A 56,401-nucleotide genomic window follows, 5' to 3' on the forward strand; every position below is an offset into this window, starting at 1 on the left:
ATCTGCTCGGCCTCGTCTGCGGCTCGGAAGGCCAGCTCGGCATCGTCACCGAGGCAACGGTGCGGTTGATCGCCAAGCCGGAAGGAACGCGGCCGGTTCTCTTCGGCTTCATGTCGTCGGAGGAGGCGGGCTCCTGCGTCGCCGAAGTCATCGGCTCCGGCATCATCCCGGTCGCCATCGAATTCATGGACAAGCCGGCCATCGGCATCTGCGAGGCGTTCGCCCAGGCCGGATACCCGATGGATGTCGAGGCGCTGCTGATCGTCGAGGTCGAGGGATCGGAAGCCGAGATGGAGGCGATGCTGGCCAGCATCATCGACATCGCCCGCCGTCACGGCGTTTCCACCATTCGGGAAAGCCAGTCGGCAACGGAAGCGGCGCTGATCTGGAAAGGCCGCAAATCCGCTTTCGGCGCCACCGGCCGCATCGCCGATTATATCTGCATGGACGGCACGGTGCCGCTCAGCCAGCTGTCCTATGTCCTGAAGAAGACCGGCGAGATCATCGACGGCTACGGTCTGCGGGTCGCCAATGTCTTCCACGCCGGCGACGGCAACATGCATCCGCTGATCCTCTACAATATCAACGATCCGGAGGATGCTGCCCGCGCCGAAGCAGCCGGCAACGACATCCTCCGTCTCTGCGTCGATGCCGGCGGCTGCCTCACCGGCGAACACGGCGTCGGCATCGAGAAGCGCGACCTGATGCTGCACCAGTTTACCCAGGTCGATCTGAACCAGCAGATGGCCGCCCGCGCCGCTTTCGATCCGCAATGGATCATGAACCCGTCAAAAGTCTTTCCGCTGGAAGGGCGCCCCGCCGCATGAAAATGGACTTCGAACCAGCCTCGGAGACGGACGCCGCCGACATCGTCAGGCACGCAGCGGAGACAGGAACGCCGCTTGCGATTGCCGGCGGCGGAACGCGGTCGGGCCTCGGCAATCGGGTTCAAGCCGAGCAGTTTCTATCGACGCGAAAACTGACCGGCATTGTCAGCTACAATCCGGCGGAAATGACGATGAGCGCCAAGGCGGGAACGCCGATGGCGGAGATCGAGGCGGTGCTGGCAGAAAACCGCCAGATGCTCGCCTTCGAACCGATGGACCATCGCGGCGTCATGGGCACCAGGGGCGAGCCGACCATCGGCGGCGTCTTTGCCGCCAATGTCTCCGGCCCGCGCCGGATCACTGCCGGTGCCGCGCGCGACCACCTGCTCGGCATCCGCTTCGTCAATGGGGTGGGAGAGACGATCAAGTCCGGCGGCCGGGTGATGAAGAACGTCACCGGCCTCGATCTTGTCAAGCTGCTCTGCGGGTCGCATGGAACGCTGGGCCTGCTCACGGAGGTGACCTTCAAAGTCCTGCCCTTGCCGCCATCTGCCATGACGATCGTCGTTTTCGGTCTCGACGATGCGCAGGCAGCCGCCGCGATGGCGCATGCGCTGGCGCTACCGGTCGAGGTGTCCGGTGCCGCGCACCTGCCCGATAGCGTGCGCTACCGCTTCATCGGCAGCAGCCAGCCGGAGGGGGCAGCGACGGTGCTGCGTCTCGAAGGCTTGGCGGCGTCAGTTGCCGTGCGTGCCGAAAAGCTCAAGGCCACTTTCGCTTCGGTCGCGCCCATTGCCATTCTCGACCACAAGGCGACGGAAACGCTCTGGCGGGACATCCGCGACATCAAGCCCTATGCCGACGGCACGCAAAAGCCGCTCTGGCGCGTCTCCGTCGCCCCTTCCGCCGGTCAGCAACTGGTCGCGGCCTTGCGGCTCGAAGCCGGCGTCGATGCCTTCTACGACTGGCAGGGCGGCCTGATCTGGCTGCGCATGGAAGCCGACGCCGAAGCGGATCTTCTGCGCCGTTATATCAAGGGGCTGGGCGGTGGACACGCAACGCTGTTACGGGCTGCGGATGCAGTTCGCGCTGTGACGCCTGCGTTCGAGCCGGAGCAGCCTGCGGTGGCGGCGCTGTCGGCGCGGCTGAAGGAAAAATTCGATCCCAAGGGGGTTTTCAATCCGGGGAAGATGGGGTGATGGAGATGATGAGTATGTGGCGCGCTACCCCCCTCTGTCACTTCGTGACATCTCCCCCTCAAGGGGGGAAATCGTTCTTTTACCCAAGTGACCTCCCGGTAAGGCGGGCACAGAGTCTACGGCCGATCTCCCCCCTTGAGGGGGAGATGTCCCGGAGGGACAGAGGGGGGTATGTCTCCATACACTCGGAGCGCCGCGCCTGATGCAAACCACCTTCACCCCCGCCCAGCTTGCCGATCCGCATGTTGCCGAATCCGAGGCGATCCTGCGCAAATGCGTGCATTGCGGTTTCTGCACGGCGACCTGTCCAACCTATGTGACGCTCGGCAACGAGCTCGACAGCCCGCGCGGCCGGATCTACCTCATCAAGGACATGCTGGAAAACGGCCGTCCGGCGGACGAGGAAGTGGTGACCCATATCGACCGGTGTCTTTCCTGCCTTGCCTGCATGACCACCTGTCCCTCCGGCGTCAACTATATGCACCTGGTCGATCACGCCCGTGTCCATATCGAGCAGACCTACAGGCGGCCGCTGAAGGACCGGCTGGTGCGCGCTGTCCTCGCGGCGGTCCTGCCGTATCCTTCACGCTTCCGGCTGGCTCTCAAGGCTGCCCGTCTCGGCCGGCCGCTTGCAGGCTTCATGAAGCGGGTGCCCTTCCTGAAGACCTTCGGCGTCATGCTGGACCTGGCGCCATCGCAGATCGCCTCGGCGTCCGCAGCCGCAGTGCCCGGCATTCGTGCAGCTGAAATAGAAAAACGCGGCCGTGTGGCCATCCTTACCGGCTGTGCCCAGCCGGTGCTGAAGCCCGGGATCAACGAGGCGACGATCCGGCTTCTGACGCGGCTCGGCGTCGAGGTGGTGGTGCCGCAGGGCGAGGGCTGTTGCGGCGCGCTTGTCCATCACATGGGCCGCGAGGAACAGGCGCTCGTTGCCGCCCGCCGCAATGTCGATGTCTGGATCAGGGCGGCCGACGAGGGCGGGCTGGACGCCATTATCATCACCGCGTCGGGCTGCGGCACGACGATCAAGGATTATGGCCACATGCTGCGGCTCGATCCGGCCTATGCGGACAAGGCCGCGCGCGTTTCGGCTCTGGCCAGGGACATCACCGAATACCTGGCAACCCTCGACCTGCCACGGCAGGAGGCGAGAAACATCACGGTCGCCTATCATTCCGCCTGCTCGATGCAGCATGGGCAGAAGATCACCCTTGCTCCCAAGGTCCTATTGAAGAACGCCGGCTTCACCGTCCGCGATCCTGCCGAGGGCCATCTCTGTTGCGGGTCGGCAGGCACCTACAACATCCTGCAGCCGGAAATTTCGGCGACGCTGAAGGCGCGCAAGGTCAGGAACATAGAGGCGACGAAGGCCGATATCATCGCCACCGGCAATATCGGCTGCATCACCCAGATCGCCACCGGTACGGCTATGCCGATCCTGCACACGGTCGAGCTTCTCGACTGGGCCTATGGCGGTGAAAAGCCGGCCTTGCCTCAGAAGTGAAACGAGACGCCGAGATTGACCGCATTGGTCAGGATGTTGGTCTTCAGACGGGCGCCGCTGTCGATCGGCACGTCGATGAAGGAATAGTTGCCCTTGTATTCGCCGAACACGGACCAGCGCTCTGAAATCTGGTAGGAAATGCCCGCCTGCGCCTGAAGGGTCATACCGCCGAATTCATAGTCGAACGTCTTGCCCGAGGGGCGGGTGACCTCGACATGCGGCACGTTGATGCCGATACCGGCGCCGATATAGGGCGTCCATTTCCGGTCCGGCTTCTGGAAGCGGTAGATGCCGTTCAGCGTCAGCAGGTTCAGCCCGTCGGTGAATTCGAAATGGGTCCATCCCGGCGTCTTGCCGAATGTCTCGTCGTCGGCATAGACCTTTGCGTGCGTGTAGTCGATCGACAGGCCGATATTCGGCTTGCCGAGGTCGGTCAGCCACCAGGTGCCGCGCACGCCGTAATATTGTGGCGACTTGAAGGAATTGCCTTCCCAGCCTGCGGTAAAATCCGGGCCATCCGACACGTTCACATTGCTGTGCGGCGCTGTCTGGTAGCCGCCGTAGACCGAGATCTGCAGGTCTTCCGCACGGACGGAGACGGCGGCAAGATTTGCAAGGGCAATGATCGAAGAGAAAAGGGCTGCCGCCCGTCCGGTGTTCAAGCGCATGTCGGTCCCCAAGCCGTTCCACTCCGGAAAAGCCGTATATTCAAGGGGCAACAGCGGTGTGACAGGTTGCGGAAAGGGGAACAAAAAAAGCGCCCGCCAGAGCGGACGCTTTCGGGTAGTGGTATCGACGAAAAATCAGCCGCCGAAGATGGTGCGCAGGATGTCGACACCACGATCGTCGTAAGAGACATTGCCCTGCTTGTTGCCGGGGCCGATGACGATGACCTTGGTGCCGATCGAGGCGCGCTCATAGAGGTGCTCGACATCCTGGTTCATCATGCGGATGCAGCCCGACGACATGTTGAGACCGATCGTCCAGGGCTGGTTGGTGCCGTGGATACGGAATCCGGAATCGTTCCTGCCCTTGTAGAGATACAGCGCGCGGGCACCGAGCGGATTGTCGATGCCACCTTCCTGAAAGTCGGGAAGGATATGGCCCTTCTTGCGTTCGCGGGCGATCATCTCCTTCGGCGGCGTCCAGCCCGGCCACTCGGCCTTGCGCTGCACCTTGACGACGCCCGACCAGCCGAAGCCTTCGCGGCCGACGCCGATGCCGTAGCGGGTCGCGCGGTTCGGACCCTCGATGTAATAGAGATACTTGTTGTTGGTATCGACGATGATGGTGCCGGGGGCTTCGTCGGTCTGCAAACGTACCTTGGTACGCCAGAATTGTTTGGCCGGCTTCTTCTGCACGGCAACCAGCGTGACATCAGTTCCCGCATGAACGGTGGCAGGCTCGCCCGGCATGAAAGCCGAGGCGCTCGACGCGCCAAACAGAACACTGGCCGCAAAACTCGCCGCGGCCAACGATTTCAACGCATATCTCATCAACGGATTCCCTCTCCAGCCCTAAGCTGCGAAACGCTATTCAATATCGCGTTTTACGCAAGTCTAACGGGCCTTGGATAGAGAAAATGTGATCGAGATGGCTGTATCGCCGGAACCCCTGTTGCTGAAAGGCCACGTTGCGGCCCTTCAGCGGGTAAGCGGCGGCTTAAATGACGATAACCTTGGTGCCGACGTTGACCCGTTCATAAAGGTCGGTCACATCCTCGTTGCGCATGCGGATGCATCCCGACGAAACGGCATAGCCGATCGTCCAGGGGGCGTTGGTGCCGTGGATACGGTAGAGTGTCGAGCCGAGATACATGGCCCGTGCGCCGAGCGGATTGCCTTCGCCGCCTTCCATCGACGCCGGCAGGTAATGACCCTTCGCGGCTTCGCGGGCGATCATTTCCGATGGCGGCGTCCAGGTCGGCCATTCCGCTTTCCGGGTGATCTTGTGGGCTCCCGCCCATTCGAAGCCCGGCTTGCCGACGCCGACGCCGTAGCGGCGGGCTTCGCCGTTGCCGGTCACCAGATAGAGGAAACGGCTGTTCGTATCGATGACGATCGTCCCCGGCTTTTCCTGGCTTTCATAGGCGACGGTCTGCGGCAGGAACTGTGGATCGATCTGGCGTTGCTGCGGCTTTTGCGCCCGCATCATCGACACCGGCTGTGCGACGGCAGCGCCGGAGCGCTGAACGCGGCGCTGGAACAGATATTGTTTTCGGGTGGCGGCCGGCTGCTGAACGGCTATAGCGCGCTGTTGGCGGTAGACGACAGGCTGGACGCTGCCGCCGAGTTGGGTGACCCAGGGGGCGGTGAGGTCGGGGCTGATGATGATTGGCGGGCGGTTCTGGTAGCGGTCGCCCGCTTCCGCCAGGCTGGACAGGGCAACGAACACGGATGTGGCAAGGATCAGGGTTTTCTTCATCATCGGACGGACTTACTACCTTTCGCCGGGATATCTCATAGCTTCGCCGTCCGCGGGGCGGGCGGATGACGGGTGCGATTTTGAACGCCAAAAGCTTGGCGGAATGGGGCGATGGTGGCACCAGGCAGCAACCGAATGGTAAACGCCGGTTCATTAAAGGTTGCGCGAACCGATAAAGCTTTGGGTAGGGTTATCGCCGGCTTTAGGACTATGGTTGGCAAATGGTAAAGCGAGAAAAATCGGGGAGAACCGTGTGACAGCAAAGGGTATCATCACGGGCGGGGACGGCCTTGACCGCTGTGCCTGGCACGCCAATCTCGACGATTACCAGCGCTACCATGACGAGGAATGGGGCAAGCCGATGGCCGATGACATCCGGCTGTTCGAAAAGATCTGCCTCGAAGGCTTCCAGTCCGGCCTGTCCTGGCTGACGATCCTGCGGAAACGCGAATCGTTCCGCGCCGCCTTTGCCGGGTTCGATTTCAACGTTGTCGCCACCTTCGGCGATGCCGATATCGAGCGTTGCCTTGCCGATACCGGCATCGTCCGCCATCGCGGCAAGATCGTCTCGACCATCAACAATGCCAAAAGGGCGCAGGAACTGAAAGCCGAGTTCGGTTCGCTTGCCCGCTATTTCTGGAGCTTTGAGCCGGGCGGCAACGAGCGCCCGAAAACCGTGACCTGGGAAGCGATCGCCGCCAATCCGACGACACCGACCTCGACGCTGATATCGAAGGACCTGAAGAAACGCGGCTGGACCTTCGTCGGCCCGACCACCGTCTATGCCTTCATGCAGGCGATGGGGCTGGTCAACGACCACATCGAGGGCTGTTACTGCCGGGAAAGAAACGAAGACCTGCGCCGCGCGTTCGTGCGGCCTTGATCTACTCTTCGCCCGGTATTCCATGCAGCCGCGTAACGGGCCGGTTGTTCATATAAAGAAGAACCACGCCGAAGATCACCAGCATCGCGCCGATCACCAGCCATTCCCTGTTGTCGGACATCGCCATGCCGGGAATGATATTGGAGCCTTGCAGCATCCAGAGCCCGCCGAGCAAAATGATGACGATGCCTGCGATGTTCTTGAATATCTTCATGACGTCCTCCCACGCACTGACCGAAATTATGTGCCCAAGGCGATCCCACGTCAACGTCGGGTGACAGGGCCTGTCGGGCAAGCGCCGGAGACCAGCTCCGGCGCCGCTTTCATGTGGTCAGGGGATCAGCCGCCGTTCCTGGCGAGCCAGTCCTTCATTGTCGCGATCTCCGCTTCCTGGGCGGAGATGATGCCCTCGGCGAGTGCGCGAAGTTCGGCATCCTTGCCGTATTCAAGCTCGATCTTCGCCATGTCGATCGCCCCTTGATGGTGGGCGATCATGCCGCGCACGAAATCGGCGTCGGCATTGCCGGTAAAGGCGATGTCCATGCCCTCGTGCATCTTTGCGTTGGCCTCGGCAAAGGCCTTGCTGGAAGGCCCCGTATCGCCCTTCGGCTGTGCCCCCATCGATCCGTGGTCCATCTTGCTGTGGTCCATTTCCTGGGCGGCAAGGGGGGACGTGAAGGCAAAGGCCAGCGTTGTCGCAGCCATGATCATTCTCAGAGACATCGTGTGCTCTCTTTCGTTTCTATAGTCGCAATCTGCAGGCTTTGGGCCAGCGTTCAGGAAAACGAGAGAGACGTCTTGGGGGGCGGGAAACGCGGTTTCAGCGCCGTCGCCCGCATCGCCTTCTGCGGCAAGGGATGGACGGTACCCGCGGGAAGCTCGATCCGGTCGAGGCCGTGAGCATCGAGAACGACCGCGAAACAGGCGGCACAGAGCAGCGGGTGTACCGCCTTTGGATGGTCGTTGCACGGTTTTGCCGCAGTGCAGGGATGATGATTATCCTGGCCGACGCCGGCCGCCATGGCGTGGCCGGCTGCCATGCCCGCATGATGCACCGCCGCCGTGCCGCCCAGATCCTGCATCTGGGCGAGCGCGGCCGTCCAGCCGCTGATCAGCGCGCAGAAGACGGCAAGGGTGAGGATGGCGATGCGCATGACCCGAAGATAGGGGCTGCGGGCATGGAAGAAAAGGTGGCGGCGCAGTGTTTTTATCGGCGGGTGAGGTTGCAACCATCCTGCCGCGGAAGGCGCCTTCAACGCTCCGGTGCGGAAAAGGCAAAGACACCCCGCATCCGGCCGGCCGCGGTTGCCGTGTCGATCGTCGATGTGCCGATGCAATAGAGCGGCCCGGCGGAACCGTCCTCGTGAACGATGGTCGTGCAGTAGTAGAAGGACGATGCCGCGGCCGTTGCTTCTTCCAGGATGTTCAGCACGACCTTGCGATGGTCATCCTCGTATCCCCGGATGATATCCAGCAGCCCGCAGGGGCTTTGTTCGAGCGCATGAATGCGCCGCGCCGTCTCGCCGATCGAGAAGATGCCGGTGGAAAGATCGCAGTGCCAGCCTTCGACGACGTAGTCATGCTCCGTCAATTCCGCGATCCATTCCTCGTGGGCACGCGCGTCTTCGGGCAGGATGGTACCGAAGCCGGGTTTCACGAATCTGAGCATGCTCTGTTGCTTTCAATGTCCGCTCGCGCCGCGGTCGTTTCAAGTCTGAGACACTTTCTCGTGCTCGTTCCGCGCCTTGGTGAAAAAGCGCTTTACCAGCAGCCTGAAAAGCGTTGATCTATGTTTCGTCGCGGCGTTGCAGTCAGCAGAAGTTGGTCCCCATGGTTTCAAGAAATAGTCGACAAACGCCGGTTCCGAAACGGCTGCAATTGATCATTGACTCTTCTCTTGGTGTATTAATTTTCATAAATACAACCAATGGCTTCATAAAAAGACTGTCCGAATGAACCTGATCCTGAGCGAGTTGATCCGGCAATTGCGGGGCTACCGGTTGAAGGCCGGGCTGACCCAGGGAGACATTGCCTGGAAACTCGGTTTCTCGCTTCCCACGGTCTCGCGCTGGGAACGCGGAATCGCCACGCCCGACCTGCGCGCCATCGGCGCCATCGTCGATTTCCTGCGCCGCGCCGACGCGCATGCGGAAAAGGTTCTGCTTCGGTCGATCCTCACCGCCAAGGACAGCCGCAATCTCTGGGAGGGTGAAGATATCCGCTATCTTGCGGGTTCGCGGCAGGAATTCGTCGAAACACCGCTGATGCGGACGATGGTGGGAAAGGGCATCCGCCGCTACATGACCGGGCTCTACCACGATTTCATCGAGGATGCGGCGATCGTGTCGAGCCTGAAGGCGGGCGATCTCGCCAGTATCGACTTCTACGGCGGCGCCTCGATGACGGTGACATCCATTCCGCAGGGTTTCGTCCAGTTGAAGCGGATGAGCTTCCAGTCGGAGTTGAAGGGCGTCATCCGCGGCGCCACCCATTCGATCCTCATCCCGCAGGCCGAGGCGCCGATGGCGGAAGGCGCGGTCATCCATAACTGGGACACGCTGGCGCGGCCGCTTTAGGCCGTGCCGATCGAGGCAAAGACTTGCCGCCTTGGCCTTGATCGGATAGGGAAAGCGCCAATTCCCATGACCGATCCACGTTGACCGATCGACGCTGAAAGTGCGGATGCCATGAACGACAAAAAGAAGAAGCCACAGAAGCTCAGAGCCCGCCTGCCGCGCGGCTTCGTCGACCGCGCTGCCGCCGATATCCGCGCCGTCGACGAGATGACGGCGAAGATCCGCGAAGTCTACGAGCGCTACGGCTTCGACCCCGTCGAAACGCCGCTGTTCGAATATACCGACGCGCTCGGCAAGTTCCTGCCCGACAGCGACCGCCCGAACGAAGGCGTCTTCTCGCTGCAGGACGACGACGAGCAGTGGATGAGCGCGCGCTACGATCTCACCGCGCCGCTTGCCCGCCATGTCGCCGAGAATTTCAACGACATCCAGCTGCCCTACCGCACCTACCGCGCCGGCTATGTCTTCCGCAACGAAAAGCCAGGCCCCGGCCGCTTCCGCCAGTTCATGCAGTTCGACGCCGACACGGTCGGCGCCGCCGGCGTCCAGGCGGATGCCGAAATGTGCATGATGATGGCCGACACGATGGAGGCGCTGGGGATTAAGCGCGGCGACTATGTCATCCGGGTGAACAACCGCAAAGTTCTGGATGGTGTGCTTGAGGCGATCGGGCTTGGCGGCGACGAGAATGCTGGTGCACGGCTGAATGTGCTCAGGGCGATCGACAAGCTCGACAAGTTTGGCGTGGAAGGGGTGAAACTGCTACTTGGCCCTGGCCGCAAGGACGAGAGCGGCGATTTCACCAAGGGCGCGGGGCTGAATGAAGAGCAGATCGCACCGTTGCTGGAGTTCGCAAACTTCAAAGAGACTGTAGCGGGTGTCCGGTATAGCAATGCGCTTGACGATAAGGTCAGCTACCCACTTCCATTTCGTGATGCGCCCGACACTTGGGCAGATCATGTGAATCTGCCTGCAGATTGGCGGGCCAAAGCCGCTTCTCTCACAGGACTGATCAAGCCCCCCGCAGCAAGCAATGATACTTGGAATTTGGACAACCTGAGTATCTTTGCGCTGATATTCAAAGCGAACGAAAAGATCATCGAAGGTCTCAACGAACTTGCACAGATCGCCATACTTGCCCATGCTGCTGGCTATGGTGAAGACAGGATTGTCATCGACCCCTCCGTCGTCCGTGGCCTCGAATACTACACGGGCCCTGTCTTCGAAGCCGAGCTCCAGTTCGCTGTCACCAATGAAAAAGGCGAAAAGGTTGTCTTCGGCTCGGTCGGCGGCGGTGGCCGCTACGATGGCCTCGTGTCGCGCTTCATGGGCCAGCCGGTGCCGGCGACGGGCTTCTCCATCGGCGTCTCGCGCCTGATGACGGCGCTGAAGAACCTCGGCAAGCTCGGCATGGAAGAGGTGATCGCCCCGGTGGTCGTCTGCGTCATGGACCGCGACACGGAAAGCCTCGGCAAGTACCAGCAGTTCACGCAAACGCTCCGCCATGCCGGCATCCGCGCCGAAATGTACCAGGGCAACAAGAAGAACTTTGGCGACCAGCTGAAATATGCCGACCGCCGCGGCTCGCCGCTCGCCATCATCCAGGGCGGCGACGAACGCGCTGAAGGTCTCGTGCAGATCAAGGATTTGATCGAGGGCAAGCGCCTGTCGGGCGAGATCGAGGATAACACGGCCTGGCGCGAAGCCCGCGTCGCGCAGGTCTCGGTCCCGGAAGCCGACCTCGTCGCCAAGGTCCGCGAGATGCTGGCGGCGCAGGCGGACGATCGGGCGCGCGGCGATTAAGGACTGAGGATGAGGATCGTTTACCCCCCTCTGTCACTTCGTGACATCTCCTCCTCAAGGGGGGCGATTACCATATCCAGTCGAGGCCACCTCACGAATAGGGCACGGAGCCAGCGGCCGATCTCCCCCCTTGAGGGGGAGATGTCACGGAGTGACAGAGGGGGGTGCGAAGCCTCCGCGCAAACAGATCGCCCATGGTAACGCTCCTGTCCATCCATCATGTCCAGCTCGCCATGCCGGCAGGCGGCGAAGATCAGGCCCGGGCCTTTTATTCCGGTCTGCTGGGGATCCCCGAGCGGATCAAACCCGACAATCTCGCCAGTCGCGGCGGCTGCTGGTTCGAGGCCGGCGCACTGAAGGTGCATCTGGGCGTCGAGCCGGATTTTCGTCCTGCGCTGAAGGCTCATCCGGCCTTTCTGGTCGATGATGTCGCGTCCCTTGCGAAAAACCTGAAGGCGGCAGGCTGCCGGGTTGTTGAAGATGAGCCGCTTCAGGGATATGAGCGGGTCTACGTTTTTGATCCGTTCGGCAACCGTATCGAACTGATCCAGATTTTGGCGCCTTGAAGGAAAACTGCCGGTTCATGCCCCTGATCAACCTCCCAGCCTTTGCCGCCGATCTGCTGGCCGATTTCGAGCGGCTGGGAACGCTGCGCGTCGATACGCCGGTGATCCAGCCGGCCGAGCCGTTTCTCGACATGGCCGGCGAAGACCTGCGCCGCCGCATCTTCATGACCGAGAGCGAGACGGGCAAGAGCCTCTGCCTGCGCCCGGAATTCACCATCCCCGTCTGCCTGCGCCATATCGAGACCGCCACCGGCACGCCGCAGCGCTATTCCTATCTCGGTGAAATCTTCCGCCAGCGTCGTGAAGGCGCCAACGAATTCTATCAGGCCGGCATCGAGGATCTTGGCGAAACCGATGTGGCGAGCGCCGACGCCCGCGCCATCGGCGATGCCATCGCCATCCTTTCCGCTCGCCTGCCGGGCAGGAAGCTCAATGTGACGCTCGGCGATCAATCGGTGTTCGAAGCCGTCGTTGCCGCCTGCGGCCTGCCCGCCGGCTGGCAGAAGCGCCTGATCCATGCCTTCGGCAATTCCGCCCAGATCGACGCCCTGCTGACGCGGCTGTCGAGCCCGCAGCCGGTAACCGGGCTCAGCGTCGAGATCGAGGCTCTGCTCTCCTCCGGCGACGACGCGACGCTGATCGCCCATCTCGACGAAACCATGGAGGCGACCGGCTATTCCACCAATGCCAGCCGCAGCCCGAAGGAAATCGCCGAACGGCTGAAAGAAAAGCGGGCGCTCGAAAAGACCGCGCTCGATGGCCGCACGCTCGGCGTTTTGCGTGAATTCCTGTCGTTGAACATTCCGCTTGCCGAAGCACCGGCGGCGCTGTTCGCCTTCGCGGAAAAATCCGGTTTGACGCTCGATGGCGCCCTGTCGCGGTTTGATGCGCGCGTCGCAGCACTCGGCAATGCCGGCGTCGATGCGAAAGCGCTCACCTACCGCGCCGCCTTCGGCCGTCCGCTTGATTATTACACCGGCCTCGTCTTCGAGATCGTCATCGAAGGCTCTTCGGCGGTTCTCGCCGGTGGCGGCCGCTTCGACCGGCTGATGACGCTGCTTGGCGCGAAAGAGCGCATCCCAGCCGTCGGCTTCGCGCTCTGGCTCGACCGGATGGAACAGGCGCTGGCCCAACCAAAAGGGGAGGCGGCCCAATGACCATCACCATCGCGCTGCCCTCCAAGGGCCGGATGAAAGACGACGCCTCCGCCATCTTCGAAAAGGCCGGCCTGAAGATCGTCGCCGTCGGCAACGAGCGCTCCTATCGCGGCCGTGTCGAAGGGCTGGATAACGTCGAGATCGCCTTCCTCTCGGCCTCCGAAATCTCCCGCGAGATCGGCAGCGGCTCGATCGATTTCGGCGTCACCGGCGAGGACCTGATCCGCGAAGGCCTGTCGGAGGCCGATGCCCGCGTCGAATTCTGCGCAAGGCTCGGCTTCGGCCATGCCGATGTCGTCGTCGCTGTGCCGGAAATCTGGCTCGATGTCGATACCATGGCCGACCTCGGCGACGTCGCCGCCGACTTTCGCGCCCGTCACGGCCGCAGGCTGGCGATCGCCACCAAATACTGGCGCCTGACCCAGCAGTTCTTTTCCGCCAAGCACGGCATCCAGCTCTACCGCATCGTCGAAAGCTTAGGGGCCACCGAAGGCGCACCGGCCTCGGGGTCGGCCGATATCATCGTCGACATCACCTCGACCGGCTCGACGCTCAAGGCCAACCACCTGAAGATCTTGTCGGATGGGGTCATGCTGCGGTCGCAGGCGTGTCTGGTGCGGGCCCGCAAGGCCGAGCATGCGGGCGATCCGCTGGTGGCGAAGATCATTGAGGCGGTTAGCGGCGTTTGCTGAAGGTCGCTGCTCTGGTCGCAGAAGGTCAGTGCAATAACCGATAGCGTCGCCCGGCTCCAAGCCGATAGGCACCACGCGACAGAAACGCAGCCAGTCCCGTCAGGACCCATCCGGCCGCAAAGCCGATGCCGGCCCATGTCAGGCCGGGAAGACTGATGGGCACGGCGGGAATGAAATCACGCCAGGCGTTTCCAAGAACCGCACCGTCGGCATCGCGTACAAGGACAAAGGGTTGCAGGATCGGCGCTGCCGACGCCAGATTTTCCTCCTGCGCCTTCAGCGTCTCGTAGCGGATGATCGTATCGCGCATCGTTTCGCCCTGCTCTTTGAGAAAGGGTTCGGCTGATGCTGCATAGATGCCGAGCGCTTTTTCGCGATCAAGCGCATTGCTGCCGGCCTGCTGATCGAAGGCCTCGACCAGCACGCGTAACTCATCGAGCGCCCCGCCGATGCGCTGGCGATACTGCTGCGTCAATTCGGGTGCCTGTGAGGCGACGATCCCTCCGAATAGGGCGGCGCCCAAGGCGATGAATCTCGCAATCGGTCTCATGGTCATTCCAGCCTTGGTGCTTGATCAACTGAAGGCATAACGGCTGTCTGCGTCAAATGTTCGATTGGGTCAAAAGCGGCCTCGATGCAGTGCGAAATCAGCAAGCCACAATGAGATCGCCTCACTGCATTTTCTATCTTCGTTGCCTAACATTCTGGACACAACTGTCCTATATTCAGGCTCCCATTCCCGAGGAGTTCCCATGGCCGATCTGTCCGCTTTCCCGATCACCACCCGCTGGCCCGCCAAAAATCCCGATATCATCCAGCTCTATTCGCTGCCGACGCCAAACGGCGTCAAGGTTTCCATCGCGCTCGAAGAGCTTGGCCTTGCCTATGAGCCGCATCGCATCGAGTTTGGAGGAGAGGGCGTGAAATCGCCCGAGTTCATCTCTCTTAATCCGAATGGCCGCATTCCGGCGATCATCGATCCCAACGGCCCGGACGGCAAGCCGATTGGCCTGTTCGAATCCGGTGCCATCCTCGTCTATCTCGCCGAAAAGACGGGCCAGCTGATCCCGGCCGATGCCGCCGGGCGTTATGAGACACTATGCTGGGTGATGTTCCAGATGGGCGGCGTCGGGCCGATGTTCGGCCAGTTCGGTCATTTCTTCAAATTCGCCGCCGACAAGGTCGCCAACAATCCCTACCCGATGGAACGCTACCGCGACGAATCCAAGCGCCTGCTCAGCGTGCTGGAAGCGCGGCTGGAAGGTCGCCAGTGGCTGATGGGGGATGAATATACCATTGCCGATATCACCACCTTTACGTGGGTCGAGGGCGCGCGCAAATTCTACGGCGGCGCCGACGTGCTGGAATATTCGAGCTTCCCAAATGTCATGGCCTGGGTCGATCGTGCCCTTGCCCGTCCAGCCGTACAGAAGGGCATGGATATCCCCAAGCGGGATTGATCGCTTCAACACCTCTCGTCCGTCCGTGTTGACGACACTCGGGCGGACAGGCTACCTCTTGGGAAAAGAAGCTTTCTTGACGGGTGGAACTAACGTGGCAGGTAGACTTGTTGTTGTGGGCGGGGGGCAGGCCGCCTTTGCTTTGGTGGCCAAGCTCCGGGCGCTGAAGGACGAACGTCCGATCACCGTCATCGCAGCCGAGGCAAGTCATCCCTATCAGCGGCCGCCTCTCTCGAAGAAATACCTGCTGCGCGAAATGGACCTCGACCGGCTGCTCTACCGGCCGGAAAGCTGGTATGCCGAGCACAATGTCGATATCCGCCTGTCGACCGCGGTGACGTCGATCGACCGCGCCGCGAAAACCGTGACGCTCAGTGACGGATCGACGCTTGATTATGACGTTTTGGCGCTTGCCACCGGCTCGACGCCGCGAAAGCTGCCGACCAGCATTGGCGGCGATCTCGACGGCGTCTTCGTCGTGCGCGATTTCACCGATGCCGATCGTCTGGCCGACGAGTTGAAACCCGGCAAGCATGCGCTGATCATCGGCGGTGGCTACATCGGCCTGGAAGCGGCGGCCGTGGCGCGCTCGAGCGGGCTTGATGTCACCGTCATAGAAATGGCCGACCGCATTCTCCAGCGCGTCGCCTCGGCTGCGACCTCATATCTGGTCAAGGACATCCACACGTCGCGCGGCGTCGATATCCGCGAGGGTACCGGCCTTGTCCGACTGGTTGGCACCGATGGCCGGGTGACCGCGGCGGAACTGACCGATGGCTCGACCATCCCGGTCGATCTGGTGATCGTCGGCATCGGCGTCACCGCCAACGATGCGCTTGCCCAGGACGCCGGCATCGAGGTTGCCAACGGCATCGTCGTCGATCATTTCGGTCGCACTTCCGATCCTGCCATCCACGCGATGGGCGACTGCGCCGTTCTGCCCTGGAAGGACATGCGCATCCGGCTGGAATCGGTGCAGAACGCCGTCGATCAGGCGGAAGCGGTGGCGGCTCTGCTGGCTGGCGGCGAGGCACCCTATGAGCCCAAGCCGTGGTTCTGGTCGGATCAATACGACGTCAAGCTGCAGATCGCCGGTTTCGGTCTCGGCCACGACGAGACGGTGGTGCGCAAGGGCCAGCGCGAGGGCAGCGTCTCTGTGTGGTATTTCCAGGCTGGTAAGCTGATCGCCGTCGATGCGCTCAACGACGCAAAGGCTTATGTAACGGGCAAGAAGCTGCTCGACCTCGGGCTGACGCCGGATCGATCGATCCTTGAAAACCCGCAGGCCGATCTGAAGACGCTGTTGCCGTAAAAGACGCCCGCCCGTTTTACTGATGCTGGTTGAAAATCCGTCCCTTGGTTTCCAGCTGGAAACGCGGGAAGAAGAAGACGCCGAGCAGGGCGCCGGAATAACGCTGCTCGAGCCCAGTCGATTCGCCGATGCAGAAGACCGGCTGCTTCTGCCCGGAGGCCAGGATGATGGTGGTCGAGAAGCAGAACGACGAGGAGGTTGTTGCCGCCTGCTCGAAAAGCGACAGAACATGATTGCGATCGGCGCTGTCGTAGCAGCGCACCAGGTTGAGCAGGCCGCATTCGGCCTGATGCAGGCCGTGCATCGCCGCCGCACTCTCCCCGAGACGGAACAGGCCGTTTGACAGATCTCCGGACCAGCCTTCGGAAAAGCAGAATTGGCTGAGCAGTTCCTGCCCGCTTTCGCCCAGTGCGAAGGAATTGGCAGCGTGGGGCTGGGAAAGACCTGCTCTTGCAATCTTAAACACGGCCTACCCCGGTCTCTGCGCAATGTCCGAACGTCATTCGTCTGTTCCCCTTAAGGGTTCGAAAGAAACAATTCCCACTTCTCAGAAAAGATACGGGACGCGGAAAATACTTTACGCGATCCATAAATCTGAAAAAGGTAGAAAGCTCAACTTTCAAGTCTTGGCCGTTTTTATGCTCAAGACGAAACAAATTGTATGCGAGGAAAATCTATATGCTTTATGAGTTGGGATCAAATTGATGTTTGGTACACAGTTAATACGAAAAAATTGAGCATTTTTAGTGTCAATTCTTCCAGGCTCTGGATCCCCGTGAATCTATGGTTCACTTGGAGCGTTGTTATAATTGCTTTTCCTGTCGCTTCAATGGTGTTTTGACAAATATTTTACAATTTACAGTCGATGCGCGGAAAGTAGCTCAGGATTGCGAATGCACGTTATCGCGCAATCAGAACATGATTCGTGCATGGTTCTGCAATGGGGCAAATAGCGTAGATGCGGACTATTCTTGGGCCTATGGGTGCGCAGTGTCTCGCGAATGCAAAAAGGGCGGACCCTGCGGCCCGCCCCCTGCTCAATTCCGGAAACCGGAGTTGATTACATCATGCCGCCCATGCCGCCCATGCCGCCCATGTCAGGCATGCCGCCGGCAGCTTCCTTCTTCGGCAGTTCGGCGATCATGGCTTCCGTGGTGATCAGCAGCGAAGCAACCGAAGCCGCGTTCTGCAGAGCCGTGCGGACAACCTTTACCGGATCGACGATACCCATGGCGATCATGTCGCCGAATTCGCCGGTCTGGGCGTTGTAGCCGAAGTTGTCGGTGTTGCTTTCGAGGATCTTGCCGACGATGATCGAGCCTTCGTCGCCTGCGTTTTCAGCGATCTGGCGAACCAGCGACTGAAGTGCCTTGCGAATGATGCTGATACCGGCCGTCTGGTCGTCGTTCGCGCCCTTGAGGTCGAGAACGATCGAGGCACGCAGCAGAGCCGTACCACCACCAGGAACGATACCTTCCTGAACGGCAGCGCGCGTTGCGTTGAGCGCGTCGTCGATACGGTCCTTCTTTTCCTTGACTTCGATTTCGGTCGCACCGCCAACGCGGATGACGGCAACGCCGCCAGCGAGCTTGGCAAGGCGTTCCTGCAGCTTTTCGCGGTCGTAGTCAGACGTGGTTTCTTCGATCTGGCCCTTGATCTGCGCAACGCGGCCTTCGATTTCAGCCTTCTTGCCGGAACCGTCGACGATCGTCGTGTTTTCCTTGGAGATCGAAACCTTCTTCGCACGGCCGAGCATTTCGAGCGTGACGTTTTCCAGCTTGATGCCGATGTCTTCGGAAATGACCTGGCCACCGGTCAGGATGGCGATGTCTTCGAGCATGGCCTTGCGGCGATCGCCGAAGCCCGGAGCCTTGACGGCAGCGATCTTCAGGCCGCCACGCAGCTTGTTGACGACGAGGGTCGCAAGAGCTTCGCCTTCAACGTCTTCCGAGATGATCAGGAGCGGCTTGCCGGTCTGAACGACGGCTTCCAGAACCGGAAGCATTGCCTGCAGGTTGGAGAGCTTCTTCTCATGGAGAAGGATGTAAGCGTCTTCCAGTTCGGCAACCATCTTTTCCGGGTTGGTCACGAAGTAGGGCGACAGGTAGCCGCGGTCGAACTGCATGCCTTCGACGACTTCGAGTTCGGTGTCGGCGGTCTTGGCTTCTTCAACCGTGATGACGCCTTCATTGCCGACCTTCTGCATCGCTTCAGCGATGTACTGGCCGATTTCCTTTTCGCCGTTGGCGGAGATCGTGCCGACCTGGGCCACTTCTTCCGAAGTGTTGATCTTCTTTGCCTTGGCAACGAGGTCCTTGACGATGGCTGCGACTGCAAGGTCGATGCCGCGCTTCAGGTCCATCGGGTTCATGCCGGCTGCAACAGCCTTGCCGCCTTCGCGAACGATGGCCTGGGCAAGAACGGTAGCAGTGGTCGTGCCGTCGCCGGCGATGTCGTTGGTCTTCGAAGCAACTTCGCGGACCATCTGGGCGCCCATGTTCTCGAACTTGTCTTCCAGTTCGATTTCCTTGGCGACGGAAACGCCGTCCTTGGTGATGCGCGGTGCGCCGAACGACTTGTCGATGATGACGTTGCGGCCCTTCGGACCGAGCGTAACCTTAACTGCGTCTGCGAGGATATCGACGCCGCGCAGCATCTTTTCGCGCGCGGTACGGCCGAACTTGATTTCTTTGGCTGCCATTTTAAAAACTCCCGGGCTGGTGCCCAATTGGTTTTCTGGAATTGAAGGTGAAGATCAGCGGCTCAGATCAGCCGATGATGCCCATGATGTCGGCTTCCTTCATGATCAGAAGGTCTTCGCCGTTGAGCTTGACTTCGGTGCCCGACCACTTGCCGAACAGAACGCGGTCGCCGGCCTTGACGTCGAGCGCGATGAGCGTGCCCTTGTCGTCGCGGGTGCCAGTGCCGACGGCGACGATTTCGCCTTCCTGCGGCTTTTCCTTGGCGGTATCCGGAATGATGATGCCGCCCTTGGTCTTGGCTTCAGACTCGACACGGCGTACGACGACGCGGTCATGCAGAGGACGGAAATTGGTGCTTGTCATTGTCTAATCCCTCGATCAAATGACTTCACGGATCGTGAACCGACCCGATGGATGGATGTTAGCACTCCTGTTGCTTGAGTGCTAGCGGCCCCGAGATAAGGATGCTCGGGAGATGAGTCAAGAACAAGACAGCGCGTTTTTTTAAATCGAAACGCCGATTGACTCGAATTGCTATTTTTTGTTTAACGGCTGCATGGGGTCTGCGAATGCCCCACGAGGCGTCATGCCGGAATTTCGCGTCCACTCTTTAACAAAAAAGGGACGTATCATGGCCTCGTACAATTCCATTTCCGTTGAAAAGCTCGCTCGTCTGGCCGGAACCCCCAAAGGTCCGGTCGTCATCGATGTGCGCGACGATGAGGATTTCGCAGCACTACCCTCGCTTCTTCCTGCGTCCACGCGCCGCCCCTATGCCTCGGCATCGCAATGGGCGGCGGAATATCGCGGCCTGTGGGTGGTCGTGGTCTGCCAGAAGGGCAAGAAACTCAGCGAGGGCGTCGCCGCCTGGCTGCGGCATGCCGGTGCCCAGGCTGAGAGTCTGGAAGGGGGCGTTGAAGCCTGGACAGCAGCAGGCCTGCCGCTCGTCCCGGTCGCAGCGATACCCGGCGCGAACACCCGCAGTGGCTCCGTCTGGGTGACGCGCTCGCGTCCCAAGATCGACCGCATCGCCTGTCCATGGCTGGTCCGCCGCTTCGTCGATCCCGCCGCATCCTTTCTCTTCGTTGCGCCTTCCGAAGTGGAGGCCGTCGCCGACCGTTTCGCAGCGACGCCGTTCGATGTCGAGGGTGTGTTCTGGAGCCATCGCGGCGAGGGCTGCACCTTCGATACGATGATCGCGGAGTTCGGCCTGTCCTTTCCCGCCCTTCAGCATCTGGCGCTGATCGTTCGCGCCGCCGATACCGACCGCCTCGATCTGGCGCCCGAGGCCTCCGGCCTGCTCGCGGCCTCGCTCGGTCTCTCGCGGATGTTCTCCGATGACCTGGAGCAGCTGGAAGCGGGCCTGCTGCTCTATGATGCCTTCTACCGCTGGGCGCGCGATGCCACGCAGGAAAAGCACGAATGGGTGTCGCACGTGCCGAAGAAGGACAGGGATCATGAATGAGGCGGTGACAGTCACAGTCACCCTGCCGCCGCCGCATCCGACATTCGCCGAGGCCGCCAGGGTCTGGGCGAAGATCGGGCTGTTGAGCTTGGGCGGGCCGGCGGGTCAGATCGCCCTGATGCATAAGGAACTGGTGGAGGAGCGCCGCTGGATCTCCGAGAGCCGGTTTCTGCATGCGCTGAATTTCTGCATGCTGCTGCCCGGTCCGGAGGCACAGCAGCTTGCCACCTATATTGGCTGGCTGCTGCACGGTACGCGCGGCGGCATTGTCGCTGGCGTGCTGTTCGTGCTGCCGGGCTTCTTCGTCATCCTCGGCCTGTCCTCGGCCTATGCGCTGTTCCAGCAAACCGACTGGTTGACGAGCCTGTTCTTCGGGCTGAAGGCGGCGGTGCTGGCGATCGTCATCGAGGCGGTCATCCGCGTCGGCCGCCGGGCTCTGAAAACCCGCTTTGCGCTCATCGTCGCGGCGCTCGCCTTCGCCGCTCTGTTCTTTTTCGATCTGCCGTTTCCGCTCGTCGTGCTGGCGGCCGGTGTCGCCGGATATGTCGCCACGCGCCTGCAGCGGGCAACGGGCGAAAAAGCTGTTGCTGCGGCGGCAAGACAGGCGCTTGCCGACAGGCCGTCGGTCATCGACAGCAGTTTCCCGGATGTCGCCTCAAGCTGGAGCCGGACGTTGCGTGTCTTCGCTATCTGGCTGACGCTGTGGATCGCACCGTTCGTCCTCATCGGCGGGATGCTCGGCTTCGACAATGTCTATACCGCCATCGGCCTGTTCTTCTCGAAGATGGCGGTGGTGACCTTTGGCGGCGCCTATGCCGTGCTTGCCTATGTCGCGCAGCAGGCGGTCGAGGCCTATCACTGGCTGAAACCGGGAGAAATGCTGGATGGCCTGGCGCTGGCCGAGACGACGCCGGGGCCGCTGGTGCTCGTGCTGTCCTTCGTCGGCTTCATGGCAGCTTTTCGCGCCCCGCTCGGCCTCGATCCGCTTGTGTCGGGTTTGCTCGGTGCGACGCTCGCGACCTGGGTGACCTTCGTGCCGTGTTTCCTGTGGATCCTTCTCGGTGCGCCCTATGTCGAGACCCTGCGCAACAACAGGGCGCTGTCGGGCGCGCTGGCGGCGATCTCGGCGGCGGTCACTGGCGTCATTCTCAATCTGGCCGTCTGGTTCGGCTTGCATGTTCTTTTTGCCGCGGTAAACCGATCCGCGGCTGGACCTGTTTCCATGCCGCTGCCGGTCTGGCAGACCTTCCAGCTGCCGGCATTTTTCCTGGCGCTTCTGGCAGCCTTCCTGCTCTTCCGCTTCAAGCGCGGCGTCGTCACGACACTTGCCATCTGCGCGGCTGCCGGCTGGCTGATCCGGGGATTTTAGTGATTCCGCCGAATTCCGCGCCCGAAACCTTGGGATTCGGACGCCATTTTCCGGATGGAGACTTGTGTTTTCGCCGCCTGCCTGCGATGTCACCCCGACCAATTTTTTCTGCGGGAAGCCAGCATGGCCGTTCGGATCAACAGTTTTCGCGACATTGCCAGCCGTTACGATGTCGTTCTGTGCGATGTCTGGGGCGTGCTGCACAACGGTATAGAAGCCTTCAAGGGCGCCTGCGAAGCGCTGACCGAGGCCCGCGCCAAGGGCCTGACCGTCGTTCTCATTACCAATTCGCCGCGCCCGCATCCCGGCGTCATCGTCCAGATCCGCGGCCTTGGCGTGCCGGATACGGCCTACGACCGGATTGTCACGTCCGGCGACGTCACCCGCGCTCTGATTTCCGCCGGTCCGAAGAAGATCTATTTCATCGGCGCGGAAAAGGATTTCCCGCTGCTCGAAGGCCTCGGCGTCAACATGGTTTCGTCCGAGGAAGCCGAAATCATCGTCTGCGCCGGCTTTTTCGATGACGAAACCGAAACGGCCGACGACTACCGGGCAACGCTGTCCGCCATGGCCAAGCGCAAGGTGCCATTCATCTGCGCCAATCCCGACCTTGTGGTCGAGCGCGGCCACAAGCTCATTCCCTGCGCCGGCGCCATCGCCAAGGTCTACGAGGAACTCGGCGGCGAAACCCGGATTTCCGGCAAGCCTTACGTGCCGATGTATCGGGCATCGCTCTCGGAAGCCAAGCTCCTGCGCGGCGGGCTAGACCTCACCCGGGTGATCGCGGTGGGCGACGGCATGCCGACGGACGTCAAGGGCGCGCAGGATTTCGGCCTCGATGTTCTCTATATCAGCGCTGGCATCCACGCGGCCGAATACATGGCGGCAGAGAAGACCGACGAAGCCAAGTTGACGGCATTCTTGAAAAGCGAAGGCGCCACGCCGAAATGGTGGATGCCCAGACTTGCCTGATCGGCCTTGCTTGAACGGCCCGGCTTGATTGGAATGGCGTGATCGAACGGCATAAGAGATGACTGGCGTGACGGATATGACGGTTTTTCATCGCAACGAGACCCGCGAGCCATTGCCGCAAGCCCTGCGCGGCGGCGTCATCGCCATCGGCAATTTCGACGGCGTGCATCGGGGACATCAGTCGGTCCTGAACCGGGCGCTGGAAGAGGCGCAGGCGCGGGGCGTTCCGGCCCTTGTGCTCACCTTCGAGCCGCATCCCCGCAGCGTCTTTCGGCCCGATCAGCCGGTTTTCCGGCTGACGCCGGCGCCGCTCAAAGCCCGCATCCTCGAAGGCATGGGCTTTTCCGCAGTTATCGAATATCCGTTCGATCGCACGTTTTCCGAATTGTCCGCCTCCGATTTCATCCGCTCCGTGCTGATGGACTGGCTGCATGCCAGCCACGTGGTCACCGGTTTCGATTTCCATTTCGGCAAGGGCAGGGAGGGCGGCCCGGCCTTCCTGATGGCAGCCGGCGGTGAAAACGGCTTTGGCGTCACACTGGTCGATGCCTTCCGCGACGAGAACGCCTCGGTGGTCTCCTCAAGCCATATCCGCGGGCTGCTCGGCGAGGGCGACGTGTCTGAGGCCGCCGGCCTGCTCGGCTATCGCTACACGGTCGAGGCCGAGGTGATTGACGGCAAGAAGCTCGGCCGGACGCTCGGCTATCCCACCGCCAACATGCAGCTTCCGCCGGAAGTCGAACTCAGGAACGGCATCTACGCCGTGCGCTTCCGCCGCGCCGATGGCAGCATCAATGATGGCGTCGCCAGTTTCGGCAAGCGCCCGACGGTCGACAGCAACGGCATCGCGCTGCTCGAAACCTTCGTCTTCGATTTTTCCGGCGATCTCTACGGCGAAATCTGTTCGGTCTCGTTCTTCGGTCATCTGCGTGACGAGCTGAAATTCGACGGTCTCGATCCGCTGGTGGTGCAGATGAAGCAGGACGACGCGGAAGCCCGCGCATTGCTATCCGGCGTCAAGCCGCTCAGTATGATCGACAGCAAGATCGCATTCGCTTCAGATACAAACCCTTAAAAGGATGATCCCGATGGCCACCACGCCCCGCCGGCCCGTCAGCGCCATGGATGCCGCGGAAGCCCTGTTCAAGCCGGTCAAGAAGGTCGTAGCACCTGCCGTCGAAAAACGCGCTTTGCCGGAGACGAAGGAACTCGTGTCGATCAAGCTCGACAGCGCCGTCCTGCATTATTTTCAGGACGATGGCCCTGGCTGGCAGGATCGCATCAACGATGCGCTGCGGGCGGTGGTAGAGGCGAACCCGAAGGATTGATGCGGTTTTTCCGTCATTGCCTCGAATGCCTCGGAGATCGTGGAAACTTACCCCCCTCTGTCACTGCGTGACATCTCCCCCACAAGGGGGGAGATTGTTCTTTTCCCTTATGCACTCAAGGCTCACGGCTGATCTCCCCCCTTGTGGGGGAGATGTCGGCGTCGCCGACAGAGGGGGGTAGGTCTCCGCATTTACGAACTCAGCCGAAATGCTCCATGGAAGCCGCATCATGCACCGGATATTGCATTCCATCGCCATGAACCTCATCGTTCTTTGAAACTTTGCCGTTGTCATCTTCCTTTTCGCGTGAAAACCGCTTAAACAACCGGCCACCATGACCCGATATCGTCGATTGATACGTGATCAGCGAATTATTGGCCCGGCCTTCCCAGCGCTTTGATTGCCGCCGGAAGGTCCGGGTTTTCGGCGCTTCCCGAGGCGCCCTCCGTTTCCCTTATGATATCCCGTTCGCATGCGCGGCGACACGCGCCCAGATATGATTGCTGAAACCATGACCGATACTTCCGAAAAGCTTGATTATTCCAAGACCCTCTATCTGCCGGAAACCGAATTCCCGATGCGCGCCGGCCTGCCGCAAAAGGAGCCGGAAACGGTTGCCCGCTGGCAGCAGATGGGCCTCTACAAGAAGCTGCGCGCCTCCGCCGCCGGCCGCGAAAAGTTCGTGCTGCATGATGGCCCGCCCTATGCCAACGGCAACATCCATATCGGCCACGCGCTGAACAAGATCCTGAAAGACATCATCACCCGCTCGTTCCAGATGCGTGGTTTTGACTCCAACTATGTTCCGGGCTGGGATTGCCATGGCCTGCCGATCGAATGGAAGATCGAGGAAGCCTACCGCGCCAAGGGCAAGAACAAGGACGAGGTCCCGGTCAACGAATTCCGAAAGGAGTGCCGCGACTTCGCCGCCAACTGGATCAGGATCCAGTCGGAAGAGTTCAAGCGCCTGGGTATCGAAGGCGATTTCGACAATCCCTACACGACCATGGCCTTTCACGCTGAAGCCCGCATCGCCGGCGAACTCCTGAAGATCGCCAAGACCGGCCAGCTCTATCGCGGCTCCAAGCCGATCATGTGGTCGGTGGTCGAGCGCACGGCGCTGGCGGAAGCCGAGGTCGAATATGCCGATGTCGAGAGCGATGCGATCTGGGTGAAGTTTCCGGTAAAGGGCTTCGGTACTTTGGGATCGTCGGCGAACGAAGCAAACCAGAAGATGGACGAACTACGTGGTTCATCTGTTGTTATCTGGACTACGACACCTTGGACGATCCCAGGTAACCGGGCGATCGCGTTCTCGTCGCGCTACGGCTATGGACTTTATGAAGTCGCTACTGCTGAGAATGATTTTGGCCCGCAGCCGGGTGAAAAACTAATTTTTGCCAAGCGACTAGCCGATGAATGCGCGGCTAAGGCCAAGGTTACCTTGAAACCCATAAGAGATATTGATGATGGCGAACTAGGCGCAATGGTTTGTGCTCATCCGTTGGCTCACCTCGGCTACGATTTTCTCGTTCCCCTTCTCGACGGCGACCACGTCACCGACGACACCGGCACGGGCTTCGTCCATACGGCGCCGGGCCATGGCGCCGATGACTTTGAAATCTGGATGGACAATGCCCGGGCTCTGGAAGCACGCGGCATTTCGTCGAAGATCCCGTTCACCGTCGACGACGCCGGCTTCTACACCGCCGACGCGCCCGGCTTCGGTCCGGATCGCGAAGGCGGTGCCGGCCGGGTCATGGATGACAACGGCAAGAAGGGCAATGCCAACGAACTCGTCATGAAGGCGCTGATCGAGGCGAAGAACCTTTTCGCCCGCGGTCGTTTGAAGCACAGCTATCCGCATAGCTGGCGCTCGAAAAAGCCGATCATCTTCCGCAACACGCCGCAATGGTTCGTCTACATGGACAAGGAGCTTGCCGACGGCACGACGCTGCGCTCGCGCGCCCTGTCTGCAATCGACGAGACCCGCTTCGTGCCGGCAGCCGGCCAGAACCGCCTGCGCGCCATGATCGAGAACCGTCCCGACTGGGTGCTGTCGCGCCAGCGCGCCTGGGGCGTGCCGATCGCCGTCTTCGCTGATGAGCAGGGCGAGGTACTGATCGATGAAGCCGTCAACGCCCGCATCATCGAGGCCTTCGAGGCCGAAGGCGCGGACGCATGGTTTGCCGAAGGCGCCAAGGACCGGTTCCTCGGCAATGATCACGACCATGCCAGGTGGACGCAGGTTCGCGACATCCTCGATGTCTGGTTCGACAGTGGCTGCACGCACACCTTCACGCTGGAGGATCGCCCCGACCTGAAATGGCCGGCCGACGTCTATCTCGAAGGCTCCGACCAGCATCGCGGCTGGTTCCATTCGTCGCTGCTCGAAAGCTGCGCGACGCGCGGCCGTGCGCCTTACAATGCCGTCGTCACCCACGGGTTCACGATGGACGAGAAGGGCGAGAAGCAGTCGAAGTCCAAGGGCAACGTCGTTGCCCCGCAGGACGTGATGAAGGAATCGGGCGCCGATATCCTGCGCCTTTGGGTTGCCACAACCGATTACTGGGAAGACCAGCGTCTCGGCAAGGCGATCATCCAGACCAATATCGACAGCTATCGCAAGCTGCGCAACACCATCCGCTGGATGCTCGGCACGCTGGCGCATGACAAGGGTGAAGACATCGCCTTCAACGACATGCCCGAGCTGGAGAGGCTGATGCTGCATCGTCTGGCCGAACTCGACCAGGCCGTGCGCGAAGGTTACGACGCCTTCGATTTCAAGCGCATCGCCCGTGCCCTGATCGACTTCTCCAACATCGAGCTGTCGGCCTTCTATTTTGACATCCGCAAGGACGCGCTCTATTGCGACGCGCCGTCGAGCCTGCGCCGCCGTGCCAGCCTTGCGGTCATCCGCAAGCTGTTCGATTGCCTCGTCACCTGGCTTGCCCCGGTGCTTCCGTTCACCACGGAAGAAGCCTGGCTGTCGCGTGATCCCTCCGCCGTCTCCGTCCATCTGGAACAGTTTCCGCTGGTGCCGGCCGAATGGCGCGACGAGGCCTTGGCCGAAAAGTGGAAAAAGATCCGCACCGTGCGCAAGGTTGTCATGGGCGCTCTCGAAGTCGAGCGCCGCGACAAGCGTATCGGTTCCTCGCTGGAAGCGGCTCCGGTCATCCACATCGGCGATGCCGACCTTCTGGCGGCGATCGAGGGCGAGGATCTGGCGGAAATCTGCATCACGTCGGCGGTCACCATCGTTGCCGATAGCGGCCCGGCGGATGCCTTCCGACTGGACGATGTCGCCTCCGTCAGCGTCGAACCGACGCTGGCCGAAGGTGTCAAATGTGCCCGCTCCTGGCGCATCACCGCCGACGTCGGCTCCGACCCTGCGTTCCCCGACGTGTCCGCTCGCGATGCGCTGGCGCTGCGCGAGCTCGGATACGCTTCTTAAGGGATTGTTTACCGGGTGAATTGCGTAATTGCGGTTCATCCGGTAAACCTGCCTGAAAATCGGCGGATTTATCCGTCATGGGCGCAGCAATGCCGCCTTGAGATATCGATCGTGCCGGCGCTGCTGGAAGGGTTTTCATGGGAATGACGCGAGAGTTTCGAGTGTATGCCGGTCTATTCGGTATCATGGCTGGCAGCCTCGTTCTGACCGGCTGCATCGGCGGCCCGACCTACGGGACGGACAAGACCGCCGGCGAACATCTGATGGACGATCTCGGCAGTTCCGTAAGCCTGGGGGCGGCGAAGCCCAATAACGTCAAGTACCAGCCGCGTCCCGGCCTGGTGCTGCCGCCATCAAGCGAGGCGGCGCAATTGGTTCAGCCGCAGCAGAATCTCGCCACCAAGGACAATCCGCAGTGGATCGAATCGCCCGAGCAGACGCGCCAGCGCCTGCGCGAGGAAGCCGATGCCAACGCCGATAACCCGGGCTACGTTTCGCCGCTGGCCAAGGCGAGCGCCAATGGCCGCAAGTTGACGGCAAGCGAGCAGACACAGGCCTATCGCGAAGCCCGCAAGATCCAGATGGGCGCCTATGCCGACAAGCGCCGCTTCCTCAGCGACCCGCCGCTCGAATACCGCAAGCTGCCGGAAGAGGCGGCGGCGGATCTCGGCGAGCCGGAGCAGGTCAAGGAACGCCGCCGCAAGAAGGAAGCCGCGATCAAGGGCAGCGGCAAGAAATGGTACCAGATCTTCTGATAAGCCATGTTTGAGATTCGCAAGGCAACACCGGAAGACGCGGGCACGATCCTGCGCTTCATCACCGAACTGGCAATCTACGAAAAAGCCGGACACGAGGTCGAGGCGACCGTTCAGTCGGTCACCACGTCGCTGTTCGGCCCGGATTCCGTTTCGCATGCTGCAATCTGCGAGCGTGACGGTATTCCCATCGGTTTCGCCGTCTGGTTCTTCAGCTATTCGACCTGGCTGGCGCGCAACGGCCTTTATCTCGAAGACCTCTATGTTACGCCCGATCAGCGGGGAACCGGTGCGGGGCGCTTGATGCTGCGCCATCTGGCGCGGATCGCGGTGGAAAAGGGATGCGGCCGGTTCGAGTGGAGCGTGCTCGACTGGAACGAGCCGGCCATCAGGGCCTATGAGGCGATCGGCGCCGAACCGCTGTCGGAATGGACCCGCTACCGTCTGTCGGGTGAGGCCCTTGAGACCTTTGCCGCCGGCTGAGGCTTTTCGGCTCGCCGTTCAGCGTCTCCCGGCAAAGAATTCCTTGAGGATTTCGGCCGCGCTCCGGCCGGAAAGACCGGAATAGACATCCGGCGCATGGTGGCAGGTCGGCTGGCTGAAAAAGCGCACGCCGTTGTCGACGCCTCCGCCCTTCGGATCCTCGGCGCCGTAGTAAAGCCGGCGCAGGCGGGCGAAGGAAATCGCCGCCGCGCACATCGTGCAGGGCTCCAGCGTCACATAGAGATCGGCGCCGACAAGCCGCTCCGCGCCAATGGCGCGGGCAGCCTCGCGGATCGCCTCGATCTCGGCATGCGCGGTGACATCGTTGAACTCGCGCGTGCGGTTTCCGGCGCTGGCAATGACCTCGCCATTGAAGACCAGCACGGCGCCAACAGGCACTTCGCCGCGCGCCGCCGCCATCCGCGCCTCCGACAAGGCCAAATCCATGAAGCGGCTCGTTTCAGCCATCGTTGAGACCCGTGATAATTTCTCTTAACCCAAGGGCCTTGACCTGATAGGACAGCCCAAAAGGCAGGCAACACAAATGACATTCAAAGACAAGCCCCAGCGGCCTGGCGGTAAACCCGCACGGTCCGACAAGAAGCCCTATACCGGCGCGCGCAAGACCGCTGCCGCTCCTTCGGGCGATGAAAGCACCGAAATCGAGACGCCGCGCAAGCCCAGGCCGACGGCGACGGAAACCGTCGGCGCCGACGTTCCGCAGCGCATTTCCAAGATCATGGCCCGCGCAGGCGTGGCCTCGCGCCGCGATATCGAGCGCATGATCATGGAAGGCCGCGTCTCGCTCAACGGCAAGCTGCTCGACAGCCCGGTCGTCAATGCGACGCTCGCCGACCATATCGAGGTGGACGGCCAGCCGATCCGCGGCATCGAGCGCACCCGCCTCTGGCTCTATCACAAGCCATCCGGCCTGGTGACCACCAATTCCGATCCGGAAGGCCGCCCGACCGTCTTCGACAACCTGCCGGAAGACCTGCCGCGCGTTCTCTCCATCGGCCGTCTCGACATCAACACCGAAGGCCTGCTGCTGCTGACAAATGACGGCGGTCTGGCGCGCGTGCTCGAACTGCCCGCCACCGGCTGGTTGCGCCGCTACCGCGTCCGCGCCCACGGCGTTATCGATCAGGCAGCGCTCGACAAGCTGAAGGACGGCATCGCCGTCGATGGCGTGCTTTATGGCGCCATCGATGCGACGCTCGACAAGGTCCAGGGGTCCAACGTCTGGATCACCATGGGCCTGCGCGAAGGCAAGAACCGCGAAATCAAGAACGTCATGGGCGCGCTCGGTCTCGACGTGAACCGGCTGATCCGCATTTCCTACGGTCCGTTCCAGCTCGGCGAACTGCCGGAAGGCCACGCCCAGGAAATTCGCGGCCGCACGCTGCGCGACCAGCTCGGTCCGCGCCTGATCGAGGAAGCCAAGGCCAATTTCGACGCGCCGATCTTCGATGCCGCCGCGGCGGAAGAAGAAAAGCCGCAGAAAAACGAATGGGCTGCGGGTAAACCCGAAGCCCGCGAACGTGGCGCCTTCAAGGAAAAGGCCGGCGACAAGCGCGAGCGTGCCTTGTCCCGTCTCGATACCAAGCGCGATGACAGGGCGGGAGGCCGTCCGGAACGCGGTGGCCGCGATGCGCCCGAGGCGAAATTCGACGGACCGAAGCGGGAACCCGGTTTCCGCGCCCGCAAGGCCAATGTCTGGATGGCGCCCGGTGCTCGGCCTCTGCCGGAAAAGAAGCCGAAGGACGCGCAGGCTGCCGATGTCGCTGAAAAGCCCGTCCGTCGCGAGCGTCCGGAAGGCGCGCCGGCGGTCAAGCGTTATGGCAAGACCAAGGATGGTCTGCCGATGAAATCCAACCGGAAATTCGACCCGGACCGCAAGAAGGCCAGCGTCTACGATCGTCCCGATCGCGGCCCGCGCGTCATCGTCACCCGTGACGACGACGACAAGGACTGGATCCGCGCAACGGAAGAGCCGAGCCGCGACGAAGGCCGCGGTGGCGACCGCAAGCGTTCTGGCGGCGATGACCGTGGCGCCCGCAGCTTCGGCGACCGTGCGCCCCGCGGCGACCGCCCGCAGGGTGACCGTCCCCGTGGTGCCCGGCCCCAGGGAGATCGGCCGCCGCGCCGCGAAGGTGGCGACAAGCCGTTCGGCGATCGCAAGCCGCGTGCCGAAGGCGCGCGTTCATTTTCCGATCGCCCGAAAAGCGACCGTCCTGCCGGTGATCGCCCGCCAAGCGACCGGCCGCGCAAACCCTTCGGCGAGAAGTCTTTCTCGCGCGAAGACGGCGACCGCAAGCCGCGTGATTTTGGCGATCGGCCACCGCGTGGGGATCGCCCGCAGGGTGATCGTCCGCCACGTCGCGAAGGTGACCGTCCGTTCGGCGGCAAGCCCTCGGGCGACAGACCGGCAGGCGGCAAATCCTTCGGTGCGAAACCGGGCGGGGCAAAACCGTTCGGCACAAAGACCGGTGGTCCTCGCAAGCCCGGCGGTGGCAAGCCATCGGGTGGACGTCCGCCTGCCGGCGGCAAGCCGCGTGGACGCGGGAACTAAGCGCCGGTGCGGATCGTCGGCGGCGAGTTTCGCGGGCGCGGGCTGGCAACGCCCAGGTCCAACGATATCCGGCCGACAACGGACCGGACGCGCGAAAGCCTGTTCAACATCCTCAGCCATTCCTATCCGGAAGCGCTTGACGGCGCGCGCATGCTCGATCTTTTTGCCGGCACCGGCGCCGTGGGACTCGAGGCTCTGTCGCGCGGTTGCCGCCAGGCGCTGTTCGTTGAAATGGGTACCGAGGGCAGGGGGCTGCTGCGCACCAACATCGAAGCGTTCGGCCTGACGGGCCGGGCGCGCGTCTTCCGCCGCGACGCGACCGATCTCGGGCCTGCCGGCACCGTCGAACCGTTCCATTTCCTCTTCGCCGATCCGCCCTATGCCAAGGGTCTTGGCGAAAAGGCGCTTGCATCGGCGGCCAATGGCGGCTGGCTGGTGCCGGGCGCCCTTGCCATTCTCGAAGAGCGGGCCGATGTTCAGCCGGTGCTGCAGGACGGTTTCGAATTCCTCGACGACCGCCTGTTCGGCGATACGAAGATGCATTTCTACCGTTACCGCGCCGTCTGACACCGGAAAGACGCTGGGCATGACGCAAGGCCTTGAAACATTGAAAAAATCAGCCGACCCGACCGTCGCCATTGCCTTTGGCGGCGGCGGCGCGCGCGGACTTGCCCATATTCATGTGATCGAGGCGCTGAACGAACTCGGCATCCGCCCCGTCGCCATCGCCGGTTCCTCCATCGGTGCGATCATGGGCGCGGGCATGGCGGCCGGCCTCAGCGGAGCCGACATCCGCGAGCATACGCTGGCGACCGTCGGCCGGCGCAAGGAGATCGTCAACCGGCTCTGGAGCCTGCGCCCATCCAGTTTCGCCAAGGCCGTGGCAGGTGGTTTTCGCATCGGCCAGTTCAACATCGAGCGCATCCTTCCGGTTTTCCTGCCGGATTCGATCCCGAAGGACTTCGGGAGCTTGCACATCCCCTTGAAGGTGATGACCACGGATTATTACGGCCAGACCGAGCGCGTCTGCCAAAGCGGCGACCTGCATCAGGCGCTGGCTGCCTCGTCAGCCCTTCCGGCCGTCTTCATGCCGGTGCGGATCGACGGCCGCGTGATGATCGACGGCGGCATCTACAATCCGATCCCGTTCGATCATCTGACGGGGCTCGCCGACATTGTCATCGGCGTCGATGTCGTCGGTGGCCCGGATGGCGACGGCGAGACCATGCCGAGCCGGATCGACAGCCTGTTCGGCGCCAGCCAGCTGATGATGCAGTCGATCATCGCCATGAAGATGAAGGCGCATCCGCCGGATATCCTGCTGCGCCCGGAGGTCAGCCGTTTCCGGGTGATGGATTTCCTCAAGGCGCAGGAAGTGCTGACGGCGACGGCAGGCGTCAAGGATCAGTTGAAGACCGCGCTTGACGCGGCCTTCAAGGCAAGGAACCGGGGCTGAGGTAGATCAGTCCGCACCAGCCAGCACGTCGTTTGCCGGCTTGGCCTTGCTGCTGGTCGAGGCCGGCAGGATATCGTCGTCGGCTGCCAGCGCCGGTGGCGTTTCGCGCCTCGGCTTGATCAGCGGTTCCGGTTTGACCGGTTCGAAATGCAGCATGTCGCGGCCGGCACTGATGCCTTCGGCTTCCTGCACCGCCAGCCGGGCTTCGTCGCGCCTGCGGATATCGTCCATGATCGCCTGCGCCTCGCTGTCGCCGATCCCCAGCCCTTCCAATGTCTTGCGTCCGAAGACAAGCCCGGACTCGAACGTCTCGCGCAGCTCGTAGTCGACGCCGCGTGCCCTGAGCGAGAGGGTATGCAGGCGGTCATAGGCGCGTGCGTAGATCCGGGCGTTCGGATATTCCGCCTGCACCATATCGATGATCCGGTCGGTGATTTCCTGTTTCTGGGTGCAGATCGCAACGATCTTGGCACGCTCGATACCGGCCGCGCGCAGCACGTCAAGCCGCGTGCCGTCACCGAAATAGATCCGGAATCCGAAGGTCGCCGCCTGGCGGACGCGGGCGGCGGAGTGATCGATGATCGTCACGTCGCGGCCGCCGGCCAAAAGGATCTGCGAAGCAATCTGGCCGAAGCGGGAAAACCCGATCATCAGCACGTCGGCGCCGGCACCATCGAAATCCTCCTCAAGCTCCTCCGTCACTTCGTCCTGTTCCTGCATGAGGAGACCGGCGAGCGCGGATGCGGCAGGTGTCAGGGCCATCGACAGGGTAACGATGACGATCAGCAGCGACGCCCAGTCGTCTGAAAATACGCCCGCCGCGGACGCGGCCGTGAAAAGAACGAAACCGAATTCCCCACCCTGTGGCAAAAGCAGGCCGATGCGCACCGCGTCATTGTGCGGCGAGCCCGTCAGACGGCAGAGCGTGTAGATGACCACGGCCTTGATCGAAAGCAGCGAGGGTACGGCGACCAGGATCAGCAGGTAGTTGTCGATGATGACCTGAATGTTCAGCGACAGCCCGACGGCCATGAAGAACAAGGCGAGCAGCAATCCGCGGAATGGCTCGATATCGGCCTCCAGCTCATGCCGGTAGGACGATTCCGCCAGCAGCACGCCGGCAAGGAACGCGCCCATCGCCATCGACAAGCCGGCGAGCTGCATCATGGTCGCGGCGCCAAGCACAACGAGCAAGGCCGCGGCGATCATGACTTCCCGGGCGCCGGTCCGGGCGATGATCGAAAAGAGCGGGTTGAGCAGATAGCGGCCGGCAACGACCATGATCAGGATCGCGCCGACGGCGACGGAGAAGTCTTGCAGCGGCGGGCTCGTATCCTCGGGGGCCTGCAGGGCAAGCAGCGGGATCAGCGCCAGAAGCGGCACGATCGCCAGATCCTGCAGCAAAAGCACCGAAAACGCGCGTTGGCCATAGCGCGTGTTGGTGTCGCCGTTTTCGTCGAGGATCTGCAGGGCGAAGGCCGTTGACGACAGGGCCAGTCCGAAACCGGTGATGACGCTGCCGCTCCAGTCGAGCAGCCCGGCCCAGAAAGTGATTGCCGAGACGGCGGCGCCGGTCAAAAGCACCTGCGCTGTGCCGAGCCCGAAGATATCGCGCCGCATCTGCCAGAGGCGGGACGGCTTTAGCTCCAGCCCGATGACGAAGAGCAGGAAGACGACGCCGAGTTCGGCAAAGCCGAGGATCTGTTCGCCCTCGGTGATCTGGTGCAGGAGCGGGCCGATGATGACGCCGGCTGCGAGATAGCCAAGAACCGTTCCGAGGCCGAGCTTCTTGAAGATCGGGGCTGCCACGACGGCGCCGCCGAGCAGAAGCAGGGCCTGTGAGGTGAGGGCGGGTGTCGTCGACATGCGTCTGCTCTTTCTTGGCCCACGGCCGTTTCGCGGGGCTTTGGCGTCTCTGCTGGGCGGAAGTTTGCCCGGATTTCGGTATTTCATCGGGAGTGCCGATCAAGAATCAGGATATGCCCTTGATGCCCGTCCCAGTGCACAATAAATGGAGCGGGAATGAAAGGCTAAATCATGTCCGATATTATCGATTCCGGCGATCTCCAGCAAAGAGCGGCCGCGCTCATCGATCTGGCGCTGAAAGCCGGCGCCGATCAGGCCGATGCCGTTGTGGTTCGGGGGCGGTCGCGTTCCGTTTCGGTGCGCCTCGGCAAGGTCGAGGGTACGGAGGCCTCGGAAAGCGATGACTTCTCGCTCCGCGTCTTCGTTGGTCGCCGTGTCGCCAGCGTTTCGGCCAATCCGGGCTTCGACCTGAAGGTGCTGGCCGAGCGCGCCGTCGCCATGGCCAGGGCCTCCCCGGAGGATCCGTTCGCAAGCCTGGCCGATAGCGAGCGTCTGGCGAAATCCTATCCGGATCTTGAGCTTTACGACCCGACTGAAGTATCGACCGATGCCCTGGCCGCAGCCGCGCTTGAAGCAGAAGAGGCAGCGCTTGCCGTCAGCGGCGTCACCAATTCCAGCGGCGCCGGCGCATCCTCTGGTATGGGCGGCATGGTGCTCGTCACCTCGCACGGGTTTTCCGGCGCCTATATGGGCACGCGCTTCGGCCGCTCCGTCAGCGCCATTGCCGGTGAGGGCACCAAGATGGAGCGCGACTATGATTTCGACAGCCGCCTCTATTTCGACGACCTGAAATCCGCCGTCGAGATTGGCCGCACCGCCGGCGAAAAAGCGGTCGCCCGCATCGGCCCGCGCCAGGTGCCGACCCAGAAGAACGTCACCGTCATCTTCGATCCGCGCATGTCGCGCGGTTTTGCCGGACATATTGCCGGTGCGATCAACGGCGCCTCGGTTGCCCGCAAGACCAGTTTCCTGCGCGACATGATGGGCAAGCCGGTCATGAAGGCCGGCATCACAGTCACCGACGATCCGCTGGTGGTGCGCGGGTCTTCCTCGCGGCCCTTCGATGGCGAGGGCGTCACCGGGCAGAAGCTGTCGATGATCGAGGACGGGGTACTCCAGCACTGGTTCCTCTCCACGTCCACCGGCCGTGAACTGGGTTTGGAAACCAACGGACGCGGCGTGCGCGGCGGCCCCGCCGTGTCGCCCTCGGCAACCAATTTCGCGCTGGAACCCGGCGAACTCTCGCGCGAAGATCTGATCCGCAACGTCGGGACGGGTTTCTACGTCACCGAGCTGATCGGCCAGGGTGTCAACATGCTGACCGGCGAATACAGCCGGGGCGCTTCGGGATTCTGGATCGAGAACGGCGAGTTGACCTTCCCGGTCTCGGAAGTCACGATTGCCTCCAACCTCAAGCAGATGTTCTTCGCCATAACCCTTGCCGACGATATCGACCGCAAGTTCGGCGTCGCCGCACCGACGCTTGCTATCGAGGGCATGACGCTGGCGGGCAAGTAACTTGGTATAACCTGCCTGTCCGACACCGATCTTCAACGCGGCTGACGATGCCGCGGGAAATGGAACGACTGATATGAATGCCGTCCGCCCATCGCCGGAGCAATGGTCCAGCGATCTGGAATTGATCACGATGGCGGCGAAGGCTGCGGGTGAAAAGGCGCTTTCCTATTTCCGCAAGGATCCGGACGTCCAGTGGAAGAATGGCGGACGCTCGCCGGTCAGCGAGGCGGATTATGCCGCCAACGATATCCTCAAGGAAAAGCTCCTGGCGGCGCGGCCCAATTATGGCTGGCTGTCGGAAGAAACCGACGACGACGAGGCCAGGCTCGGCTGCGATACCGTCTTCGTCGTCGATCCGATTGACGGAACCCGTGCCTTCATTGCCGGCAAGGACGTCTGGTGCGTCAGTGTCGCCGTCGTGCATCTCGGCCGCCCCGTCGCCGGCGTGCTGTTTGCCCCGGCGCTTGGCGAACTGTTCCATGCGACGGAAAACGGCGATGCGCGGAAGAACGGCGAGGCGATCACCGTGAAGCCAATCGGCGCGGAGATTCTGCGGATCGCGCTTGCCGAGGAAACCGTCGGATTGCTCGAACTCGGTTACCGGGCGAGCGTGTCGCGCATCCCGCATGTGCCATCGCTTGCCTATCGGATCGCCATGATCGCCGATGGCCGGATCGATGGCACCGTCGTCAAGAAAAACTCCCATGATTGGGACCTCGCCGCCGCCGATCTGATCCTCGAACGGGCGGGCGGCGCGCTTTTCAGTCTTGACGGACAGCCGCTTTCCTACAATCGCCCCAATGTTCGCCATACGGTCCTGTGTGCTGCGGCAAAGCCCGCTTTGCCGGCGTTGATTGCCGCTTCGCAAGGGCTGGAGGGCCATTGACCTTTCCGGCTGAATGCCGCAAACCACGAGCAAAATACGTCAAGAAAATTGGAAGGTCTGATGGCTCAGAATTCGGAAGTAAAACAGCGGCTGCATCTGGTGTTCGGCGGTGAATTGACGACGCTCACCGGCGTCCAGTTCCGCGATCTGGACAAGCTCGACGTGGTCGGTATCTTCCCTGATTACGACAGTGCACTGACGGCCTGGAAGTCCAAGGCGCAGATGACCGTCGACAACGCCCATATGCGGTATTTCATCGTGCACATGCACCGGCTGCTCGATCCGGAACAGGCTTGATGCTGGGACGTTTCGGACAGGCAGGGTACGCGCCTGAACAGGCGCTCGCCGCGAACGCGGACGCTTTGCGGTTTGGTCGCTGCAGCGGAGGCCTGTCCTCATGAGTAGCATGCTTGCCCGGCTGGCGCTGTCCAGCTACCGCTGGATCGGCACGGCGCTCTATCCGCTCGTCTGGTCCTATCTGGCCGCCCGCGCTGCCAAGGGCAAGGAAGACAGCGGCCGGCGTCAGGAGCGTTATGGGCACGCCAGCGCGCCGCGACCGCAGGGGCCGCTGGTCTGGTTTCATGCCGCAAGCGTCGGCGAGACCACCGCCGTCATTCCGCTGATCCGGGAAGTGTCGCGCCGCGGTATCGCCGTCGTGCTGACCACGGGAACGAAGACGTCGGCGCGCGTTGCGGCCGAACGGCTGGATTCCAGCATCATCCACCAATATGTACCGCTCGATTTCAAACCGGCCGTCAGCCGCTTCCTCGACTATTGGGAGCCGGATCTGGCCATCATCGCGGAATCGGAGATATGGCCGATGACCATGATGGAGCTTGGTCACCGCCATATTCCCCAGGTGCTGGTGAATGGCCGCCTGTCGGACCGCACCTTCGGTCGCTGGAAGAAACGCCTCTGGCTCGCCGACGCGTTGTTTGAAAACCTGGCGCTGGTCATTGCCCAGTCCGAACTCGATGCCGATCGCTTCCGCACGCTCGGCGCGCTGCCGGTCATGGTGTCGGGCAATCTGAAGGTCGATACCGACGCGCCGCCGCATGACGGCCATGCCCTGAAGCACTATCGCCAGCAGATCCGCGACCGCAAGACCTGGGCTGCGATCTCTACCTTCGAGGGCGAGGAGAATGCCGCCGGCATCGTCCATCGCGCGCTGAAGGAGCGCACGGGTCTTCTCACCATCATCGTGCCGCGTCATCCCGAGCGCTGCGACGCGATCGAGGCGATGTTGAATTCCAAGGGACTGACGGTCGCCCGCCGCACCCGCAACGATCCGATCACGCCGGAGACGGACATCTTCCTCGGCGATACGATCGGCGAAATGGGCCTGTACCTGCGACTGACCGAGGTCGCCTTCGTCGGCCGCTCGCTGTTTGCCGAAGGCGGGCAGAACCCGCTGGAGCCGGCGATGCTCGGCTGCGCCATCCTGTCCGGCAGCAATGTCCAGAATTTCCGCGATACCTACCAGATGCTGGCCAAGAACGGCAGCGCCAAGATCATCCGCGATGTCGAGATGCTGGCCAAGGGCGTCAACTATCTGCTCGTCAACGACGAGGTGCGTCGCAAGATGATCGATGCGGGGCTCGAAACCGTGCATGAAATGCGCGGTGCACTGTCGGCGACGATCCGGGGGCTGGAACCCTATATCAATCCGCTGACCGTGAAGGCGCGGCTGCAGCCGCGCAGCGACCCCTGATCCTTTCATCTTTCTGGCAGGATGCCCGATGACGACAGATAAAATCATAGCCGGCATCCTTTTCGACAAGGACGGAACGCTGCTCGATTATGTGAAGAGCTGGGTTCCGGTGAACTATGAGATCGCCAGCATCGCAGCCGATGGCGACGCCGAACTCGCCCGGCGCCTGCTTGTGGCGGGCGGTATGGATCCGGACACCGGTCATGTCACGCCGGACAGTCTCTTGGCTGCCGGCAACACCGTGGAGATCGCCACCGGCATGGTCGCAGCCGGCGCGCCCTACACGGTTGAGGCGCTGACGGTGAAGCTCGACGGGCTGTTTTCCAATTCGGCCGAATATGCCGTGCCGGTCACCGATCTCGCAACGTTCTTTGAGGGCCTGCATGCCAAGGGCTACCGCCTCGGTGTCGCCTCCAGCGACAACGAACGCTCCATCCGCGAGACGGCAAAGCGCTTCGGTTTCGATGGTTACCTGCATTATGTCGCCGGTTATGACAGCGGCTTCGGCACCAAGCCGCAGCCCGGCATGGTGCTCGGCTTCTGCGCGGCGACGGGGCTTGAGCCGCATCAGGTCGCCGTCGTCGGCGACAACAACCACGATCTCCACATGGGCCGCAATGCCGGCGTCGGCCTGACGGTGGCCGTACTCACCGGCACCGGCTCGCCGCAGTCTCTCGCAGCTGCGTCCGATCATTGCCTCAACGACATCACCGAGCTTGAGACGGTACTGGTCTAGCGCCCGCCGACCTTCCCGTCTTACTGGAACAGCTGCAGCAGCAGCGACGGCGAATTGTTGGCGATGTTGAGCGCCTGAACGGCCAGCTGCACCTGCGACTGGATGGCTTTCAGCTTGGTCGAGGCGTCGCTCATGTCGGCATCCACCAGGCGGCCGACGCCCTTCTGGATCGTCGCCGTCAGCGTCCTGTTGAAATCGGTCTGCATGTCGATGCGCATGCTGAGCGATCCGAGCGTCGCCGCCCGGTCTGTCAGCGTCGTGTGGATATCGTCATAGCGGGTCAGAAGAAGGTCGGTCGCATAGCCGACCAGATCGTCGGGCACTTCCCCCATGTGCGAGGCGCTGAACATGTCGTCGGTCTGGGCGCCGTTGGCAAAGGCGATCTGGGTGCGGCCGTTGAAGGCCGGCAGCCATGCCGTGGTCTTGGCGGGGTCTTCATGGGCGACACCGCCCGTCAGGCCGTCGGTCTGCGGCGTATCGACAAGCCCGTTCTCCGCGGTCATGCCGCCAGTTTCGTTCTTGTAGTTGGCGGGGCCGAAGACGTTGAGGTTACTGTCGCCATAGATGTTGATGATGCCGACCTTGCCCTTCGTGTAGCTCGAAACGATGCCGCCGAAGACGATATTGGCGTCCGGAGCGCCCATCTCGATATATTTCTGCGTCTTGCCATTGCCGTCGACATAGGTTTTTTCCGTGTAGTTCAGTTTGCCCGGCGCCAGAAGGTTTCGGCCGTTGAACGACGCGGATTCCGTGGTCGAGAGGAACTGTTTTTCCAGCTCGTAGATTTCCGAGCTGACCTTGTAGCGATCGACGCCGGGTTCTTTCATGGCCATGATCTTGGCCTTGATCTCCGAGGTGATGTCGATCAGGTCTTCCATCGCCTGATAGGACACATCGACGAGGGCAGCCCCCAGTTCCAGCGCGTCGATCACGGTACTCGTCGCCTTCGTGGTGTTGCGCATGTCGGTGGCGATCGACCAATAGGCCGCATTGTCGGCCGCTTCCGAAATCCGCATGCCCGTCGTGACGACGTTCTGCATCTTGTCGTGTGTGCTGTCGTTATGGCGCAAAATCGCCAAAGCGGCGGTGGCCGCCGAGTTGAAGCTCATATTCGTCATTTTAAGGTCCGCTACAAAAAACTGGAAAACGGAAGTCACCAAATGTGGTTAACCAAGAGTGCCGCAGACTGGTTAATACTCGGTATATCTTGCGCGTTTTCGAAGGTTCCGGAACGTGTTTGCAATGGCCGCGACGGCGGCCGAGCGGATCGGTTTGCGCGCGCAAGGCTTGCAATTCCCGGCAATCTACCGTTTTGTGTCGCGGATCGAGACGGCTTTTTCCCCGGTGAAAAATGTTTCGGAGATGACAAGAAATTTGCCGCGCAGAATTTGCGAAAACCGGGAACAACCGGCCGGCGCGGGGAGGCCTGGAAGGACTGATGGTTTCTGATGCACCACCGTTCTGGTGGACCAAAGCGGATTGGCGCGCCTACGGCCTCTGGCCTTTTTCCTGGATTTACGGACGCATTTCCGGCGCGCGCATGGACCGTGCGCGGCGCGTTTCCGTGCCGGTTCCGGTTATCTGCGTCGGCAATTTCACCGTTGGCGGCGCCGGCAAGACGCCGACGGCCATTGCGCTTGCCCGTGCCGCCCGGCAGCGTGGGCTGAAGCCAGGCTTTCTCAGCCGTGGCTATGGCGGCTCGCTCGATGTCACCACGGTTGTCGATCCCGCCCATCATCGCGCCCGCGACGTCGGCGATGAGCCGCTGCTTCTGGCGCGCGAAGGTCTGGCGGTAGTCTGCCGCAAACGGGTCGAGGGCGCCCGCAGGCTGGTGGCCGAAGGGGCCGACCTCATCATCATGGATGACGGCTTCCAGAGCGCCCGCCTGACGTTCGATTTCTCCTTGCTGGTGATCGACAGCCGCAGGGGCATCGGCAACGGATTTCTCATCCCGTCCGGGCCGGTGCGCGCGCCGATCCGCCAGCAGATCAGCCACGCCTCGGCCCTGCTGAAGATCGGCAACGGCGACCGGGCGGACGCACTGATCCGCCGCGCGGCCCGCGCCGGCAAGCAGATCTACGCCGCGAATGTCGAGCATCTCGACGATGGCGGGCTGAAGGATGTGCCGGTCCTGGCCTGGGCGGGCATCGCCGATCCGGAAAAATTCTTCCGCACGGTGCGGGAAACAGGAGCCGTGATCGCGGAAACGCGCAGTTTTCCGGACCATCACCATTTTTCCGAGGACGAAATCGCCGATCTCATCGATCACGCGGCAGCCCTTGGCTACCAACTTGTGACCACGGCCAAGGACATGGTGCGGCTCGAGCCCGGGCATGGCCGTGCCGGGGAACTGCTGGAAAAGAGCACGGTGATCGAAGTGGAGGTGCGCTTCGACGATCCGAACTCGCCGGGTAAGATCATCGATGCGGCACTGAAGGCGGCACGCACACGCAACCTCGTCAGGAAGCAGCCGTAGTCAGGCAAGCCCGGAATGAGGCAAGCCCGGTTGAGCCGGGCGGGCGCCGGCTCAGGCCTTCTGGTTCGGCAGGATTCCGGCGCGTTTGTCGGCCTCGTATGAGGCTTCGGCGTCGGCATAGGGCTCCTGCCGCGCGACGCTCCAGTAGCGCAGCTCATCGACGGGAATGGCAACGCCGGTGACGGCGCAGGTGACATGCGATCCGGGCAGCACGATCTGGAAGTCGCCATCGAGATAGCGGATCTTGGCTTCCCTGTTGCTGTTCCCCTCGAACCTGTTCATCGTCCTTCGACCCCGCATCTCTGTGTCCGCTTTTCGGGACGCGTCCTGGCCGGCATCGGTGCCGATGCAATCAAGGCCTCGAGGCTCTGCGTCTCCGGACATCATCTACCGCGATCATCCTGTTGCGCGCAACAGCTTCGGCTGTCTGGCGTTTGCAATACCTTCGGTCCACGCGCGAAAGCTCGCCGTGGGTTTTCAAAGAACAAGTCGGCCGGGGCACAACGTATGCCTCAGAGTAGAGTAGTAGGTGACACACGCCGTGCCCCGTTTCAGTGTCTTTTGCCGCGCTTCTCAGGTTCTTCTACGCTTTTGCCTCTTGTGAAGGAAAAAGCCTCCAATGCCCCAGCCCGGCCGCTTATCCGCCAGGCCTTTCAATGAGGCGGGGTTTAGCCCTGGACCCTTGGACGGCAGAACCGTCCGGCGGGGTGAACCGCCCGTGGTGTGGCTACCCGGCACGCCCGGCCCGCTTTCACGAACCGGAGGAGAACCGCCTTTCACGCAGCCCCGGGGATTTCGCGCGCGTTTCGCCAAACCATCCGGGCACCGGCCCCGCCTCGCCGGCAACGCAAACCGGTGTATCCTCGGCGGAACAAGGTCATGATGGCATGGAACCAAAGGGCGGGGATGAACGGGGATGATTTTTTCAGCTCTAGCTGCGTCCGAACAGCCGCTCGATATCGGACAGCTTGATCTCGATATAGGTCGGCCGTCCGTGGTTGCACTGGCCGGAGCCGGGCGTCGCCTCCATCTGCCGGAGCAGCGCATTCATTTCTTCCGGCCGCAGCCGCCGGCCGGAGCGCACCGATCCGTGGCAGGCCATGGTCGCCGCCAGATAGTCGAGCCGGCTTGCAAGCCCGTTGGCCGTGTCCCATTCGGCAAGTTCGTCGGCCAGTTGACGCACCAGCCCGACGGCGTCCATTTCGCCGAGCATCGACGGTGTTTCGCGGATGGCGATGGCGCCGGGGCCGAAGCGCTCGATGCCGAGCCCAAGTTTTGAGAATTCGGCCGAATGGCCGATCAGCCGGTCGCAATCGTCTTCCGGCAGGTCGACGATTTCCGGAATGAGCAGCGCCTGCGCCGGGATCGGCCGCGAATTCAGGCCCTTGCGCAGCGCCTCGAACACCAGCCGCTCATGGGCGGCGTGCTGGTCGACGATGACCAGTCCATCCTCGGTCTGGGCGACGATATAGTTTTCGTGCAGCTGCGCCCGGGCAGCGCCGAGCGGATGCGGCTTGTCCGGTTGTGGACTGAAGGCCACTTCGGGCTCCGGCGTCGGCGCGCGGGCCGATGGCGTGGCCATCTCGGCAAAGGCTGCCTGCGGCCGCTCGCCGAAACCGTTTGCCGGCGAGCCGAAATCCATCGGCCTGTAGGGAGAGGTCGCGGCTGTCCAGGTCCCGTTCTGCCGCGGCGGTTCCGGTCGGAACGCCCGCATCAGCCCGCTGGCACCCGTCGTCGAGGCCCGGTCGCCATCCTGCGCCAGCGCCTGGCGGATCGCACCGATGATCAGCCCGCGCACCATGCCGGGATCACGGAAGCGAACGTCCGATTTGGCCGGATGCACGTTGACATCGACCACGTCGGGATCGACGGTCAGCGATAGAACGGCAACCGGATAACGGCCCTGCGGAATGGTTTCGGCATAGGCGGCGCGCAGGGCAGACCAGATCAGCTTGTCCTGCACCGGCCGGCCGTTGACGAAGGCATATTGCTGCAGCGAGTTGCCGCGGTTGAAGGTCGGAACGCCGGCAAAGCCTGTCAGCCGCGCGCCCTCGCGCTCGGCGTCGATCTCGATCGCATTGTCGCGGAAGTCCCGGCCGAGCACCTGGGCGATACGCGCCAGCCGGTCGTCGCCGGTCGACGGGAATTCAAGCGTCGTGCGATCGGAGCCGGACAGCACGAAACGCACGGCCGGAAAGGCGATCGCCATGCGCCGGACGACATCGGAAATGGCGGAGGCCTCGGCCCGTTCGGTCTTCATGAAATTGAGCCGCGCCGGTGTCGCAAAAAACAGGTCGCGCACCTCGACCACGGTGCCCTGGTTGACGGCGGCGGGCTTGACCGGTTGCAGCTTGCCGCCGAACACCCCAATCTCGGCGCCATGGCTCGCACCGGCCGGACGGCTGGCGATCGTCAGCCGCGCGACCGAGCCGATCGACGGCAGGGCTTCGCCGCGGAAACCGAGCGTCCGGATGTCGAGCAGATTGTCATCAAGCTTCGAGGTGCAGTGACGGCGCACCGCCAGCTCGAGATCGTCCGGACCCATGCCGGAGCCGTTGTCGACGACCCGAAGCAATGTCTTGCCGCCGCCCGCCGTGGCGATCTCGATACGGGTGGCGCCAGCGTCCAGCGCGTTCTCGATCAGTTCCTTGGCAGCGCTCGCCGGCCGTTCGATGACTTCGCCGGCGGCAATCTGGTTGATGAGGGTCTCGGAGAGCTGTTTGATGGGCATGGCCTATTGTCCGGGATTCGCAGCCGCATGAAAAGTGTTTCGGACGGTCTATCCCCGGCCGTGTCGCTGGCAAACAGGCCCGACAAACTCGCCCGAATTTAATCAGGCCTTAATACAAAGCTGCGACCTTCGCCAAGAACCTGAATGAACACGGGTTTTGTCATTTGGAACCCGAGGCGCAGCTGTCCGCCCGGGAGTTGAACCCCAAATACGGCCCCATCGGCGCGTCCGTCAGCATGTCCCGGAAAAGAAGCCGCCAAGGTTATATGAGGGCTATGCAATGAATGATGTAGCGTCTTTCGGCGCGAACATCCAGAAAACCGTACTCGAAGCGACGTCCGACGCGCTCGGCTTGGCCATTCTTGTCTGCGACAAGAATGACGAGATCGTTTTTGCTAGCCGCCCCATTCTCCAGTTCTATCCCATTCCCGCGCAGTTCCTGGAGGCCGGAACGCGGCTGAGGGATTTTCTCGGCGCAATCTTCGATTCCGGGGTTCGCAACGGCACGGCGCCTGAATCGAGCCGCCGGCATGCCAATCGCGACGAATGGATTTCCGAACATCTCTCGCATCACTGGCGCGAGCGCTTCGACGTCGTCGAGCGCATCGGTCGCCACCGCTGGATCAACGTGCGCAAACGCCGGCTGTCGAGCGGTCTCGGCATCGTCGCGATCAGCGATGTCTCCGAGCAGAAAAAGCGCGAAGAGCAGATGCAGCTCGACATGGAACGGGTGGAGCTTACCGAAGGCATTCTCGATTGCCTGCCCAATCCGATCTGCGTCAAGGATCGCAGCCTCAACTACATCGCCGTCAACAAGGCATTCTGTGCCATTCACGGCATGACGGCAGACGCGATTCTCGGGCGATCCGTGTGGGATCTGCTGGAGCCGGAACTGGCGGAAAAATTCGAACGCTCCGACCGCGCGACGCTGGAGACCGGAGAAATCCATTGCCAGCCCGAACAGCTCGTCCAGGCCGACGGCGAGGATCTCTGGGTCGTCACCCGCAAGTTTCGCGTCGGCGATCCCGGCAAATATCTGCTCGTTACCTGCATGAACGACGTGACCGATCTCGTCGTCGGCTATGGCGTTCAGGACGATACGTCCGGCCGGTCGCCCCTCGACGTCAGCGACTACAGCATTTTTGCTCCGGCGCAGAATTGCTACGATCCGTTCCGTGCGATCGATATGCAGCATCTGGTCGAGGCCGGTGCGATCATCGATCCGGATGCGAAGAACAAGCAGCGAATTCTGCTGATGACCAGTGCGGCGGCTCTCGAGGTCAATCTGGTGCCGCAGCTGCGCCGGTGGGGTTTCGATGCCTGTGCGGTCAGAAACACGGCCGAACTCTCAGCCTTCAAGGATGCGTGCGCGGTCCGTGGCGTCGAGATCGATGCGTTGCTGATCGACGGTACGATACCAGGTGCGCTTTCGCTTGTTTCCAGCTGGACAGGCTCGCCATCGCTTGTGCTTGCAAAGGATTGGCAGCCCGTCGAATTGCGGGCCAGCATCCTTGCCCTGTGCGAAGACGGTATCGGCGCGCTCCCCTCGGCTGATGCCGACGACCCGGCGGATTGGCATATCATCGTGCCGGACTTCAGCCCTGACGGCAGGCCCATGCCCGAAGTCGAGGTCGTGGTCGCCGAAGACAATGAAATCAATCAGTTCGTTTTCGCCCAGATTCTCGAGGGACTCGGCATCTCCTATCGTATCGCCGCCAATGGCGAGGAGGCCGTCAAGCTTTGGCAGCAATACCGGCCCAACCTCGTGCTGATGGATGTCTCCATGCCGGTCATGAACGGTTTTGACGCAACGCGGGCTATTCGCGCGCTCGAAAAATCGGCAAACTTCCAGACTCCCATCATCGCCGTCACCGCACAGGCGCTTGAGATCGATATCGCGCAAAGCAAACTGGCAGGCATGGACGACTATATCACCAAGCCGATCAGTCCGGACATGATCGAAGCCGTCTATCGCAAGTTCGTCAGCACCAAAGCCGAGCGCATGGTAGGCTGACGGCCTCTATCCGAATTGCCGGGCAATATCCGGGAAAGGGAAGGAAAAGCGCGGACTTGAGCGATAGTCCTGTCAACTCCCCAGAATTCGGGAGGCGCATGCGGGAAGTGGGGGCGGGACGCTTTCGAATTCTTAACCCTCGATGTTCATCGTCTGTTGCTGAGACTGCCTTGAATCCAATCCCGGGAATGCGTTTATGAATTCTGCTGAAACACCGTCTCAGCACATCAGCCGGAACGATCTGCATGCCATGGCCTATACCGATCCTCTGACCGGTCTGGGCAATTCGTACAGATTGCGCGACAAGGTGCGCGAAATTGCCGCCGATCGCGCCAGCGATCCCGCGCCGTTCACGATTGGCCTTGCCAATCTCGACGGGTTCAAGCCGATCAACGATCTGTTCGGCCCCAGTGCCGGCGACGAAATCCTCTGCCAGGTTGCCAACCGGCTGCTCGCCTGCGTGCCCGATGGCGCGACTGTGATCCGCGCCGGCGGCGACGAGTTCGCCTTCGTGCTGCCGCTGGTGTTCGAGCGCAAGGCCGCCGAAAAGGTCGGCCACATGCTGAAGGAGGTTCTTTCCGCCCCCTTCGATCTCGGCGAGCGCAACGTGCGCCTGTCGGCATCCTTCGGTTTCGCCGTCTATCCGTTTGCCGGCGAGGAGTTCGAGGACCTCTTGAAAAGCGCCGATACCGCGCTTTACCGTTCCAAGCGCCGCGGCCGCGGCCAGATCACAGTCTATTCCCAGGAAATCGCCCAGGAGATGAAACGCGCGACGCAGCTGGAGCAGGCCCTGCGCAACGCGATCATCGCCGATGAGGTCGATGTGCATTTCCAGCCGATCGTCAACCTGAAGAACGACATGGTCGTTGGTTTCGAGGCATTGGCGCGCTGGTGCGATCCGGATCTCGGTTATGTCTCGCCGGCGGTGTTCGTGCCGCTTGCCGAGGAACGCGGCTTCATCGATTCCCTGTCGGAGACATTGCTGCGCAAGGCGGCCGAGACGGCGCTGCTCTGGCCGAAGGAATTGTTCCTCTCCTTCAACCTGTCGTCGGCACAGCTGATGGATCCGATGACGTCAACCAATGTCCTGTCGATTATCCAGCGGGCCGGCCTCGATCCGCGCCGGCTGGAGCTCGAGATCACCGAAACCGCCGTCATGACCGATGCCGACGTGGCGCAGAAGATCGTCACCGAGCTTCGGGCCGCCGGCGTGCGCATTTCGCTGGATGATTTCGGCACCGGCCAGTCAAGCCTCGGCCGCTTGAGGGACTTTTCCTTCGACAAGGTCAAGGTCGACCGCGCCTTCGTCTCGCGCATTTCCGCCGACCGGGCATCCGAGCATATCGTCAAGGCGATCATCGCCATGTGCGAAGGCCTCAATCTCGAGGTCGTCGCCGAGGGCATCGAGGATTTCTCCGAGGCGATGAAGCTGAAAGGTCTCGGCTGCGGCATGGGGCAGGGCTATTTCTATGGCAAGCCCGCGGATTCCGTGACGACGCTGCGCTATCTTGCCGAAAAATATCACCAGGCCGGGCCGGCGCTCTCCGTCGCCGTCTGAGGGCGTTCACCCTCTCTTTCCCGGCGTCCTTCTTCCAGAAGCCAGTCGCGCACCCGGCGGGCCTGATGGTTGAGCTCGCGCGAGCGCGGCCAGACGACATAGAAGGCCAGATCCGTTTTCAGCACATGATTGCCGACCGGAACAAGCGCGCCGGAGCGGACCTGCCGTTCGATCAGATGGTTCCAGCCAAGCGCGACGCCTTCGCCGGCAAGCACGGCCTGGATCACCAGGACATAGTCGTTCAGCGTCAGCCGCCGTGCCTGTGACGGATAGGAAACGCCGGCGCTGGCAAACCATTCCTGCCAGCTATAGGCCCGCCTGACAGGCTCCTCCAGATGGATCAGCGGATGCCTGAGAAGATCGGCCGGGCGTTGCGGCATGCCTTTGGCTTCGACAAAAGCGGGCGATGCCACGGCGCTGATCACCTCCGGCGCCAGAAGCGCAGTGTGGTAGCGCAGCCAGTTGGCCGGATCGCCGCCGCCGCGAACGGCGAGCGGGATCGGTTCCTCCTCCAGATCGAGATCGCGCACGCTCGTCTGGATTCTGAGGTCGATCTCGGGCAGGTCCTCGCGCAGCTTCGTCAGCCGCGGCAGCATCCACATCGAGGCAAAGGCGGTCGAGGCGGCCAGCGTCACGTTGCTCTCGCGCCGCTTGGCGCGGATGTCCTCGGCCGACTTCTGGATGCGCGACAGGCCGAGCGACACGTCGGCATGGAATTTCTCGCCGGCTTCCGTCAATTGCACGGCACGATGGACCCGGTGAAACAGCGGTACGCCGAGCTGGTCTTCCAGCCCGCGGATGGCATAGGAGACGGCCGCCTGCGTCATCGCCAGCTCATTGGCGGCACGGGTGAAATTCTGGTGACGCCCGGCCGCCTCGAAGACGATCAGGCTGGAGGCGGAGGGCAAGAGGCGGCGCAGTGTATCCATAAGGTCAGCTTATATCATGTGTTGAATTTTTCCAGCGTTACAGCGATCTTTTTCACCGCTAGCCTCGACTGGAACAATGGGAGGCGACAGATGGAAACGCTGGTGGCAGAAGCAGAATCGTCAAGACGCACACGCGCGTCGCGACCGGCCCGCCGCGACAATGCCGCAAAGATCGTTGGCGTTCCCTATATCGTCCGCAATATCCCGACCTACGATATTCTGGGCGAGGAAAATCTGCTCAAGATCGAGCGTGTCGCCGATCGGATCCTGTCCGAAGTCGGCATCGAGTTCCGCGACGATCCGGCTTCGCTCGATCACTGGAAACGGGCCGGCGCCAGGGTCGAGGGCGTGCGGGTGCGCTTCGAGCCGGGCATGCTGGACGAGATCGTCTCGACGGCGCCGGCGCAATTCACCCAGCATGCCCGCAATCCGGCGCATAGTGTCGAAATCGGCGGCAAGAACGTCGTCTTTTCCCCGGCCTATGGTTCGCCCTTCGTCATGGACCTCGACAAGGGCCGCCGCTACGGCACGCTGGAGGATTTCCGCAACTTCATCAAGCTGGCGCAGTCGAGCCCCTGGCTGCACCATTCCGGTGGCACGATCTGCGAGCCGGTCGATGTGCCGGTCAACAAGCGCCATCTCGACATGGTCTACAGCCACGTCAAATATTCCGACCGTGCCTTCATGGGCTCGATCACGGCGGAAGACCGGGCGGAAGATTCGATCGACATGGCGCGCCTCGTCTTCGGCCGCGATTTCGTCGATCGCAACTGTGTCATCCTCGGCAATGTCAACGTCAACTCGCCGCTCGTCTGGGACGGCACGATGACCAGGTCGCTGCGCGCCTATGCCCGCGCCAACCAGGCGGCGGTCATCGTGCCGTTCATCCTTGGCGGCGCCATGGGGCCGGTCACCAATGCCGGCGCCATCGCCCAGTCCTACGCCGAAACGCTGGCCGGTTGCGCGCTGACGCAGCTGGAGCGCAAGGGCGCGCCGGTGATCTTCGGCAATTTCCTCTCGTCCATGTCGCTGCGCTCGGGCTCGCCCACCTTCGGCACGCCGGAGCCGGCCATCGGCTCGATGGTGATCGGCCAGCTGGCAAGACGGCGGAAACTGCCGCTGCGCTGCGCCGGCAACTTCTCCAATTCGAAGCTGCCGGATGGGCAGGCGATGCAGGAGGGCGTCATGTCGATGCTCTCGGCGGTGCATTGCGGCGCCAATTTCATTCTGCATTCGGCCGGTTTCCTCGATGGGTTGCTTGCCATGTCCTATGAGAAATTCGTCATGGACACGGATTTCTGCGGCGCGCTGCACTCCTATCTCGCCGGCGTCGTGGTGGATGACAACACGCTTGCGATGGACGCCTTCCTGCAGGTCGGCCCGGGCAGTCATTTTCTCGGCTGCGACCACACGATGCGCAACTACCAGACGGCGTTCTGGGATTCCGCCCTGTCGGACAACGAGCCGTTTGAAAAATGGAGCGAGGAGGGCGGATCGACTGACATGGCCACGCGCGCCAACAAACGCTGGAAAAAGACGCTGGCCGAATACGAAGCGCCGCCCCTGGATGTAGCAATCGACGAAGCGCTGACCGATTATATGATAAGACGCAAGAACAGCATGGCGGATGCCTGGTATTGAGGACGGCCTTACCCCTCACCAACTTCGGCCAAGCGATCGGCTTCGCCTCTCGCGGCCTTCGTATCCTCTCCCGCAGGGGGAGAGGTAGGGTGCCACGCGTCCAGCATTGGCTTGGAGCAGTATTCGCGACACGGGTTTTACCTCTCCCCTTGCGGGAGAGGATAGCAAGCCCGCACGAAGCGAACCGGAGTGCTTGGGCGCGCTTGGTGAGGGGTATAACAGGATGAAATTTGTAAATTGAGCCCCGAGATCATGACCCAATCCAAAGATCCTCTTCTCCAGCCCTACCAGCTGAAGCATCTGACGCTGAAAAACCGGATCATGTCGACCTCGCATGAGCCGGCCTATTCCGAAGACGGCATGCCCAAGGATCGCTATCGGCTCTACCATGTCGAAAAGGCCAAGGGCGGCATCGCGCTGACGATGACTGCGGGCTCGGCGATCGTCTCGGAGGATTCCCCGCCCGCCTTCGGCAATCTTCATGCCTATTCCGACGAGATCGTGCCCTGGCTGAAAAAGATCGCCGACGACTGTCATGAGCAGGGCGCCGCAGTGATGATCCAGCTCACCCATCTCGGCCGCCGCACCGGCTGGAACAAGGGCGACTGGCTGCCGGTTCTTTCCGCCTCGCCGGTGCGCGAAGCGGCGCATCGGGCTTTCCCGAAGGAGATCGAGGACTGGGACATCGAGCGCATCGTCGGTGACTATGCCAGCGCCGCACAACGCATGCAGGCAGCCGGGCTCGATGGCATCGAGTTCGAAGCCTACGGTCACCTGATGGACGGCTTCTGGTCGCCCGCGACCAACCATCGCGACGACCAGTATGGCGGTTCGCTCGACAATCGCATGCGCTTCTCCGACATGGTGCTGGACGCGGTGCGCAAGGCTGTCGGCCCGGATTTCATCGTCGGCATCCGCATGGTGGCCGACGAGCAGTGGGATATCGGCCTTTCCAGGGAGGAGGGCGTCGGGATCGCCAGGCGGCTTGCCGGCTCCGGCAAGGTCGATTTCCTCAACATCATCCGCGGTCATATCGATCACGACGCGCACCTGACCAATGTCATTCCGATCCAGGGCATGGCTTCCTCGCCGCATCTGGATTTCGCCGGCGAGGTTCGCGCCGCCACCAAATTCCCGGTGTTCCATGCCGCCCGCATCGCCGACGTGGCGACGGCGCGGCATGCGATTGCCGAGGGCAAGCTCGACATGGTCGGCATGACCCGCGCCCATATCGCCGATCCGCATATCGTTAAAAAGATCATCGAGGGACGCGAAAACCAGATCCGCCCTTGCGTCGGCGCGACCTACTGTCTCGACCGCATCTACGAGGGCGGCGGTGCGCTCTGTATCCACAATGCGGCCACGGGCCGCGAGGCGACCATTCCGCATGTGATTTCGAAAACGACGGGGCCGGTTCGCAAGGCGGTCGTCGTCGGCGCGGGACCCGCCGGGCTGGAGGCCGCCCGGGTTCTTGCCGAGCGCGGGCATTCTGTCGAGATTTTGGAGGCGACCGGAGAAGCCGGCGGACAGATCCTGCTTGCCGTCCGCAATCCGCGCCGCAAGGAAATGATCGGCATCGTCGACTGGCGGCTCTCCGAACTGGAGCGGCTGGGCGTTCCCATCCACTACAACGTCTTTGCCGAGGCGAGCGACATCCTGGAGCGAAAGCCCGACCTCGTCGTCATCGCCACGGGTGGCATCGCCCAGAACCCGATGCTCGAAGCGGGCGACGAGCTGGTGGTTTCCAGCTGGGATATCATTGCCGGCGCGATCAAGCCCGAAGGCCCTGTGCTTCTCTACGACGACAACGGCGCCCATACCGGCATGTCGGCTGCGGAAATCATCGCGGCAAGCGGAACGGAACTGGAGATCGTCTCGCCGGAGCGGATGTTCGCGCCGGAAATTGGCGGCATGAACCACGTTCCCTATGCCAAGGCCTTCGCGGAGAAGAACGTCCGGGTGACGATCAACACGCGGCTGAAATCGGTGCGCCGCGAGGGCAACCAGCTGGTCGCCGTACTCGGCTCCGACTTCTCCGAAACGGCTTCGGTCGAACGGCGCGTTGCGCTGGTCGTGGTCGAGCATGGAACCATGCCGATGGCGGATCTCTATCTGGAGCTGAAGCCGCTGTCGCGCAATCTCGGCGCGGTCGACTACAAGGCGCTGATCCGCCAGGAGAACCCCATCCAGGTCCGGAATCCGGACGGGGAGTTCGACCTGTTCAGGATCGGCGACGCCGTTGCCAGCCGCAACATTCACGCCGGCATCTACGATGGGCTGAGGTACGGGGTGTTGTTTTGACAACAAAACGGCGGCACCTTGAGGCGCCGCCGTTTCGAATGATCAATCGTCAAGACGATTAGTTGTTGGTGGCCGGCTCAGCCGGCTTCACGTCCGTTGCCGGCGCCGTCGAAGACGTGGTCGAGCTATCGACCGGGGCGTTGGCGTTCTGTTCGGCAACCTGCTGCGCCTTGGTCTTGAATTCCGGTGCGGCCTTCAGCGTCTCTGCAGTTTCCTGCGAGGTCAACTTCAGGTCGTCCGAATTCGGGACGTTGGCGATCGAGATCGTATCCAGCGGAACGGCGACGTTCTTTTCGCCGATGCCGAGGAAGCCGCCGACGCCGATGACAGCCGCTTCGACAGAGCCGTCCTTGGTGAAGATCACGTCGTTGATCTCGCCGATGCTCTCATCGGAAGCGTTGTAGACGGACTGGCCGATATAGGTGCTGGCGGCGATCTGGTCGTCGCTCTGTTCGGTCAGATAGCCGGAGCCTGCGGCAGGTGCCGCCTGTGCGGCCTGGTCAATCGGCTTCTTCATGGCATCAGCCGGCTGTTCGCCGGTCATCGGCGTTTCCATGGTCTGTGGCTGAGCCGGCTGCGTGGTTTCCTGTGCGAAGCCGAGTGGTGCAAAAACGGTTACACCTGCAAAAAGTGCGCCTGCAGCGACGGAAGCTACGAGTTTCTTGGTCATTTTAAACCTACCTTTTCGTTCTCTTTGTCGATCAGGGCGCGGGGTATAGACATTGCCGCCGCACCAGTGATGCAGACAAAACGTCAAAGATGGTCAGTGGTTCCGTAAAAAATACGCAACGTGGAATGGAACTTTTTTGCGCCGCTTTATAAGACGCCATCGGTTTCAACAGCAAACCGGTAAGAAAGTCCTGCGATAATCTGTTCTGAACGTGTCAGAAGGCGCTGCGTTGCAGGCTTCTCCTGCAAGGATAGTGCGGGGCGCCGCGACGAATTGAATTTTACCGGTTTACCGCTTTTCGAGGAAATCAGGCGCGCAGTTTTTCTATTCCCGGCTGTGGGCTATTCTAAATTGACATGGGCTGCGTCAGGGGGGCTGTCGCGATGTTTATTCCACTGCATGTCTTGCGCATGGTTGTCATTGCGATTGCCGTCATGGCGGCGATGATCGTCTATGAGCACGCCATTCTCGGTTCCAGCTACATACCGGAAATTGCGCCGCGTCTCGTTGCCTATGATATCCTCCGCTCCCTGGTGGCGCTGATCCTGTCGGTCGGGGTGGTGCACGCGATCTGGCAGGACGGCCTTGCGATCGGATTGCCGATCGTGCCGCGGCTTGCGCCGAAATTTGTCATGATCAGCGCGGGCGTCACCGTCTTTGCGCTGTGGTGCGCCTGGCTGTTCTCGCGCAATCCCCAGATCTTCAACGCGCTGTCGCTTGAGGACGGGCCTTTCGAATGGCTGTCGGCCTTCTTCCTGTTTGCGGCATCGCTGCTGTTTGCACTCCTGTCGATTGGCCAGCTTGTCAACGCCCGCTCCGGCGCCGGGCGGCAGGCATGGATCGCATTTTTCGCGGGAGCCTTTTTCGCACTGGTCTTTTTCGTTGTCGGCATGGAGGAGATCTCGTGGATGCAGCGCGTCTTCCATGTGGCGACGCCGGAGGCCTTCGCCGAACTGAACGACCAGAAGGAATTCAATTTCCACAACATGTCGACCGGCGCGTCGGAGCTCATCTACTACTGCGGCGCCTTTGTCCTGCTGGTACTCTTGCCCTTCGCAGGTCTGTTCATTCGCAGGCGGCTTGGCAACGGGCCAGTGTCGGCTTTCATGCCCAGCCTGTTCGTCCTTGCCGCCAGCGCACCAATGGCAGCGTTCAACTGCGGCCGATGGGGCGTCCTGCCGATCCAGATGTCGGCGATGATGACGGTGATCATCCTGCTGGTGCTGGCCAATGCGGCGCTTCAACACGGTCTCTGGCGGGAATTCCTGCTGTTTGCCGGCGTGGCGATCTCCATCGTGGCGATGCAGGAGCTTTTCCTTGTCGAATCCGCCCGCCTAGTGCGGCTGTGGGATCCGACGGAATACAAGGAACTCTTCATCGCCGCGGGACTGGCGCTTTACGCCGGGCAGACCTGGTGGAAGCTGCGGGTGCCGCGCAGCGCAATGGCCCCTGCGCGCGCTTGAGACAAGGCGCCAGAGAAACAGAAGAAGCCGGGCGATAGGCTCCAAATTCAGAGTGTTATCGTATTTCCCGCGTCAAACTTAAGGCCTTCAGCGCGGCGATCAGCATGTCGACAAACACGGACACTTTGGGCGGCCGAAATCGCGCCGCCGGATAGACCGTGTAAACGCCGCCGGAGGGAAGCTGCCATTCAGGCAGGACAGGAATGAGATCTCCGGCCAACAGGCCGGCGGTCGTGAGAAAATCGGGCAGGACCGATAGTCCCGCGCCTTGCCGGACCGCCTCCATGACCGCCGGCGTGGTATTGATCGCGATGTCCGCTTTGAAACGAACGCTCCTGACGTCTCCATCGCGATGTGTAAACGTCCATTCGAGCGGCTCTCTCAGCGCATTGTTGGCCACGAATGGCAGGGACGAGCAGTCGGCCGGCTCGTTCAGTGCCGGGACATTTCCGACGAACTCTGGCGATCCCACCAGGAGCTGGCGAAACGAGCCGATCCGTCGTGCCTGCAGATTGGAATCAGCCAGCCAGCCGACGCGAATGGCAAGGTCCATGTTGTCGGCGACCAGATCCACCATCCTGTCGCTGAGGTTCAGTTCCACCCGGCAATCCTTGTAGCGGCTGGTGAAGGTAGTGACCAAGGGGACGATGACCGAGGTGCCGTAGTCATAGGGTGCCGTGATCCTCAGCAGGCCCTTCGGTTCTGTCCTGCCCTGCGCCAGCTCCCCCAGGGCATCCTCCGCCTCGCGCAGGATCGAGACGCATCGGGCGTGAAACATCCGCCCGGCTTCGGTCGGCTGCAGCCGCCGCGTCGTGCGCATCAGCAATGTGGTTCCGACCTCCTGTTCCAGCCTTGCAACCTGCTGGCTGACGACCGCTTTGGTGATGCCCAGATAGTCCGCAGCCCTGGTGAAGGATCCAGCGTCGACCACGGCCACGAAAT

Annotated in this window: 53 protein-coding genes (2 of these 53 only partly in view); 34 read left to right on the forward strand and 19 right to left on the reverse strand. The window is 62.1% G+C overall.

What is annotated here, in order from left to right; genetic code table 11:
- The 3 genes from J2Z75_RS14375 to glcF form a co-directional block, all read left to right on the forward strand.
- Positions 1-827, forward strand: partial view of an FAD-binding oxidoreductase gene (locus tag J2Z75_RS14375; protein ID WP_209853462.1) — the 3' portion only. The gene continues 613 nt to the left of window position 1, outside the view; the window shows 827 of its 1,440 coding nt (coding positions 614-1,440); its start codon lies beyond the left edge, outside the window; the stop codon is at positions 825-827.
- The gene (gene glcE, locus J2Z75_RS14380) at positions 824-2,026 is read left to right on the forward strand and encodes a glycolate oxidase subunit GlcE (RefSeq protein WP_209853463.1); all 1,203 of its coding nucleotides are present in this window, start codon (positions 824-826) and stop codon (positions 2,024-2,026) included. The genes J2Z75_RS14375 and glcE overlap by 4 nt, the downstream gene beginning before the upstream one ends.
- A 202-nt stretch (positions 2,027-2,228) precedes the next feature.
- A complete protein-coding gene (gene glcF, locus J2Z75_RS14385) occupies positions 2,229-3,530 on the forward strand; it encodes a glycolate oxidase subunit GlcF (RefSeq protein ID WP_209853464.1) in 1,302 nt (433 codons plus the stop codon).
- Here glcF and J2Z75_RS14390 read toward each other — a convergent pair.
- The 3 genes from J2Z75_RS14390 to J2Z75_RS14400 all read right to left on the reverse strand — a co-directional run bounded on the left by J2Z75_RS14390 (position 3,521) and on the right by J2Z75_RS14400 (position 5,957).
- A complete protein-coding gene (locus J2Z75_RS14390; protein ID WP_209853465.1) occupies positions 3,521-4,198 on the reverse strand; it encodes an outer membrane protein in 678 nt (225 codons plus the stop codon). The two genes, glcF and J2Z75_RS14390, sit on opposite strands and share 10 nt — an antisense overlap.
- A 135-nt stretch (positions 4,199-4,333) precedes the next feature.
- A complete protein-coding gene (locus J2Z75_RS14395) occupies positions 4,334-5,026 on the reverse strand; it encodes a L,D-transpeptidase (RefSeq protein WP_209853466.1) in 693 nt (230 codons plus the stop codon).
- Positions 5,027-5,192: 166 nt separating this feature from the next.
- On the reverse strand, positions 5,193-5,957 hold the full coding sequence (locus J2Z75_RS14400) for a L,D-transpeptidase (RefSeq protein WP_209853467.1): 765 nt from the start codon (positions 5,955-5,957) through the stop codon (positions 5,193-5,195).
- Between the two features lie 250 nt (positions 5,958-6,207).
- Here J2Z75_RS14400 and J2Z75_RS14405 point away from each other — a divergent pair, with 250 nt between their 5' ends.
- Entirely contained in the window at positions 6,208-6,837 is a 630-nt protein-coding gene (locus J2Z75_RS14405) for a DNA-3-methyladenine glycosylase I (RefSeq protein ID WP_209853468.1), read from the forward strand.
- Position 6,838: 1 nt separating this feature from the next.
- On the opposite strand, the gene J2Z75_RS14410 is transcribed toward J2Z75_RS14405, so the two are convergent.
- The 4 genes from J2Z75_RS14410 to J2Z75_RS14425 all read right to left on the reverse strand — a co-directional run bounded on the left by J2Z75_RS14410 (position 6,839) and on the right by J2Z75_RS14425 (position 8,506).
- Positions 6,839-7,051, reverse strand: coding sequence for a hypothetical protein (locus J2Z75_RS14410; RefSeq protein WP_209853469.1), 213 nt, complete (start codon positions 7,049-7,051; stop codon positions 6,839-6,841).
- A gap of 125 nt (positions 7,052-7,176) precedes the next feature.
- Complete coding sequence (copM, locus tag J2Z75_RS14415) at positions 7,177-7,560, reverse strand: CopM family metallochaperone (RefSeq protein WP_209853470.1); 384 nt, start codon at positions 7,558-7,560, stop codon at positions 7,177-7,179.
- Positions 7,561-7,613: 53 nt separating this feature from the next.
- On the reverse strand, positions 7,614-8,066 hold the full coding sequence (locus tag J2Z75_RS14420) for a hypothetical protein (protein WP_209853471.1): 453 nt from the start codon (positions 8,064-8,066) through the stop codon (positions 7,614-7,616).
- 23 nt (positions 8,067-8,089) lie between these two features.
- On the reverse strand, positions 8,090-8,506 hold the full coding sequence (locus J2Z75_RS14425; protein WP_209853472.1) for a hypothetical protein: 417 nt from the start codon (positions 8,504-8,506) through the stop codon (positions 8,090-8,092).
- Between the two features lie 283 nt (positions 8,507-8,789).
- Here J2Z75_RS14425 and J2Z75_RS14430 point away from each other — a divergent pair, with 283 nt between their 5' ends.
- The 5 genes from J2Z75_RS14430 (at position 8,790) to hisG (ending at position 13,631) form a co-directional block, all read left to right on the forward strand.
- Complete coding sequence (locus tag J2Z75_RS14430) at positions 8,790-9,413, forward strand: helix-turn-helix domain-containing protein (RefSeq protein ID WP_209853473.1); 624 nt, start codon at positions 8,790-8,792, stop codon at positions 9,411-9,413.
- Positions 9,414-9,524: 111 nt separating this feature from the next.
- Entirely contained in the window at positions 9,525-11,216 is a 1,692-nt protein-coding gene (locus J2Z75_RS14435) for a histidine--tRNA ligase (protein ID WP_209853474.1), read from the forward strand.
- 194 nt (positions 11,217-11,410) lie between these two features.
- Entirely contained in the window at positions 11,411-11,782 is a 372-nt protein-coding gene (locus J2Z75_RS14440) for a VOC family protein (RefSeq protein ID WP_209853475.1), read from the forward strand.
- A gap of 17 nt (positions 11,783-11,799) precedes the next feature.
- Positions 11,800-12,939 (forward strand): ATP phosphoribosyltransferase regulatory subunit, encoded by a 1,140-nt coding sequence (locus J2Z75_RS14445; protein ID WP_209853476.1) that lies wholly within the window; start codon positions 11,800-11,802, stop codon positions 12,937-12,939.
- Positions 12,936-13,631 (forward strand): ATP phosphoribosyltransferase, encoded by a 696-nt coding sequence (gene hisG / locus J2Z75_RS14450; RefSeq protein WP_209853477.1) that lies wholly within the window; start codon positions 12,936-12,938, stop codon positions 13,629-13,631. The genes J2Z75_RS14445 and hisG overlap by 4 nt, the downstream gene beginning before the upstream one ends.
- Before the next feature lie 25 nt (positions 13,632-13,656).
- On the opposite strand, the gene J2Z75_RS14455 is transcribed toward hisG, so the two are convergent.
- The gene (locus tag J2Z75_RS14455) at positions 13,657-14,181 is read right to left on the reverse strand and encodes a DUF2937 family protein (RefSeq protein WP_209853478.1); all 525 of its coding nucleotides are present in this window, start codon (positions 14,179-14,181) and stop codon (positions 13,657-13,659) included.
- Between the two features lie 202 nt (positions 14,182-14,383).
- Between J2Z75_RS14455 and J2Z75_RS14460 the strand changes: the two genes are divergently transcribed.
- Both J2Z75_RS14460 and J2Z75_RS14465 read left to right on the forward strand, forming a co-directional pair.
- Complete coding sequence (locus J2Z75_RS14460) at positions 14,384-15,091, forward strand: glutathione binding-like protein (protein WP_209853479.1); 708 nt, start codon at positions 14,384-14,386, stop codon at positions 15,089-15,091.
- Between the two features lie 94 nt (positions 15,092-15,185).
- Positions 15,186-16,403 (forward strand): NAD(P)/FAD-dependent oxidoreductase, encoded by a 1,218-nt coding sequence (locus J2Z75_RS14465; RefSeq protein ID WP_209853480.1) that lies wholly within the window; start codon positions 15,186-15,188, stop codon positions 16,401-16,403.
- A gap of 16 nt (positions 16,404-16,419) precedes the next feature.
- Here the strand turns inward: J2Z75_RS14465 and J2Z75_RS14470 are convergent, their stop codons facing one another.
- The 3 genes from J2Z75_RS14470 to groES form a co-directional block, all read right to left on the reverse strand.
- The gene (locus J2Z75_RS14470; protein WP_209853481.1) at positions 16,420-16,869 is read right to left on the reverse strand and encodes a hypothetical protein; all 450 of its coding nucleotides are present in this window, start codon (positions 16,867-16,869) and stop codon (positions 16,420-16,422) included.
- A 594-nt stretch (positions 16,870-17,463) separates the two neighbouring features.
- Positions 17,464-19,104: a chaperonin GroEL gene (gene groL / locus J2Z75_RS14475; RefSeq protein ID WP_209853482.1), complete on the reverse strand. Its 1,641-nt coding sequence runs from the start codon at positions 19,102-19,104 to the stop codon at positions 17,464-17,466.
- Between the two features lie 67 nt (positions 19,105-19,171).
- Entirely contained in the window at positions 19,172-19,468 is a 297-nt protein-coding gene (gene groES / locus J2Z75_RS14480) for a co-chaperone GroES (RefSeq protein WP_037105991.1), read from the reverse strand.
- 268 nt (positions 19,469-19,736) lie between these two features.
- Between groES and J2Z75_RS14485 the strand changes: the two genes are divergently transcribed.
- The 8 genes from J2Z75_RS14485 (at position 19,737) to J2Z75_RS14520 (ending at position 28,931) form a co-directional block, all read left to right on the forward strand.
- Entirely contained in the window at positions 19,737-20,570 is an 834-nt protein-coding gene (locus J2Z75_RS14485) for a chromate resistance protein ChrB domain-containing protein (RefSeq protein ID WP_209853483.1), read from the forward strand.
- On the forward strand, positions 20,563-21,939 hold the full coding sequence (chrA, locus tag J2Z75_RS14490; protein ID WP_209853484.1) for a chromate efflux transporter: 1,377 nt from the start codon (positions 20,563-20,565) through the stop codon (positions 21,937-21,939). Before J2Z75_RS14485 ends, chrA begins: the two co-directional genes overlap by 8 nt.
- 123 nt (positions 21,940-22,062) lie before the next feature.
- Positions 22,063-22,911: a TIGR01459 family HAD-type hydrolase gene (locus J2Z75_RS14495; RefSeq protein ID WP_209853485.1), complete on the forward strand. Its 849-nt coding sequence runs from the start codon at positions 22,063-22,065 to the stop codon at positions 22,909-22,911.
- 76 nt (positions 22,912-22,987) lie between these two features.
- On the forward strand, positions 22,988-23,986 hold the full coding sequence (locus J2Z75_RS14500) for a bifunctional riboflavin kinase/FAD synthetase (protein ID WP_209853863.1): 999 nt from the start codon (positions 22,988-22,990) through the stop codon (positions 23,984-23,986).
- Positions 23,987-23,999: 13 nt separating this feature from the next.
- Positions 24,000-24,239 (forward strand): BrnA antitoxin family protein, encoded by a 240-nt coding sequence (locus J2Z75_RS14505; protein WP_209853486.1) that lies wholly within the window; start codon positions 24,000-24,002, stop codon positions 24,237-24,239.
- A gap of 511 nt (positions 24,240-24,750) precedes the next feature.
- Positions 24,751-27,693, forward strand: coding sequence for an isoleucine--tRNA ligase (gene ileS / locus J2Z75_RS14510; protein ID WP_209853487.1), 2,943 nt, complete (start codon positions 24,751-24,753; stop codon positions 27,691-27,693).
- Between the two features lie 137 nt (positions 27,694-27,830).
- The gene (locus tag J2Z75_RS14515) at positions 27,831-28,448 is read left to right on the forward strand and encodes a hypothetical protein (RefSeq protein ID WP_209853488.1); all 618 of its coding nucleotides are present in this window, start codon (positions 27,831-27,833) and stop codon (positions 28,446-28,448) included.
- A gap of 6 nt (positions 28,449-28,454) precedes the next feature.
- Positions 28,455-28,931 carry a GNAT family N-acetyltransferase gene (locus tag J2Z75_RS14520; protein ID WP_209853489.1) on the forward strand — a complete coding sequence of 159 codons (477 nt, stop codon included), beginning with the start codon at positions 28,455-28,457 and terminating at the stop codon, positions 28,929-28,931.
- Between the two features lie 18 nt (positions 28,932-28,949).
- Here the strand turns inward: J2Z75_RS14520 and J2Z75_RS14525 are convergent, their stop codons facing one another.
- Positions 28,950-29,399 carry a nucleoside deaminase gene (locus J2Z75_RS14525; RefSeq protein ID WP_209853490.1) on the reverse strand — a complete coding sequence of 150 codons (450 nt, stop codon included), beginning with the start codon at positions 29,397-29,399 and terminating at the stop codon, positions 28,950-28,952.
- Positions 29,400-29,475: 76 nt separating this feature from the next.
- Here J2Z75_RS14525 and J2Z75_RS14530 point away from each other — a divergent pair, with 76 nt between their 5' ends.
- From J2Z75_RS14530 to J2Z75_RS14540, 3 genes are read left to right on the forward strand one after another with little or no spacing between them, the layout of a single operon-like run.
- Entirely contained in the window at positions 29,476-31,503 is a 2,028-nt protein-coding gene (locus J2Z75_RS14530) for a pseudouridine synthase (protein WP_209853491.1), read from the forward strand.
- A gap of 6 nt (positions 31,504-31,509) precedes the next feature.
- Positions 31,510-32,070, forward strand: a complete 561-nt coding sequence (gene rsmD, locus J2Z75_RS14535) for a 16S rRNA (guanine(966)-N(2))-methyltransferase RsmD (protein ID WP_209853492.1) — start codon at positions 31,510-31,512, stop codon at positions 32,068-32,070.
- A 19-nt stretch (positions 32,071-32,089) separates the two neighbouring features.
- On the forward strand, positions 32,090-32,959 hold the full coding sequence (locus J2Z75_RS14540) for a patatin-like phospholipase family protein (RefSeq protein ID WP_209853493.1): 870 nt from the start codon (positions 32,090-32,092) through the stop codon (positions 32,957-32,959).
- Between the two features lie 6 nt (positions 32,960-32,965).
- On the opposite strand, the gene J2Z75_RS14545 is transcribed toward J2Z75_RS14540, so the two are convergent.
- Positions 32,966-34,825, reverse strand: coding sequence for a monovalent cation:proton antiporter-2 (CPA2) family protein (locus tag J2Z75_RS14545; protein ID WP_209853494.1), 1,860 nt, complete (start codon positions 34,823-34,825; stop codon positions 32,966-32,968).
- A 171-nt stretch (positions 34,826-34,996) separates the two neighbouring features.
- On the opposite strand from J2Z75_RS14545, the gene J2Z75_RS14550 reads away from it, so the two are divergent.
- The 5 genes from J2Z75_RS14550 (at position 34,997) to J2Z75_RS14570 (ending at position 39,676) form a co-directional block, all read left to right on the forward strand.
- Positions 34,997-36,343 carry a TldD/PmbA family protein gene (locus tag J2Z75_RS14550; protein ID WP_209853495.1) on the forward strand — a complete coding sequence of 449 codons (1,347 nt, stop codon included), beginning with the start codon at positions 34,997-34,999 and terminating at the stop codon, positions 36,341-36,343.
- A gap of 73 nt (positions 36,344-36,416) precedes the next feature.
- The gene (locus J2Z75_RS14555; protein ID WP_209853496.1) at positions 36,417-37,229 is read left to right on the forward strand and encodes a 3'(2'),5'-bisphosphate nucleotidase CysQ; all 813 of its coding nucleotides are present in this window, start codon (positions 36,417-36,419) and stop codon (positions 37,227-37,229) included.
- A 60-nt stretch (positions 37,230-37,289) separates the two neighbouring features.
- The gene (locus J2Z75_RS14560) at positions 37,290-37,526 is read left to right on the forward strand and encodes a DUF4170 domain-containing protein (protein WP_037161704.1); all 237 of its coding nucleotides are present in this window, start codon (positions 37,290-37,292) and stop codon (positions 37,524-37,526) included.
- Between the two features lie 100 nt (positions 37,527-37,626).
- The gene (gene waaA / locus J2Z75_RS14565) at positions 37,627-38,940 is read left to right on the forward strand and encodes a lipid IV(A) 3-deoxy-D-manno-octulosonic acid transferase (protein WP_209853497.1); all 1,314 of its coding nucleotides are present in this window, start codon (positions 37,627-37,629) and stop codon (positions 38,938-38,940) included.
- Positions 38,941-38,968: 28 nt separating this feature from the next.
- A complete protein-coding gene (locus tag J2Z75_RS14570; protein ID WP_209853498.1) occupies positions 38,969-39,676 on the forward strand; it encodes an HAD family hydrolase in 708 nt (235 codons plus the stop codon).
- A 20-nt stretch (positions 39,677-39,696) separates the two neighbouring features.
- On the opposite strand, the gene J2Z75_RS14575 is transcribed toward J2Z75_RS14570, so the two are convergent.
- Complete coding sequence (locus tag J2Z75_RS14575; RefSeq protein ID WP_209853499.1) at positions 39,697-40,794, reverse strand: flagellin N-terminal helical domain-containing protein; 1,098 nt, start codon at positions 40,792-40,794, stop codon at positions 39,697-39,699.
- A 124-nt stretch (positions 40,795-40,918) separates the two neighbouring features.
- Between J2Z75_RS14575 and J2Z75_RS14580 the strand changes: the two genes are divergently transcribed.
- Together J2Z75_RS14580 and lpxK are read left to right on the forward strand one after the other, a co-directional pair.
- Positions 40,919-41,125 carry a hypothetical protein gene (locus tag J2Z75_RS14580; RefSeq protein ID WP_209853500.1) on the forward strand — a complete coding sequence of 69 codons (207 nt, stop codon included), beginning with the start codon at positions 40,919-40,921 and terminating at the stop codon, positions 41,123-41,125.
- Positions 41,115-42,152, forward strand: coding sequence for a tetraacyldisaccharide 4'-kinase (gene lpxK, locus J2Z75_RS14585; protein WP_209853501.1), 1,038 nt, complete (start codon positions 41,115-41,117; stop codon positions 42,150-42,152). The genes J2Z75_RS14580 and lpxK overlap by 11 nt, the downstream gene beginning before the upstream one ends.
- Positions 42,153-42,203: 51 nt before the next feature.
- On the opposite strand, the gene J2Z75_RS14590 is transcribed toward lpxK, so the two are convergent.
- The gene (locus J2Z75_RS14590) at positions 42,204-42,434 is read right to left on the reverse strand and encodes a DUF2093 domain-containing protein (RefSeq protein WP_209853502.1); all 231 of its coding nucleotides are present in this window, start codon (positions 42,432-42,434) and stop codon (positions 42,204-42,206) included.
- A gap of 649 nt (positions 42,435-43,083) precedes the next feature.
- Entirely contained in the window at positions 43,084-44,883 is a 1,800-nt protein-coding gene (gene mutL, locus J2Z75_RS14595) for a DNA mismatch repair endonuclease MutL (protein WP_209853503.1), read from the reverse strand.
- Between the two features lie 280 nt (positions 44,884-45,163).
- On the opposite strand from mutL, the gene J2Z75_RS14600 reads away from it, so the two are divergent.
- Positions 45,164-46,897 (forward strand): response regulator, encoded by a 1,734-nt coding sequence (locus J2Z75_RS14600; protein WP_209853504.1) that lies wholly within the window; start codon positions 45,164-45,166, stop codon positions 46,895-46,897.
- Between the two features lie 196 nt (positions 46,898-47,093).
- Complete coding sequence (locus J2Z75_RS14605) at positions 47,094-48,455, forward strand: putative bifunctional diguanylate cyclase/phosphodiesterase (RefSeq protein ID WP_209853505.1); 1,362 nt, start codon at positions 47,094-47,096, stop codon at positions 48,453-48,455.
- Here the strand turns inward: J2Z75_RS14605 and J2Z75_RS14610 are convergent.
- Positions 48,419-49,384 carry a LysR substrate-binding domain-containing protein gene (locus tag J2Z75_RS14610; RefSeq protein ID WP_209853506.1) on the reverse strand — a complete coding sequence of 322 codons (966 nt, stop codon included), beginning with the start codon at positions 49,382-49,384 and terminating at the stop codon, positions 48,419-48,421. The genes J2Z75_RS14605 and J2Z75_RS14610 overlap by 37 nt on opposite strands.
- 90 nt (positions 49,385-49,474) lie before the next feature.
- Between J2Z75_RS14610 and J2Z75_RS14615 the strand changes: the two genes are divergently transcribed.
- Both J2Z75_RS14615 and J2Z75_RS14620 read left to right on the forward strand, forming a co-directional pair.
- The gene (locus tag J2Z75_RS14615) at positions 49,475-51,025 is read left to right on the forward strand and encodes a trimethylamine methyltransferase family protein (protein ID WP_209853507.1); all 1,551 of its coding nucleotides are present in this window, start codon (positions 49,475-49,477) and stop codon (positions 51,023-51,025) included.
- A 252-nt stretch (positions 51,026-51,277) separates the two neighbouring features.
- Complete coding sequence (locus J2Z75_RS14620; RefSeq protein WP_209853508.1) at positions 51,278-53,326, forward strand: NADH:flavin oxidoreductase; 2,049 nt, start codon at positions 51,278-51,280, stop codon at positions 53,324-53,326.
- Positions 53,327-53,384: 58 nt separating this feature from the next.
- Here J2Z75_RS14620 and J2Z75_RS14625 read toward each other — a convergent pair whose 3' ends face one another.
- Positions 53,385-53,996, reverse strand: coding sequence for a PRC-barrel domain-containing protein (locus J2Z75_RS14625; protein ID WP_209853509.1), 612 nt, complete (start codon positions 53,994-53,996; stop codon positions 53,385-53,387).
- A 383-nt stretch (positions 53,997-54,379) separates the two neighbouring features.
- On the opposite strand from J2Z75_RS14625, the gene J2Z75_RS14630 reads away from it, so the two are divergent.
- Positions 54,380-55,459: a hypothetical protein gene (locus tag J2Z75_RS14630; RefSeq protein ID WP_209853510.1), complete on the forward strand. Its 1,080-nt coding sequence runs from the start codon at positions 54,380-54,382 to the stop codon at positions 55,457-55,459.
- Between the two features lie 55 nt (positions 55,460-55,514).
- Here the strand turns inward: J2Z75_RS14630 and J2Z75_RS14635 are convergent, their stop codons facing one another.
- Positions 55,515-56,401, reverse strand: the 3' portion of a protein-coding gene (locus tag J2Z75_RS14635) for a LysR family transcriptional regulator (RefSeq protein WP_209853511.1). 34 nt of this gene lie beyond the right edge of the window; 887 of the gene's 921 nt are visible here — the last part of the coding sequence; its start codon lies beyond the right edge, outside the window; it ends in the stop codon at positions 55,515-55,517.

It is taken from the genome of Rhizobium herbae (genome assembly GCF_017873135.1).
GTDB classification, from domain to species: domain Bacteria; phylum Pseudomonadota; class Alphaproteobacteria; order Rhizobiales; family Rhizobiaceae; genus Pararhizobium; species Pararhizobium herbae.

Bases quoted from the DNA above. Each gene is read 5' to 3' on its own strand.
- glcE (WP_209853463.1), top strand. From the start codon at position 824: ATGAAAATGGACTTCGAACCAGCCTCGGAGACGGACGCCGCCGACATC.
- glcF (WP_209853464.1), top strand. From the start codon at position 2,229: ATGCAAACCACCTTCACCCCCGCCCAGCTTGCCGATCCGCATGTTGCC.
- J2Z75_RS14390 (WP_209853465.1), bottom strand. From the start codon at position 4,198: ATGCGCTTGAACACCGGACGGGCGGCAGCCCTTTTCTCTTCGATCATT.
- J2Z75_RS14395 (WP_209853466.1), bottom strand. From the start codon at position 5,026: ATGAGATATGCGTTGAAATCGTTGGCCGCGGCGAGTTTTGCGGCCAGT.
- J2Z75_RS14400 (WP_209853467.1), bottom strand. From the start codon at position 5,957: ATGATGAAGAAAACCCTGATCCTTGCCACATCCGTGTTCGTTGCCCTG.
- J2Z75_RS14410 (WP_209853469.1), bottom strand. From the start codon at position 7,051: ATGAAGATATTCAAGAACATCGCAGGCATCGTCATCATTTTGCTCGGC.
- copM (WP_209853470.1), bottom strand. From the start codon at position 7,560: ATGTCTCTGAGAATGATCATGGCTGCGACAACGCTGGCCTTTGCCTTC.
- J2Z75_RS14425 (WP_209853472.1), bottom strand. From the start codon at position 8,506: ATGCTCAGATTCGTGAAACCCGGCTTCGGTACCATCCTGCCCGAAGAC.
- J2Z75_RS14430 (WP_209853473.1), top strand. From the start codon at position 8,790: ATGAACCTGATCCTGAGCGAGTTGATCCGGCAATTGCGGGGCTACCGG.
- J2Z75_RS14435 (WP_209853474.1), top strand. From the start codon at position 9,525: ATGAACGACAAAAAGAAGAAGCCACAGAAGCTCAGAGCCCGCCTGCCG.
- J2Z75_RS14440 (WP_209853475.1), top strand. From the start codon at position 11,411: ATGGTAACGCTCCTGTCCATCCATCATGTCCAGCTCGCCATGCCGGCA.
- J2Z75_RS14445 (WP_209853476.1), top strand. From the start codon at position 11,800: ATGCCCCTGATCAACCTCCCAGCCTTTGCCGCCGATCTGCTGGCCGAT.
- hisG (WP_209853477.1), top strand. From the start codon at position 12,936: ATGACCATCACCATCGCGCTGCCCTCCAAGGGCCGGATGAAAGACGAC.
- J2Z75_RS14455 (WP_209853478.1), bottom strand. From the start codon at position 14,181: ATGAGACCGATTGCGAGATTCATCGCCTTGGGCGCCGCCCTATTCGGA.
- J2Z75_RS14460 (WP_209853479.1), top strand. From the start codon at position 14,384: ATGGCCGATCTGTCCGCTTTCCCGATCACCACCCGCTGGCCCGCCAAA.
- groL (WP_209853482.1), bottom strand. From the start codon at position 19,104: ATGGCAGCCAAAGAAATCAAGTTCGGCCGTACCGCGCGCGAAAAGATG.
- groES (WP_037105991.1), bottom strand. From the start codon at position 19,468: ATGACAAGCACCAATTTCCGTCCTCTGCATGACCGCGTCGTCGTACGC.
- J2Z75_RS14485 (WP_209853483.1), top strand. From the start codon at position 19,737: ATGGCCTCGTACAATTCCATTTCCGTTGAAAAGCTCGCTCGTCTGGCC.
- chrA (WP_209853484.1), top strand. From the start codon at position 20,563: ATGAATGAGGCGGTGACAGTCACAGTCACCCTGCCGCCGCCGCATCCG.
- J2Z75_RS14495 (WP_209853485.1), top strand. From the start codon at position 22,063: ATGGCCGTTCGGATCAACAGTTTTCGCGACATTGCCAGCCGTTACGAT.
- J2Z75_RS14500 (WP_209853863.1), top strand. From the start codon at position 22,988: ATGACGGTTTTTCATCGCAACGAGACCCGCGAGCCATTGCCGCAAGCC.
- J2Z75_RS14505 (WP_209853486.1), top strand. From the start codon at position 24,000: ATGGCCACCACGCCCCGCCGGCCCGTCAGCGCCATGGATGCCGCGGAA.
- ileS (WP_209853487.1), top strand. From the start codon at position 24,751: ATGACCGATACTTCCGAAAAGCTTGATTATTCCAAGACCCTCTATCTG.
- J2Z75_RS14515 (WP_209853488.1), top strand. From the start codon at position 27,831: ATGGGAATGACGCGAGAGTTTCGAGTGTATGCCGGTCTATTCGGTATC.
- J2Z75_RS14520 (WP_209853489.1), top strand. From the start codon at position 28,455: ATGTTTGAGATTCGCAAGGCAACACCGGAAGACGCGGGCACGATCCTG.
- J2Z75_RS14525 (WP_209853490.1), bottom strand. From the start codon at position 29,399: ATGGCTGAAACGAGCCGCTTCATGGATTTGGCCTTGTCGGAGGCGCGG.
- J2Z75_RS14530 (WP_209853491.1), top strand. From the start codon at position 29,476: ATGACATTCAAAGACAAGCCCCAGCGGCCTGGCGGTAAACCCGCACGG.
- J2Z75_RS14540 (WP_209853493.1), top strand. From the start codon at position 32,090: ATGACGCAAGGCCTTGAAACATTGAAAAAATCAGCCGACCCGACCGTC.
- J2Z75_RS14545 (WP_209853494.1), bottom strand. From the start codon at position 34,825: ATGTCGACGACACCCGCCCTCACCTCACAGGCCCTGCTTCTGCTCGGC.
- J2Z75_RS14550 (WP_209853495.1), top strand. From the start codon at position 34,997: ATGTCCGATATTATCGATTCCGGCGATCTCCAGCAAAGAGCGGCCGCG.
- J2Z75_RS14555 (WP_209853496.1), top strand. From the start codon at position 36,417: ATGAATGCCGTCCGCCCATCGCCGGAGCAATGGTCCAGCGATCTGGAA.
- J2Z75_RS14560 (WP_037161704.1), top strand. From the start codon at position 37,290: ATGGCTCAGAATTCGGAAGTAAAACAGCGGCTGCATCTGGTGTTCGGC.
- waaA (WP_209853497.1), top strand. From the start codon at position 37,627: ATGAGTAGCATGCTTGCCCGGCTGGCGCTGTCCAGCTACCGCTGGATC.
- J2Z75_RS14570 (WP_209853498.1), top strand. From the start codon at position 38,969: ATGACGACAGATAAAATCATAGCCGGCATCCTTTTCGACAAGGACGGA.
- J2Z75_RS14575 (WP_209853499.1), bottom strand. From the start codon at position 40,794: ATGACGAATATGAGCTTCAACTCGGCGGCCACCGCCGCTTTGGCGATT.
- J2Z75_RS14580 (WP_209853500.1), top strand. From the start codon at position 40,919: ATGGCCGCGACGGCGGCCGAGCGGATCGGTTTGCGCGCGCAAGGCTTG.
- lpxK (WP_209853501.1), top strand. From the start codon at position 41,115: ATGGTTTCTGATGCACCACCGTTCTGGTGGACCAAAGCGGATTGGCGC.
- J2Z75_RS14590 (WP_209853502.1), bottom strand. From the start codon at position 42,434: ATGAACAGGTTCGAGGGGAACAGCAACAGGGAAGCCAAGATCCGCTAT.
- mutL (WP_209853503.1), bottom strand. From the start codon at position 44,883: ATGCCCATCAAACAGCTCTCCGAGACCCTCATCAACCAGATTGCCGCC.
- J2Z75_RS14600 (WP_209853504.1), top strand. From the start codon at position 45,164: ATGAATGATGTAGCGTCTTTCGGCGCGAACATCCAGAAAACCGTACTC.
- J2Z75_RS14605 (WP_209853505.1), top strand. From the start codon at position 47,094: ATGAATTCTGCTGAAACACCGTCTCAGCACATCAGCCGGAACGATCTG.
- J2Z75_RS14610 (WP_209853506.1), bottom strand. From the start codon at position 49,384: ATGGATACACTGCGCCGCCTCTTGCCCTCCGCCTCCAGCCTGATCGTC.
- J2Z75_RS14615 (WP_209853507.1), top strand. From the start codon at position 49,475: ATGGAAACGCTGGTGGCAGAAGCAGAATCGTCAAGACGCACACGCGCG.
- J2Z75_RS14620 (WP_209853508.1), top strand. From the start codon at position 51,278: ATGACCCAATCCAAAGATCCTCTTCTCCAGCCCTACCAGCTGAAGCAT.
- J2Z75_RS14625 (WP_209853509.1), bottom strand. From the start codon at position 53,996: ATGACCAAGAAACTCGTAGCTTCCGTCGCTGCAGGCGCACTTTTTGCA.
- J2Z75_RS14630 (WP_209853510.1), top strand. From the start codon at position 54,380: ATGTTTATTCCACTGCATGTCTTGCGCATGGTTGTCATTGCGATTGCC.